This is a genomic window from Polaribacter sp. Hel1_85 (assembly GCF_000766795.1).
Lineage (GTDB): Bacteria > Bacteroidota > Bacteroidia > Flavobacteriales > Flavobacteriaceae > Polaribacter.
The window spans coordinates 346029-403699 of sequence record NZ_JPDS01000003.1; the positions used below are offsets into that span (position 1 = coordinate 346029).

Consider the following 57671-nt stretch of genomic DNA (forward strand, 5'->3'; position numbering starts at 1 on the left):
GCAACAGACTCTGGAGCAAGTGATAATGAAGCACAAAACACAATTACTAACAACGAGTTAAACCTAGAATTTAATTCAAAATATGTTCTTGGTAAATTTAAAGCCAAAGTAAATATTGTAAAATATTCTTATGGATATGATACTATTTTAAACAGTAATAGTAACATTTCTAAAATAAAATTAGAAGGTAGTGCTATTTCTTTTGGAGCTGATTGGAATGCAAAGATTAAAAACTTTCAGTTAAATGCTACAGGAAATTTAAGCCCAGGAAGTGGTAGGTTATCTGGTAATTTTATACAAGGTGAAGCACTTTATAAAAAGGACAGTGTTTTTGAATTAAAAAGTAGTTTATTAATTAGTTCTAAATCTGCAAATTTTAACACAATACTACATCAAAGTAAATATGATGACTACAATTGGCAAAATGATTATAGCTCAGTAAATACAAGAGATTTAGGTTTTGCATTTAACTCCAAATGGGGAAATGCTACACTTAATTTTACCAATATAGATAACTATACATATTTTGATGAAAACAACAAACCTCAGCAGTTTGCAGATCAGATTACATATTTAAAAGTAAAGGCAAATAAAGAGTTTAGATATTGGAAAATTGCTTTAGACAATACTGTAATGTACCAAAATGTAAGTAGTGGAAGTTCTGTTTTTAGAGTTCCAGAACTAGTTACTAGAAACACTTTATATTATGAAGATTATTGGTTTAAAGGAAAACCAATGTTGGTAAATATTGGAGCTACCTTTAATTACTTTACAAAATATAAAATGAATGCTTATAATCCGTTATTGGCAGAATTTACATTGCAAAACGACGAAGAAATAGGTTTTCCTTCTGTTGATGTTTTCTTTAATGCACAAGTAAGAAGAACACGTTTGTTTTTTAAAATTGAGAACGTAACTTCTAGCTTTACAGAAAAAAATTATTTTTCTGCTCCTAATTATCCTTATCGAGATTTTGTAATTCGTTTTGGTTTGGTTTGGAACTGGTTTATTTAAAAAGAAGCCCATCCTAAATCCTTCCCTAAAGGAAGGACTTTTAGCTTGTTTATGAAAAAAAAATTATGACATTAATTTTTGCTTTTTTTACAATTTTATTATTTTCAAGTTTCGCTAGTTTACTTCTCTTCGCTAGATGGAAAAAACTGTCAACATTTATATTTTTGAATATATCACTAATCATAATATACTTATTCTTAATAATTATAATTAAAGATGATAAATATAGTTTTGGTTTTTATTTTAAAATTCTAACTTACATAACTTTTCATTCTTCAATCATTTTTATATTTTCTATTTATAAATTTTTTACTCTTGGAAAACATGAAAAATCAACTTAAAAAAAACTGCAAGCTCTTTTTAATAGCAAGTTTAACTTTGGGATTAGCTCCTTTTAATCCTCCTCATATTATAGGTAAGATTCAATGGATTTTAGGTGGTAATGCTTTTTCTGGAGAAAATGCAATGCAAGCTCAAGATTGGTTTGATGTTTTACTACATGGAAGTCCTTGGTTGCTTTTATTGATTTCTATTGTTTTAAATCTTTTTGCATTATTGGCAAAAAACGACCAGAAATAGAACTTTCTTTTCTATCTATTTGATAAAATCCTTTCGACTTATAAAAAGGTACCGCATTTGGGTCTGCTAATAATGTCATTGAGTATACATTCAATTTCAACGCTTTTTCAAATAAATGTTGTAATAGTTGTTTTCCTATTCCTTTGCCAATAAATTGAGGCAACATAAACAACATTTCTAATTCTATGGTTTTCTCTTTTGGTGAGTTTAAGACATAAAACCCTACAATCTCATTGTTAACAAGAAATTTAAAAATCCCACAATTAGAAATCATTGCAGAAGTAACTGTTAAATCATTTCTCCAACTCTCTATCAAATCATTAGAATACCCCCAAAAAGCTTTCGATTTTAATGCAATTTCGGTAAGTTGTTTTGCATCAGAAAAAATAGCAGGCACAATCATATTATTTCTTTACTAACTGTCTTATTTTAATATTTAAGGCAGCAAAGAATAACGTTGTAAAAGGACTTAAGTAATTAAAAATCGCATAAATAGCATAATCTGCAACAGAAACTCCTAATACACTAGATTGGTAAGCTCCACAAGTATTCCAAGGAATTAAAACAGAAGTAACAGTACCAGAATCTTCTAAAGTTCTACTTAAATTTTCTGGGGCCAATCCCTTATCTTCATAGGCTTTTTTAAACATTTTACCTGGAATTACAATTGCTAAATATTGATCTGAAGCAATTGCATTTAAACCTAAACAACTTACAACTGTACTTGCAAATAAACCAAACACAGAAGTTGCAACAGATAATAAACTCTTGGTAATTTTTGCCAATGCACCAATTGCGTCCATAATTCCTCCAAAAACCATCGCACAAATAATTAAAAAGATGGTCCACAACATTCCATTCATTCCTCCTGCAGAAAATAATTCAGATAATTTTTCATTATCCGTTTCTATATTTATGTCTGTTAAAACTGCATTAATTATAGATTGAAATTTAGACGTTGATAAACTATCTAAAATATCACCTTGAAAAATAAATGCAAAAATTGCTGCTAAAACAACACCTGTTCCTAAAGCTATTAATGGTTTTGTTTTCATTAAAATCATGGCAATTACAATACCAGGAACTAAAAATAACCATGGAGAAATATGAAATGTATTATCTATTGTTACTAACAAATTGCTAATATCTGCACTACCTGATGTGTCTATTGTACCACTTAAAAATGCAAATACAATTAAAGTAATTATAATTGTAGGTACTGTTGTAATAGACATGTATTTTATATGTGTAAATAAATCTGTACCTGCCATTGCTGGCGCTAAATTTGTAGTATCAGAAAGTGGAGACATTTTATCACCAAAATAAGCTCCAGAAATTACAGCTCCAGCAATCATCCCTGTAGGAATACCTAATGCACTACCAATACCAACTAACGCAATACCAACTGTTGCAGAAGTTGTCCAAGAACTTCCTGTTGCTATAGAAATAATAGCTGCAATTACTACAGAAGCTGGTAAAAATATTTCTGGACTTAAAACCTGTAATCCATAATAAACCATAGCTGGAATAATACCACTTACCAACCAAGTTCCTGCCAAAGCTCCTACTAAAAAAAGAATCATAATTGGCACAAAAACACTTTTCCAATTCTCCCAAACTTCAGCAATCATTGTAGAAAAAGATACTTTATTAAAAAAACCTACAGCAGCTGCAACTAAACCTCCCATTAAAAGAATATACTGATTTGTATAACCTCCAAACCATTCTTGTCCATCAACAAAAAAGATATTATAAGCTAACAAAGCCATTAAAATTACAACTGGCACTAATGATTCAAATAAATTCAGCTCATTATTATGAATTATTTTTTGATCTTCTATATTAATTTCTGAAAGATTTTTGTCTTCTGGCATATGTATCTTTTTAGTCTTGTAATGTTACGATTTTACAAAATGTTATGCAAATGAAAATGGTTGCTTACATTTGTGTCTATGGATTCGTTAACTCAAATTGTTTTAGGTGCTGCTTGTGGAGAAATTGCACTTGGCAAAAAAATCGGCAACAAAGCTTTACTGTTTGGCGCTATTGGAGGTACAATTCCTGATTTAGACGTTTTTGTTGGAAAATTTTTATTTAACAATGAAATACAAGCAATGGCTTTTCATAGAGGGTTTATGCATTCTTTTTTATTTGCAATTTTAGGTTGTTTTCTCTTCGGATTTATAATTTTTAAATTATACAATTCTGGAAAACGTAAAGAAACTACTACTTTAAAAAACTGGATTTGGCTTTTCTTTTTATCCATTTTTACACATCCTATTTTAGATAGTTTTACACCTTATGGAACACAATTATTTGCTCCCTTTTCTGATTATAGAGTTGCTTTTAATACTATTTCTGTTGTAGACCCTTTTTACACGCTACCTTTTTTAATCTGCATGATTATATTGCTATTCTTTAAAAGAACAAACCTAAAAAGATTAAAATGGACAAAAACAGGAATTTATATTAGTTCCTTTTATTTGGTGTTTACCATTGGAAATAAATTATATATTAATACTGTTTTTAAAAAATCTTTTGGAAACGCTAAAATTACTGTTGATAGAATTAGAACGCAGCCAACAATTTTTAATAATGTTCTCTGGTATGGAATTGCAGAAACTAAAACGGATTATAAAGTTGCCTATTATTCTTTATTTGACAAAAAAAATACCGCAGAAAACATTATTAGTATCCCTAAAAATCATAATTTATTAAACATGCATGAATCAGATTTAAATACTTTAGCATGGTTTAGTGATCATTTTTATCAACTTGAAAAGCTTGAAAATCCTTCAAAACGATCTTCAATGATTTACGTTACGTTATAATGAACTCTAAAACTTCTGTAAATTCTGTTTTGAATTTTGAAATACAAAAAAAAGATTCTCGTTGGATAACAAAACCATATTCTAATTTTGAGCCTTCTAGTAAAATATTTAGTGATTTGTGGAAAAGAATTAAAGGAATTTAGTCTAAATAACTCCCACTTCTTTCATACAAGATTTCATCATTTTATATGTTCTTTCAATATCATTATCTAAACCAATCGAAAAACGCACTAATCCATTTGAAAGTCCCATTTCTTTTTGTTCTTCTTCAGGAATTTCTGATGAAGTTGAACTTCCAGGAGCAGAAAACAATGTTTTGTAAAAACCTAAACTCACTGCTAAATATCCAAGATTATGGTGTTGCATCAATTCCATTAATTCATTTGCTTTTTCTAAAGAACCTACATCGATTGTTAACATACCTCCAAATCCATATTCTGCATTCATCATCGATTTAAAAAGATGATGAGAAGGATGAGATTCTAAACCAGGATATACTGTTTTTAATCCATCAGATTCAAACTTATCAGCTAAAAAAGCAGCATTATAACTGTGTTGTTTCATTCTTATATGTAGCGTTCTCATATTTTTTAAAACAGATGAAGCTCTTAAACTATCCATTGTAGCACCTAATAACATGCTTGCTCCATCATTTACATTTCGTAAATCATTTATAAACTCCTGAGTTCCACAAACTACACCTCCAACTGTATCTGAAGATCCGTTTATAAACTTTGTTAAACTATGTATTACAATATCTGCACCTAATTTGGCTGGTGAAATTGATAATGGTGAAAACGTATTATCTACTACTAATTTTAAATTATATTTTTTCGCTAAAGCGGATAAACCAGCAATATCTGCAACTTCTAACAACGGGTTACTCACAGTTTCACAATACAAAACCTTCGTATTTTGTGTAATTGCAGCTTCTACAAAATCTAATTTTGTAATATCAACAAAAGTTGTTTTTACATTAAATCTTGGAATAAAATTCTTTAAAAATGCATAGGTTCCTCCATAAATTGTTCTACTAGATACAATATGATCTCCAGCACCACATAACTGCATTAAAACCGGTGTAATTGCTCCCATTCCAGATGCAGATACATTTGCAGTTTCTGTTCCTTCCATTGCAGCCAATGCTTCACCTAAATGCAAATTACTCGGTGTAGAATGACGTGAATATAAATAACATCCATCTGCATTTCCTTCAAAAGTATCAAACATTGTTTTTGCTGATAAAAAGGTGTAGGTTGATGAATCTGAAATGGATGGATTTACACCACCGAATTCTCCAAAATATTGTAAATCTTGAATTTTGTCTGCAGGATTGAATTTCATAATTGATCGTTTTAACTAACACAAAACAACAACATAAAAGAAAATATATCAATACTTTAAAATAATTATAGTTTATTTTTCCTTATTAATTATAATTATTAGTTTTAAAAACTAAAATATTAATATAAATTGCTATTTTACCGAAAATTTAAAATTATGACTTTAGATTCTATTGATAAAAAACTCATCAATTTACTTCAAAATGATAGTAAACAAACTACCAAACAGCTTTCACTTCAATTAAATTTATCTGTAACTGCTGTTTATGAACGAATTAAAAAGCTAGAAAATCAAGATGTAATTAAAAAGTATGTAGCTATCATCAATAAAAACAAAATTGGAAAGTCTTTTTTAGTTTTTTGTCACATAAAACTCATTCAACATTCTAAAGAATATGTCACCACTTTTGAACGTGAAGTTTTAAAACTAGAAGAAGTTTCTGAATGTTTCCATGTTAGTGGAGATTATGATTATATTTTAAAAATTTACGTAAAAGATATGGATCAATACAGAGATTTTATGGTTACAAAGTTAACAGCAATTGCATATATTGGAAGTACTCACAGTACTTTTGCAATTGAAGAAGTAAAAAACACAACTGTAATTAAATTGTAAAAATTATTTTTTCACAAAGACAATTTTCTCTGTTTGCTTTTTTACCATTTGTCCGTAAAAATCTTTTAAAGAAGCATAATATTGTGGAGAAATAATACCGTTGTTAAATTGTAATATTGACATGACACTAATTTTATTTCCTTTTTGTAATACCTGATATTTAAATACACCTAAATTATCTGGCAAACCAATTGCTAATGGTTCTGGCAATTTTTCAACTTTATAACCTTCTGGAATACTAATAGCTACTCTATTAACATCTTTCCAAGGTGTTGCAAAATCTACAGGAAATTTTCTATCTTTTAATTTAAAAGGATTATTATGTGTCGTTAAAAACAATAAAGGTTCTACATAAATTTTCCCATTAATTTCTTCTATTAAATCTTCACTTAAAAACTTAACATTTCTAATAATTGGTAAACTTACTTTTTCTTTATTTATAACTTTATAATCTTCTATTTCTATGCTATATTTTTCTTCTAATTTAGTTCTTAAACTTTCTTCTTTTATATGATTCTTATTTTTCCTATAATTTAACGCGCTTAGATTCAAAAATTTAGACCTAAACAAACCTTCTACCATCATATCTTCTGTAATCTTTACCATTAAATTATGATCATAAACAGAATGCTTAGTAGATGTTAATTTAACCCAAGAAGAAACTCCTTCTTTAGTTACTTTTCTACCATTCCAATTCAATGCTCTAGTTGGCAATAAATTTGGTAAACTAAATGGCTCTGTAGCATCTAATAAAACATAGGTACCATCTGCAAATTCTACCATAGAAATTACATAATTAAAACCATTAAGTGTTGGAAAAAACGGTACTCCATTAGATCTTGTACTTACCAAAACTGGATTTGCTTTTAAACCTGCAGAACGTAACATAGAAGTTAGCATTAAATTAATATCTGCAACACTACCTGCTCTATTATTAAATGCTTTTTTTACACCTTCTCTTGTATATTTACCATAACGACCATTCCATTTAACTTTATTTTTTAAAAAATTAAATATAGAATTGATTTTTTCTGAATCTGTTTTAGCAGTTGCTAAAATTACTTCTAATTCTTTTTTATAGTAATTTGTTTTATTTAGTTCTGTACCAAATCTTGAAGACTTATAAATCTGTTTACTAACTGTTTCCCAAGTATTAGAAAAGTTTTTAACATCTCCCTGAAGAGATAAAAAATTTATCTGAGTTAATTCAAATTTCAAACCTCCTCTATAATTATAAATACTACTTATAAAAGGTTCGTCATCTTTTAAAGCAGGAATATTATCTGCCTTATAAGAAAAAACATCTATTCTGAAATTTATAGAACCAATAGTACCATTTTTTGAAGTCTTTTCCATTGGAATACTATAGTAACCTTTAGATCTTTTATTATACGTATAATACTCTGGTACTTCAACTCTGTAAGACAACTTTTTTACAGGAATTCCATATTGAAACTCTAAATCATCAATAGAATTAGCATAAGGTGAAATTAACTTATACTTTATCTCTATTACTGTACCTATTTTAATATTAGGCATTACGATTTTCTTAATACTGTAAGATCTATTTTTCTTTTCTTTAAAAATACTTTTTTTAGATAATTTTTCTTTGTTTACCTTACCATCAATTAAAGAATAGGTATATCCTTTTATAGAACTTACATCTTGATCTTCTCCATGTTCTGGATCATAATATGCTATAGATTTTGTAGCCAAATCAAAACCATTTTTGGTGTAGATTTTAATACGTTCATGAATTTCTGTTACCGATTGAAAACCAACGTTAGTAACATAATGAGAATAAGTTCTCCTACTTCTATACAAATAAGCAGCATTTGCAGTAGAATCTAATGGATAATACTTTTCTTCTAATTCTTCTTTTGACACTTTACCAAACTTATAATCTTGTGCAAAAGTTGATAACTGTATAACTATTAAAATCGTAATGAGGGATAACGCTTTTTTCATAATTATTTTTGTTTATTTTTTTAAAATAGCAATTCTTAAATTTTCATATTTGGCAATACTTCTTCTAAAATTTCTATATTTTTTGTAGTCTTCTTTCGGATAAACACCTTCTTTAATTAACATAGATTTATTGTATTTAAAAGTAGTGTCATCAATTTTAGTAAAAGTGACTTTATAAGTTCCAAAATTTGAAGAGAGGGTTTTCTCTGATGGTAATACTCCTAAAACATATCCTTTAGGAAGTGTAAATTCATACGAATCAACATCTTTAAAACCTCTTGGAATTTTTAACGGTAATTTTCTAGTTCTATATCTCTTTGGTACAAAACTATTTTTATTAAAAACATTTACTCGAAACAAATATTCTTGCTCATTTACAGATGCATAATTTTTAATCGAAACTTTTAAATCTTCTTTAAGAACAACTTTCTCTTTATCATTTATTATATCTGTAGAAGTAATTTCTAAATTGTTATTATAACTCCAAACGTTAGATTTGTATCTTTTAATTAATTCTTCTTCATTTAAAGTTTCATAAAAAGATTTATCATCATATTGAATTCCTTTAGAAACTCTATTTAAAGTAGCAGTTAAATTACCGTTTTCTTCTAATTGAATTTTACCATTTATTTCTTGAAGATTTGTCTCATTTTTATAAGATGGCGTTCTTTTTATTACACCTCCTTCTGGCGTCATTACTAATACATTTCTATCGTCTGTAAAATCTCCTAAAAACCCAAAAGGTATTGTTTGACTTGTACATTCTAACCAAATGTCATTTCCACTATTAGGAATGTTTAATATAACATGGTTTCCTTGAGCTAAAGATGCAAAATCATTTTCAAATGAAACTTTATCATTTCTATTTGCCTCTACATGAACATAATTTGATTTCACACCAACCACATCTAAAAGTGCCTTTGTATAGTTAGTTAAACCTTTACAATCACCATAACTAACCTTATCAACTTGGTTTGCAGCTATTGGCTGAATCCCACCAATACCAACTTGCACACTAATGTATCTCGTTTTATTTTGCATATAATCATATACAATTTTAGCTTTTTCAATAGGATTATCTATTCCTTTAACCAAATTTAAAACTTTGAGTTTAGTAGCTTCATCCAAATCAGTCTTACCATATAAAATTTTATCATTCATCCAAGACCCTAACTCTTTCCAATTTGAATAACTTCCTTTTACTCCATCCGTTTGAAAATCTTTAGGAACAACCAATAATAAAGGCATTATTTTAGAGAAAGAGACACTATTCGCTTCATATTTAATTGCTGGCTGACTTTTTATAACACTATTTAACTCGTAATCTAAATGGGAGTTTTCAATAGAATAATCACTAAAGTTTTTTTCTTTCTTATGAATTGTAATACGTTTTGGATTCACTAATTTGTATTCACTTTTTTCCACAGAAACAGAATATCCAGAAATTGGATACCAACTTGGTATAAAACCTGTTGTAGATGTTTTATACTCAGATTCAAAAACTATTGTATATGGATAAGAAACAGGAGTATAATCTACATATTTAACTCTAGAATCCGAGTATAATGTACCTCCATCAACTGCACTTACATCTAAAAATTTGTTTTTTGAGTATTTCTTAAGCTGACTTCCAAAAGCATCATAAATAATAGCAGAAAGTTTCGTTATTTTAGTATGATTATCATAATATTCAGACATAGAAACATTTCTATCTCCTAATTTATTTAAAACAGTTACAACTTTTCTGTTACGAACAACCATTTCATCAACATCTTCAATAGTTATTTCTATTGAATTGTCTCTAATTACAGCATTTGCGTTTTCTTTTAACTCAACAGGAATTAATAATGATGAATAATTATTTTTTTGACTAAAAGTAGCTACTATTGAAAATAGGGAAACTAATAAACAGAGGGGGATAATTTTTTTCATACAATTTTTTGATAGCCTTCCAAAGTTAAAAAAAAGAAAATGAAAAGAGGCTAAAAACAAAAGTTTTTAGCCTCTTAAATAAAATTTGAATTAATCTAATTTACGCTTTCGTTTTTACAACAAAAGATAATTCCATTATATCGTTTATAAATTTATCTTTTAAACCTTCAAAGAATTTTTTAGAACCATATTTTACATTAAAATCTGCTCTATCTACATTAAATGTTTCACTTGCAAAAGTAGTTATACCAGTTTCTGTAGAAATTGTTGCAGGTATTATTATGCTTTTTGTTACATCTTTTATTTGTAAATTACCTGTTACAGCTAATTTACCTTCTACTTCTTCTACTTTAGTAATTACAAATTTTGCTGTTGGATATACAGCAATATCAAAAAAGTCTGCATTTTTTAAATGACCTTCTAATTTTCCTGCTCCATCAGATCCTTGCATATCTACATTTGTAATTGTACTCATATCAATCACAAACTCACCATTTGTAAGTTTACCATTCTCTATTAACAAACCTCCGCTTTTTAAAGCTACGGTTCCATTATGAGCACCTGTTGGTTTTGTTCCTTTCCAGTTTAATACAGAAGTAGCAAGATCTACATTATTTAATTCAGCGACATTAACTGCAACTTTCACAGCTTCTTTAACTTCTACTTTTTCTTTTTTATTCTCTTTACATGCAGTTAAAACTGATGCTACTAAAACTAATGATAAAACTATTTTTTTCATTTTTGATTTGATTTAAATTGATTTTTAAATTTTATTTTCCATGGCAAATATATGTAATTCATTTTCCTTGGAAACTATTATTTTTACTTTTTTGATAAAATTAACAATTTAGCAACTTTAAAATTTTTTATTCTTTGATTTTAGAATCGATAATTATAGTTACTGGTCCGTCATTTATTAAAGATACTTTCATATCTGCACCAAATTCTCCTGTCTGAATTTTTTTGCCTAATGCTGTTTCTAAATTGTCTACAAATTTCTGATAAAGTGGAATTGCCACATCTGGTTTTGCTGCTTTTATATAACTAGGTCTATTGCCTTTTTTAGTAGATGCTTGCAATGTAAACTGACTTACAACAATAACTTCTCCTTTTTCATCTAAAAGAGAATTATTCATTACATTATTTTCATCATTAAAAATACGAAGATTTATTATTTTACGAACTAACCAATTAATATCTTCTTGAGTATCTTCATTTACAATACCCAACAAAACTAAAAGTCCATTTTTAATATCTGCAACTTTATTTTGATTGATCGTAACACTTGCTTCTGAAACTCTTTGAATAACAACTTTCATTTTAAATGCTTTTTGCTGCTTACTATTAGTTACTCGTTTGTGTTGTTATAACCTTATAAACATTCAACCTTAAATTTTAATCCTCTTCTTCGTTCCAAACATCTGTTCTGTAATGTTCAGATTCTTCATCTCCTTCTAAAATTTGCAAGTAACTTTTATAACGAGACCAAGAAATTTTACCTTCTTCTAAAGCTTCTTTTACAGCACAATGTGGTTCTTTTGTATGAATACAATTGTTAAACTTACAATCTTGTTTTAAGGCAAAAAACTCAGGAAAATAATCTCCTAATTCGTATTTATCAATATCAACAACTCCAAAACCTTTAATTCCTGGTGTGTCTATAATTCTTGCATCGAAACTTAAATCGAACATTTCTGCAAAGGTTGTAGTATGTTTTCCTTGATTGTGTTGGTCTGAAATTTCTTTGGTTTTTAGATTTAAAGAAGGTTCTATTGCATTTACCAACGTAGATTTACCAACTCCAGAATGACCAACAAACATAGATGTTTTACCAATCATCATTTCTTTAATTGTATCTATATTTTTTTTCTCTTTTGCAGAAACCTCAACACATCTATACCCAATTGCTTCGTATATATCTTTTAAATATAAAATTTCTGCACGTTCTTCTATTGCATAAGAATCTATCTTATTAAAAACTAAAATGGTATCTATTCTATACGCTCTAGAAGAAACTAAAAAACGATCTATAAATGCAGTAAATGTTGGTGGATTGTTAATAGTAATCAACAAAAAAACTTGGTCAATATTTGCTGCAATAATGTGTATTTGTTTAGAAAGATTTACAGATTTACGAACAATAAAATTTTCTCTTTCTAAAATCTTTTTAATGACTCCTACTTCTTCATCTCCTTTTTTTTCTACATCGAACACTACTTTATCTCCAACTGCAACTGGATTGGTACTTTTAATACCTTTTATTCTGAATTTACCTTTTATTCTACATTGATAAAAGACACCTTCTTCAGATTTTACTTGATACCAACTTCCTGTAGATTTATATACGATTCCTGTCATTGCTGCAAAGATGCAGAATTTTAAATAAAAACGAGAATGTCTGTTCGAGTGATTTTCGAATTTATGAGAAAATTGTATCGAAAACTTCTCGATACAAAATTTCTGAAAAAGAAATTTTACTCGAAGTGACAATGTATTTCTATATAGGTGTGTAAAATTTAATTCTGACCACATAGAAACTTAGAAAACATAGTTTTAATACTAAAAAAATCCTTCAGGTTTTAAAACTTGAAGGATTTGTATTCTATTGGTAATTTTTAAAGAACTTTCTAATGTAAACTAGCTCTTTGCGTTAAGGATTGAATGGTTTGTCTGAACTCTTTTTTGTTTCTTAAAAAACAAAAAAAGTGAGTAATGAAAGCCTGACCCTTGGGTAACGCCCAAAAATTATCCGTTTATAATTTTTTCTTGGTGATTGATAGATTCTTGGTGAATTGCTTTAAACATTTTTAAAACAAACTCTTCACTTAAACCTCTATTACTACCTTCTAAAACCATGTTTCCTAAAATCTCGTTCCAACGACGTGATTGTAAAACAGCAACGTTTTCATCTTTCTTTAACTGACCGATTTTGTCTGCAACTTGCATTCTTTTACCTAACAAGTCGATTAACTGATCATCTACAACGTTAATTTGAGCTCTTAAGTTTTCTAAAGGTTCTCTGTAACTAATAGCAGTTTCAGTTTCTTTTTTAACTTTTAAGTCTTGCATTATTTGCTTTAAAGAATCTGGTGTTACTTGTTGTGCAGCATCAGACCAAGCATTTTCTGGATCGTAATGAGTTTCAATCATTAAACCATCAAAGTTTAAATCTAATGCAGTTTGACATACATCAAAAATCATATCTCTATTTCCTGTAATATGAGATGGATCGTTGATTAAAGGTAAATCTGGAAATTTATTTTGAAACTCAATAGCTAATTGCCATTCTGGAGTATTTCTATATTTTGATTTTTCGTATGTTGAAAATCCTCTATGAATTGCTCCTAAATTTTTGATTCCTGCAGTATATAATCTTTCGATACCACCTAACCATAAAGCTAAATCTGGATTTACTGGATTTTTAACTAAAACAATTTTATCTGTTCCTTGCAAAGCATCTGCAATTTCTTGCATAATAAAAGGTGATACTGTAGAACGAGCACCAATCCATAATAAATCTACATCATACTCTAAAGCTAACTTTACATGTGCTGCATTTGCAACTTCTGTACAGGTTTTCATGCCTGTTTCTTCTTTTACTTTTTGTAACCATTTTAAACCTAAAGCTCCAACACCTTCAAAATTTCCTGGTCTTGTTCTTGGTTTCCAAATTCCGGCACGGAAATAATTTACATCAGAATCTTTTAATTCGTGTGCAATTTTTAAAACCTGTTCTTCGGTTTCTGCACTACAAGGCCCTGCTATTACTAGTGGATGCGCTAAATTCATATCATCCAACCATGTTCTTAATTCTTTTGTATTCTCCATTTTTCTACTTGTTTTGGCTTTTATTTTATGCCGTTTAAAATTTGTTTAATATAATTTGTGTTCTCCATTTCGTTAAAAATTTCAGAGAAATTATCTTGTTGCATCAACTCTTTAAATTGTTGTAAATTATTGATGTATTCTTCTAACGTTTCTATTACGTTTTCTTTATTTTGTTTAAAAATTGGTGTCCACATTGCTGGTGAACTTTTTGCCAAACGAACAGTTGAAGCAAAACCAGAACCTGCCATATCAAAAATATCACGTTCATTTTTTTCTTTATTGATAACTGTTTTACCCAACATAAATGCACTAATGTGAGATAAGTGCGAAACATACGCAATATGCTTGTCATGAGAAACAGGGTCCATGTAACGAATACGCATTCCAATGGCTCTAAAAAGCTCTAAAGCTTTTTCTTGAAGCTTAAAAGTTGTCTTTTCTACTTCACAGATAATGTTCGTTTTCCCAACGTATAAGCCAGAAATAGCTGCTGTTGGTCCAGAATTTTCTGTTCCAGCAATTGGATGACATGCTAAAAAATTTCTTCTTTTTGGATGATGTTCAACCGCTTTACAAATTGCTTCTTTTGTTGATCCAGCATCTACAACCAAACCATTATCTGATATTTTATCTAAAATCGTTGGCAATAATTTTACAGTTGCATCTACAGGAATTGATACAATTACCAAGTCTGCATTTTCTATATCATCTAGAGTTGCTTTTTTGTCTATTAGTTTTAATTCTAAAGCCTTATTTAAGGTTTCGTCTTTTCTACTAATTCCATGAATTACAACATCTGGATTGTTATTTTTAATATCGATAGCAAAACTACCGCCTATTAAACCAATACCAATCATGTAAATATTTTTCATAATCTATAATCTTGATATTGCTTCTTTAATTATTTCTGAAGTTACACATAATGAAAATCGGATATATCCTTCTCCTTGAGAACCAAAAATAGTTCCTGGAGTAATAAAAATATCGTTATTGTATAAAACTGAATCTGTAACTTCTTCAGATTTTTTTCCTTCAGGAATCTTTGCCCAAACAAATAATCCTGTTGCGTTTTTATTATACGTTGCATCTAATTTATCTGCTAATTGCCAAATTAGATTTCTACGTTCTTCATATATTTTATTCTGATCTAAAAACCAATCATCAGATAATTGTAATGCTTCTATTGCTCCTTTTTGAATTCCGTAAAACATACCAGAATCCATATTAGATTTTACTTTTAATATTTCATTGATATAAGTGGCTTTTCCTAAAACCATACCTACTCGCCAACCAGCCATATTAAACGTTTTACTTAAAGAATTTAATTCTAAAGCAATGTCTTTTGCACCTTCAACTTGTAAAATACTAATAGGATTATCGTTTAAAATAAAACTATAAGGATTGTCATTGATGATTAAAATATTGTGTTTTTTTCCAAAAGCAACCAATTTCTCAAATGTTTCTAATGTTGCGTCTGTACCTGTTGGCATGTGTGGATAATTTACCCACATAATTTTTACATTCTCTAAATCTTGGGCTTCTAATTCTTCAAAATTAGGTTGCCAATTATTAGCTGCATCTAAATTGTAAAATAAAGGCTCTGCACCTACTAATTTTGTAACAGAAGTATAAGTTGGATATCCAGGATTAGGAATTAATACTTTATCACCTTCATTTAAAAAAGCCATAGAAATATGCATAATTCCTTCTTTGCTTCCCATTAAAGGTAAAATCTCATTTTCTGGGTTTGAATCTACAGAAAACTTATTTTTATAGAAAGTAGAAATTGCAGTTCTTAGCTCTGGTAATCCTTGATAAGATTGATATTTATGCGCATTTGCATCTCCTAAACTTTTAGAAATTGCTTCTAAAACTTTTGTTGGTGGTTGCAAATCTGGAGATCCAATTCCCATATTGATAATTGGTTTTCCTGCAGCAACTAAACCTCTAACTTCTCTTAATTTTTTAGAGAAATAGTATTCTTGAACTGTGTCTAATCTTTTGGCTGGTTTAATCATATTATTTTGAATGAGATCCTGAAACAAGTTCAGGATAGCTGCGCTATTTTCTACCGTTTTTATAGGTTCCTAATATTTTAAATTCTTCAGCCATTATTTCTATAATTGCTTCTGCTTTTTTGTAATCTTTATATTCATCAAAAGTTATATCAACAAAAAACGAGTATTTCCAGGGAGTTTCTATAACTGGTAAAGATTGAATTTTAGTTAAATTCATTTTACAATCGCTCAACACATTTAGTATTGCTGCTAAACTTCCTCTTTTATGATTCAATTGAAATTTTAAAGAAGCTTTATTTACTTCTTCATCAATTTTTGGTTCTTCAGTTTGTACAATTACAAATCTTGTAGAGTTATCTTTTATAGTCTGAATTTCATCTTCAAGAATTTCTAAACCAAAAATTTCTGCTGCTATTTTTGGAGCAATTGCCGCAATACCAACTAAATTTTCTTTCGAAATTCTTTTAGCTACTTCTGCTGTATCTACATCTTCAACTAATTTAATATGAGAATGCATTTTAAAGAATTCTTTACATTGTAACAATGCCATTGGATGTGACCAAACTTCTTTAATATCTTTAATTTCCTGACCTTTTAATGCCATTAAATGATGATGAATATTTAAATATTCTTCATTTGTTATATGCAAATTGTGTTTATCAATTAAAGCGTAATTAGGAATAATTGAACCTGCAATTGTGTTCTCTAAAGCCATCACTCCAAGATTTGCAGAACCCTCTAACAAACTATCTACCAACTCATCAAAAGACATACATTCTTTTAATTGTATTGAAGTTCCGTAAAAGTCGCGAGCAACTTTATGGTGATTTGAGCCTTCTGCTCCTTGAATGGCAATAGTTTTATTCATTAGTTACAAATAATGTCAAAAAAAAAGCCTCGAATTAAATTCGAGACTTTATATTATATGAATGCTTCTTAACAACATGATACAAAGTCTCTGCTTTTATTGTAAAAATAAAAGTAAAAATAGAAACGAGTAAAAGTGTTATTTAACATTTGTATGCTCTTTGTTTGAGAGACAAATCTAAAGATTAAATTGAAACAAACAAATTATATCTCCCTTTTTATCAAAGAATTGACATATCATTAAAAATTAGATTGAATGCACCGTTGGTTTTATGAAATTCCTCAACTAAAAAGGAATAAAAAAGATAATTCTAAATTTTAAACCATTCTTTTACCAATTGCTTTTCTATGGGAGCTACTGTTTTGTGGCTATAATCGTTTTTAATTGCTTCATATTGATAGTCTTTAGACCATTCTTCTATATTTTTCGCCAAATCTTTTAAAGATTGACAAATAAAATTTAGTTCTTCATTTGCTATTGTTGGGTGCACAGATAAACGAACCCAACCTGGTTTTTGAGTATTGCAACCATGCAAAATTTCATCTTTAATTCTATTAGAAGTTGCATGATCTACATTTAATAAAAAATGTCCATAAGTTCCTGCGCAAGAACAACCTCCTCTAGTTTGAATTCCAAATCTGTCATTCAATAATTTTACAACGAGATTAAAGTGATATTTTTCAAAATAGAAAGAAAAGATACTCAAACGTTCTTTATGATTTGGTGCTAAAATTTTAACTCCGGATAAATTTTCTAAAGTATTAAAAACAATTTCATTAATTTCTTCTTCTCTATTTCTAATATTTTGAACACCCATTTTTTCTTTCAATTGTATTGAAAGTGCAATTCTAATGGTTTGTAAAAAACCAGGTGTACCACCATCTTCTCTTGCTTCTACATCATCTAAATAATCATGTTCTCCCCAAGGATTTGTGTAACTTACTGTACCTCCTCCTGGATTATCTGGAATTGTATTTTTATACAGTTTCTTATTAAAAACTAATACTCCAGAACTACCTGGACCTCCTAAAAACTTATGAGGAGAAAAGAAAATAGCATCTAAATACTCATCTTCATTCTCTGGATGCATATCAATATTTACATAAGGTGCACAACATGCAAAATCTACAAAACACAAACCATTATAACTGTGGATTAATTTTGCTACTTCATGATAAGGCGTTTCTATGCCTGTTACATTTGAACAAGATGTAATTGAAACAATTTTTATTTTTCTATCCTGATATTTTTGAATGCATTTTTCAAACTCTATCAAACATAATAAACCTTCATTATTACAAGGAACAACTTCTACATCTGCGATCGTTTCTAACCATGAAGTTTGATTAGAATGATGTTCCATATGACTTATAAAAACAATTGGTTTTAAATCTTCTGGAATTGTTGTGTGATTCTTTAAGTTTTCAGAAACTTTTAAACCTAAAATTCGTTGAAATTTATTGACAGCACCAGTCATACCTGTTCCAGAGGTAATTAAAACATCATTACTATTTGCATTTAAATGACGTTTAATAATATTTCTAGCTTCGTGATATGCTAATGTCATTGCAGCTCCAGAAGTAGAAGTTTCTGTATGTGTATTTGCAACAAATGGTCCAAATTGATGCAGCATTTTATCTTCAATTGGTCCGTATAATCGTCCACTTGCTGTCCAATCTGTATAAATCAATTTTTGTTCTCCATAAGGAGATTGAAAAGTTTGATTAATTCCTACAATATTCTTTTTAAATTGATTAAAATACTGTTCTAAATCTGACTTTAAACTGTTTTCTTTTGTTGAAATCATACTTTACAAAGCTTCAAATTCGTTTACCAAAAATAGGATTTTAAAATTACTCTTTATTGTTGTTTTTAAAAACCTCTAAACCACATTCCAAAAACTTTGCGTAGTCGTTTTCATCTGGAGTATAACCTACAGCTTGATTTAGAATTTTTGTACCATCAGAATTTAATAAAACATAATATGGTTGAGAGTTTGTTTTAAAAAACTGTGTTTGATAATTTGCCCATTTATTTCCATAAGTTTCAAGCTTTCTTGTTCCACCATTAATTCTATTTACCAAAATTTGTTCTTCTTTTGGTAATTCCTTTTTGTCATCAACATATAAAGAAATTAGCACATAATCATTTCTTAAATAATTATCAATCTTTTTATTTGGCCAAACATGTTCTTCCATTTTTCTACAATTTACACATGCATATCCTGTAAAATCTAGCATAATTGGTTTGTTTACTTTATTAGCATATTCAATTCCTTTTTTTAAATCTTTAAAGCAATCTAAATTATTAGGACAATCATTTGGATATAAAAAACTATAACCAACTGGAGGTGCTAAACCACTTAATAAAGTTAATGGGGTAAATGTTTTTGTCTCTTTATTTACCATAAAACCAGAAGCTAAATAAACTACAAAAGAAGCTACTAAAATACCACCAGCAATTCTAGAAAATGATAATTTTTTGATTGGAGAATCATGTGGAAATTTAATTTTACCTAATAAATATAATGCTAAACCTGCAAAAATCAGAATCCATAATAATAAGAATGGTTCAATTTTAAGAAGGTTCCAATGTGCAACTAAATCTGCATTTGATAAGAATTTAAATGCTAAAGCCAATTCTAAAAACCCTAAAATCACTTTTGTTGTATTTAACCATCCACCAGATTTTGGTAGGGCATTCATCATATTAGGAAACATTGCAAACAAAGCAAAAGGCAAACCCAATGAGACTCCAAAACCTGCCATACCAGCAGTTAATTGCCACGCGCCTCCATCTGCAGTTAAAGAACCTGCTAATAAAGAACCTAAAATTGGTCCTGTACAAGAAAATGAAACGATCGCTAAAGTTAACGCCATAAAAAATATGCCAATAAAACCTCCAGAATTTTCTCCTTGAGTTGTTTTATTTGTCCAGCTTGCAGGAAGTGTTAATTCGTAATATCCGAAGAAAGAAAAAGCAAAAAACACAAATATGATAAAGAAGATAATATTTAACCAAATGTTAGTTGATATCTCATTCAAAATATCTGGATTTACAGAATCTAACAAATGAAAAGGTACACTTAAAAGGATATAAACTGCAAAAATAAAGAAGCCATACAAGAGTGCTTTTGATATTCCAGCGCCTTTATTTTGTCCGCTTTTCTTTGTGAAAAAACTAACTGTTAAAGGAATCATTGGAAAAACACAAGGAGTTAACAACGCTAATAATCCGCCTAAAAAGCCAAGTCCAAAAATATTCCAAAGAGATTTTCCTCCACTTTGTATTTCTGATGAATTACTTTTTATTTCATCTTTACAGGTATCAGAAGAAAAAGACAATCCATCTGTGTTCATTCCATAAAGAAGGTTATTTACAGATGTATTATCAACTGATGTAATTATTGAATTTTCATTTTTTCCGTTTAATAAAAAAGTAAAATCTTCATCTATTTGAATGCAAACTTTTCTACAAACTTGTCCTGTTAAATTTAAAGTAACCTTAGAAATATCTTGGTTTTTTAACTTTATTCTTTGCTTTAAGATTGCTTTATTATCAAAATACGTTTCTTGTACATCAAAAATTTCATTAAATTTTTTAATCGTATCACTTTCTACTGCTTTTCCTACCAAGTCATAAGCATCCTTTTCATTAGATTTTGTGATTTCTATTGGCAAGGCACCTCCATCTGCAGTATGTTGAGAATATAAATGCCAATCGGCATCAATTTCTGCCGTTATTACTAAGTCATATTCAACTTTCGAAATTTTTTCAATGGAAGTTTTCCATTTTACAGGATTTAATAGCCCTTCATCTGAATTAAAAGGATTCTCAGATTCATTAGGAATATTAAATTTTAAATCTATTTCTGTTGGTGCTAAACATTTAGAATCGTCACAAACCATAAATTCTACAACACCATTTATTGTATTTATGTCTGATAAAACCTTCACTTCCTGTCTGAAAACAGCTTTATTTTCAAAAAACTTAATTTTCATTTGAAAAACAGTATCGTCGATTGTATGCCCTTTTTCTTCTATTGTTTTTTCTATTAAAGAAAAATTTTGTTCAGAATCATCAAACGTAAATGTTGTAGGTACTGGCCCATCTTCTGGAACATTTTGAGAATACAAATGCCAACCTTCTTCTATAGTTGCCGTTGAGACTAATACAAACTCACTGTCAGAAATTTTTTCCACAGAAGTAGACCACTCAATAGGATCTTCTATTTGAGAGAATACCCCTAAACTAAAAGTTATAAATAAAAATATAAATATGTTTTTCATGCTTTAAAATCTATTAAAAAAGAATGATAAACAGGTAAATCCCTACTTACGTTTCTTTTAAAAATCAAAGATAATTAAATCAATAAGACTGAGTTTAACTAAAAAGTTAATTTTGGTTTACATAAACCAAAAACATTTGAAAAAAACCAAATAAGTTTTATTTTTAAATCATAAAATAAGAACTCTAAGCAGATAATTTATGGTATCTTCAATTTTATTTTTTATACTAAAAATCAGTTTTAAATATGAAGTTAAATTTTGAAACAGTTAGTACACTATTGTTTGTTTTTATATTGCTCTTAATTACTTCATGTAAAGAAAATTCAAAACATGAAACTATTTTTGTAAAAAATAATGCTGAACTTAAAACAGCAATTACAAATGCAACTCCTGGAACAAATATTGTTTTAAAAGACGGAATTTATAAAGGTGCACAGATTAAATTTTACGCAATTGGAACCAAAGAAAAACCAATTACATTAAAAGCAGAAAATCCTGGTAAAGTGTTTTTTGAAGGCAAATCTTATTTGCATTTAGGAGGAGAATATTTAATTGTTGATGGATTATATTTTAGGAATGGTTACAGTCCAGAAATTAGTATTCTTAGATATAGAATAGGTAAAGATTCAACTGCTTTTCATAGCAGAATTACAAATACCGTTATTAAAAATTTCACCAAACCAAGTAGACTAACCAATGATCATTGGATCGAATTTTACGGTAAACACAACAAAATAGATCATTGTTATATTTCTGGAAAATCTAACGACGGAGAAACCATAAGAGTTTTTCAAGACGGAAATAAAAACGTTAGTAACTATCATCAAATTGTACATAATTATTTTGGACCAAGACCAAGAAAAGGTGGTCCAAGAGCAGAAACGATTCGTGTTGGAGATAGTAAAACTTCAATGAGTTCTGGTTTTGTAAATGTTTCTGATAATTATTTTGAAGCTTGTAATGGAGAAGTAGAAATAATATCAGACAAAACAAACTTCAACACTTTTAAAAACAATATTTTCTACAAATGTGAAGGTTCTTTGGTGTTAAGACATGGAAGTTTTTCTACTGTAGATAGCAACATTTTTATTGGTGATGATGATTCTGATTTTTATGGAGGAATCAGGTTGGTAAGTACAGGTCATTTTATAACTAACAATTATTTCTATAAAATAAATGGCTCAAAATTTAGAAGTCCGTTAGCAGTTATGAACGGTATAAATATGTCGCCAATTAATAGATATAAACAAGTTACAGATGTTGTTGTTGCTTATAATACTTGGGTAGATTGTAAATCTCCAATTCAAATTGGAGTTGGTCAAAACGTAGCAAGTGCTGGAGTTTTACCTAAATACGAAATTCGTTCTGCTCCACCAATTCGTTCTGTAATTGCCAATAATTTAATTTACAATCATCAATCAGATGCAAAACCTTTTATCAATCATGATAATATGGAAGGAATTTTGTTTCAAAACAATATTCTTGATAATAACGGAAGTGAATTTACAAAGTATGAGGTTTTACAGAATGAAACTGTTAAAATGAAGCAAATTAATGATTGGTTATTTGTTCCAGAAACAAATCATTCAGAAGCTTTTAATGAAACCTATATTGGTTATGAATTTGATAAAATAAAAACAGACCTTTTTGAAAGTTCTAGAGCTGATAAAAACAATGTTGGTGCAATTACAAATTTAGCAGCAGCAGAAAAGTTTAAAATTGATACCAAAAAATATGGTCCTTCTTGGTTTTCAACTGATAAAATAAATCCTGAAGCAAATCTTATAAATGTTTCTAAATCTGATGATTTAATCACTAAAATTTCAGAAGCAAAAAGTGGAGATATTATCAATTTAACAGACAAAGTTTATACATTTAAAACTTCACTTAAAATTGATAAAAACGTTACAATTCAATCAAAAAATAAAGCACAAATTATTTTTACGGGTGATAAAAACACTCCTGCTTTTGTAATGAACCCTTATGGAAATTTATTTTTAGAAAATATTGATATTAAAAGTAAAACCAATCAAATCACTTTTGAAACACTGAAAGGAAACATGTCTGCAGCTTATAATATCACTGTAAACAATTGTACTATTTCTAATTTTAAATCAATCATTGAAGTTTCTAAAGGTTCGTTTGCAGATAATATCACTTTTAAAAACACTAAAATAAAAGATTGTAAAAACGGAATTATTTTAGCTTCAGAAGAAAAAGGAGATTATAATGCAGCAATGATTGTAATTGATAATTGTGAAATAACAAACATTCAACAAAATGTGATTCATTATTATAGAGGTGGTTATGATGAATCTACCATTGGAGGAAGTTTAAAAGTAACAAATAGCACTTTTAGAAACTCTGGAAGCAAAGAAAAAAGTGGCATTTTATTAAAAACAAGAGGAATTGTAAATGTTGATATATCAGGAAATACATTTCAAAATAATCCTATAAAAAACATTGCTTTCTTATGGGGAGAAAAAAATAATCATCACAAAGAAAATACTGTAATTCATTCTGGAAAAATAAAAGTTGAACAACAATTGAAGCTGGATATTCTTTATTAAATTTCAGAAACGAAATTTTTAAAAACCATATATATAAATGAGTACTTTTATATTCAATCACATAGCTCTTTCTGTAAAAGATGTAGATAAATCCATAGCCTTTTATCAAAAAATATTTCACTTTAAAGAAATTAAGAATACAGCTTCAGATTCTAAAACGAGATGGTTATCTATAGGAGAAGGCAAACAACTTCATTTAATTCCTCGTCCTAATTTTGAAATAAAAGTAAATAAGGCCGTTCATTTTGCTTTATCAACAGCTAAAATAGATTCATTTGTAGTTTATCTAAAAGAACTGAAAATTGATTATTCTGATTGGATTGGTTCACAAAATAAAGATTACGTTCGGAAAGATGGTATTAAACAAGTGTATTTTCAAGATCCAAATGGTTATTGGATTGAAGTAAATGATGCTATTTAATAAATATTAAAAACTATTTCCACTTAATACCACAACCCATACTTGGTTTTTGGTTTTCTAAAGCAGGTTTGTTTTCCAATAAATTATCAAGAGAGTTTCGTAAATCACTTCCTGTAACTGGCATTCCATTTCCAGGTCTAGAATTGTCTAATTGCCCATGATAAATAGCTTTTAAACCAACATCAAAAACATAAAAATCTGGCGTACAAGCTGCATTATATGCTTTTGCTACTTCTTGGGTTTCATCATACAAATACGGAAATGGAAATTGTTCTTTTTTTGCCAATTTCTTCATTAATTCAGGAGAATCTTGTTGGTAATTTTCAACATCATTAGAACTAATTGCAATAAAACTGATTCCTTTTTGTTGATATTCATTTGCCATTTTAACCAACGCTTCATTTACATGAATTACAAACGGACAATGATTACAAATAAACATAATTACAGTTCCTTTTTCTCCTTTTACATCTTTTAGAGAAATTAGCTTGTCATCAATTGTATTTATTAAAGTGAAATCGGGCGCTTTTGTTCCTATTGTAAATTCGTTAGATTCTGTTAATGCCATAATTTGATTAATTTCAAACCAAAAATAAGGAAATATTTGAAAGAACTAAATGTTGTTTTTCTAATTATTTTCGAATAACTTGCTATTTCATTCCAAATAAAACTTAATGAAACTTTTATCTTCCCTACTATTTGTATCTGTTTTTTCTATACTTTCAAATTTAGCACAAGAACAATTAATTCAGAATGTTTACCTCAGAGAAAGTACTTCTCTTAACGGAATGTGGAAATATATTGTAGACCCTTATGAAAACGGTTTTTACAATTACAGATTAGAGCCTTTTGAAAAGCAAGAAAAACCTCAAAAAAGTGCATTTTTTAAAAATGCTAAACAAGAAGATAAAACAGAATTATTAGAATATAATTTTGATAAAAGCGATTCTATTTCAATTCCAAGCGATTGGAATTCTCAAAAAGAAAATCTGTTTTATTATGAAGGAACAGTTTGGTTTAAAAAGTCTTTCAACTACAACATCAAAAAAGAAAATAACAGAGTTTTTGTACATTTTGGAGCATCAAACTACGAAACTGATGTGTATTTTAATGGAGAAAAATTAGGAAAGCATATTGGAGGCTTCACTCCTTTTAATTATGAAATAACACATTTACTTCAAAAAAAAGACAATTTTTTAGTTGTAAAAGTTGATAACAAACGTAAAAAAGAAGGTGTTCCTACCTTAAATACAGATTGGTGGAATTATGGAGGAATTACAAGAGATGTAAAATTAATTGAAACTTCATCTACTTTTATTAATGATTATTTTATTCAGCTTAATAAAAACGATAGAAATACAATTAATGGTAAAATTCAGTTGAATGGAAGTGATATTTCATCAAAAGAAATACAAATTAAAATTCCTGAACTAAAAATCAATAAAAAAATAAAAACAGATAAAAATGGGGTTACAACTTTTAAAATATCTTCAAAAAAAATAAAGTATTGGTCAAATAAAAACCCACATTTGTATGAAGTTTTTTTAAAAATAAATGATGATATAATTAAAGACAAAATTGGTTTTAGGACAATAAAAACTTCTGGAAGTTCCATCTTATTAAATGATGAAAAAATTTATTTAAAAGGAATTTCAATTCACGAAGAAAGTCCTTTTAGAGGAGGAAGAGGTTACACAAAAAAAGATTCTAAAAAGTTACTTACTTGGGCAAAAGAATTAGGCTGCAACTATGTACGTCTTGCTCACTATCCTCACAACGAGCACATGGTTAGATTGGCAGATGAAATGGGTATTTTAGTTTGGGAAGAAAACCCTGTTTATTGGACAATTTCTTGGAAAAATAAAGAAACTTATAACAATGCTAAAAATCAATTAGCAGAAGTAATTAGTAGAGACAAAAACAGAGCTTCAGTTATTATTTGGTCTATGGCAAATGAAACTCCTACAAGTAATGCTAGAAATGCTTTTTTAACCAGTTTAGCCGAATTCACTAAAAAAGAAGATCCTACAAGATTAATTAGTGCTGCCTTAGAACAAAGTGATTATAAAAACAGTAAAACAATTAGAACTATAAATGATGATTTTGCAGATATTGTAGACGTATTAAGCTTTAATCAATATATTGGTTGGTATGATGGTTTACCAGAGAAAACTGAAAAAATTTCATGGAAAATAACTCAAAATAAACCTGTGTTAATTTCTGAATTTGGCGCAGGTGCTAAAAAAGGTTTTTATGCAGACAAAAACACACGTTGGAGTGAAGAATTCCAAGAAGAAGTGTATGTAAAAACATTAAAAATGCTCGATAAAATTGATCAACTCCAAGGTTTATCTCCATGGATTTTAGTTGACTTTAAATCTCCAAGAAGAGTATTACCAGAAATTCAGGATGGGTATAATAGAAAAGGCCTTATTTCTGAAAAAGGTGAAAAGAAAAAGGCCTTTTTTGTATTGCAAAAATTTTATAATTCTAAAGATTAAGTACAAATATTAAAATTACTTTTTAGAAAAATAAAATTAATAACTATGCCTTCTTCATTTTTCCTGTCCAAGTTCTTCCTCCTAAAGTAGATTCATAGTAAACGTTATTATGTTTTATCTTTGTAATATGCATCGATAACTTTGTACCACTTTTAAATGGAAAATTTGGTAAGTTAGATTCTATAATAGTCATTGTGCATTCATCTTTTGAAACCCAAGAGATTTTAGATTTTATATAATTTTTTTTATTATTAAAATATTCTATATGCTGAGTTTCACTAAAAATCACTAAAACTTCTTCTCCATGATACTTATAAGTAAACTTTTGATTTTCTATTAAAGGGGAAAAAGTAGAATTATTTGTTTCAGTAGAATCATTTTCTTCAATTTCAGCAACAGTATTCATTGCGTAATCTTGAGCATAAAAGTTTAGCGATAATAAAATTGTTAGACTTAAAAATAATATTTTTTTTAATTTTTTCATAATGGAGGAATTTATAAAGTTTAATAAATTTGTTTGTATTTCATACCCAAATCTATGACTTTTTCAAGCACTTGTCAATCCCCAAAAACAGTGAAATTTTTACATAACTGAAAACAGTTAGTTCTCTAACTGAAAACAGTTAGAAAGATTAATTTTCAATAATTGCTTGCGCACAAATATATCCTCCTGTCCAAGCATTCTGAAAATTAAAACCTCCTGTAACCGCATCAATATTAAGAACTTCTCCTACAAAAAATAAATTTTTATGCTTTTTACTTTCAAAACGCTTAAAATTAATTTCTTTTAAATCAATTCCTCCAGCAGTAACAAATTCATCTTTAAAAGTAGTTCTACCATTTGCATTAAAAACACCTTTTGTTAGTTGGTTTGCCAAATGTTCTAATTGAGCATTATTTAAATCTGCCCAATTTTGATTTATTCTAATTTCAGCAGCAATTACAAAACGCTCCCACAATCTTTTAGAAATTTCTGTAAATGGCGATTTTAAAACCACCGTTTTTCTAGGCTCTTTCTTTTTTAAGTTTAAAAGAACATTTAAAACTTTGTCTGTTGGTCTAGACAACCAATTAACTTGAACATTATATTGGTATTTTTTATCAGCTAAAACTCTTGCTCCAAAAGCAGATAGTTTTAAAACTGCTGGCCCACTCATTCCCCAATGTGTAATTAATAAAGGCCCTGAAGCTTCTAATTTTGTATTTACAATCTTTACAGTTGCATTTGGCACAGAAGTACCTAATAAATCTACCAATCGTTTATCATTAATATTAAACGTAAATAAAGAAGGAACAGGTGCTACAATAGAATGATCTAAAGTTTCACATAATTCCCATACTTTTTTAGAACTTCCTGCTGCAATTACTACTTTATCAGCTTCAAAATTTTGGTTTTTAGTGTTGATAATCCATTTGTTGTCTTGTTGATAAACTGAATTTACACCACAGTTTGTCAACACTTTTATTCCTAACTTATCAACAGCATTTTGAAAACAATCTATAATTGCTTGACTTGTATTTGCTTCTGGAAAAACACGATTGTCGGCTTCAATTTTTAAAGGAACTCCTCTTTCTTCAAACCACTCAAAAGTATCTCCAGTCATAAATTGATGAAAAGGACCCAACAACTCTTTTTTTCCTCTTGGATAAAATTCTATTAAATCTTTAGGAATAAAACAAGCATGCGTTACATTACATCTTCCACCTCCAGAAATTTTAACTTTCTGTAGAACATCTTTTCCTTTTTCTAGAATTGTAATATCTAAATCAGGATTATTTTCTTTGGCATTTATTGCTGTAAAATATCCTGCTGCTCCTCCTCCAATTATGATTACTTTTTTCATTTTTTATGATGTCAGTTCGAGTGATTTTGATTTTTTATCAAAATTGTATCTAGAACTTTTTATTAAATCATCTCGATACAAATTTATTTCATTCTTCAATAAATTCAATCGATATGACATTGTGTTATAAAACCATTTCTGAATACTTCAGAATTGTTTCAAATCCTTTATTTTTAAAATATGTGGGTGTGTCTTTATTTCCTGTAACTAATACAAAATCTCCACCCCAAGCTCCTAAACTTTTTATTTGACCAAAATAGTCTGGAAATAAGTTTTCTTTTACGGGCTTCAATTTAATGATTGAACTAATAATTTGTTCGTGTTCTATTATTAAGTCTTCAAATATTTCTAACGATTTTGCACTTAAAAATGCATCAGAAATCTCTGAAATTCTTTTTATTTCTTTATCAAAATTGATATTACTTTCTCTAAATTTAGCAATACCTTCTTTAGAATCTTGTTTCTGATTTAAGTGTACAAAAAACAAATTGTCTTTAAAATCAGAATTAAATTCAACCTTTTCTATTTTTGGTGTCATTTCGAGCGCAGACGAGATTGTTTTTTCAATTTGATAAAAAACTGGAACATTATTTTGTGCACACGCAATATCGTATCCACTTCCTTTAAAAGAGTTCCAAAGCAATTTAAACGCGTCTACTTTTGCCCAAGTTGCAATAGAATTTATTAATGTTGATGAAGTTCCTAATCCCCAATTTCTTGGAAAAGTAAGATTTGTTTTTACTACAAATCCGTTTTCTGATGCTAAAAAATTTGGGTTTAACTTTTTTGCTTCTTTTAAAATTTCTAATAACGTTTCTGCAATAACTTCACTACTTCCTTCTTTATCAGAATTAAAAGTACAGTTTATCAAACGTAGTTTTTTTAAATCAAAAACAGCTTCAAACCAACATTCTCCTGTATGTGTAAAACTTCCCCAAATAATTTCTGGTTCTTTTATTTTTTCAACAACTAAATCTTGTCCAAATTTTGTAGGAATCGCTAAAGATTTTGCTCCATCTAAAACAAGATACTCTCCTGTTAATAAAAGTTTTCCGTTTGAGTAATAATTTTTCAAAACTACTTTGTCTGGTCGAGCGCAGTCGAGACCTTTTTTATGATAACTACTTTTTATGACCTCTCGACTGCGCTCGAGGAGACATTCTAATTATATAGTTTTCTGCATTTACAGAAAAATCAACCTAATTATAATAAGTTGAATTGTTTAAAATGATGTGTAAAATGCTTTACGTGGAATTTTTTCCAATATTCATAATCTAATTCTCCAAAAAATGGATGATTTTCTGCTTTTGCAGTTTTAAAATGTGTGTTAAAATCATCTATCTGATGAAATAAATCATTAATTGCTTCTCCAACAGAATTAAATTTCAATTCATTTGGTTCTTCAGATAAAATAGGCGTTTTAAAACCAACTTGTAATTCTCCTTCTGTATTTAAAAAAGGTTTTCTTCTTGCAGATTTTTCATCAGAAACATAATAATCTGCATCAACCTTACCATTAGAAATTTGTAATAAGAAACTTAAATGTTCAATCATTTGTTGCCCATTCATTTTTCCAAAGATTGGTTTTGCATCTTCATTTAACATCGATAATTTAGATCTCACCAAATTTTTATCCAAAAAATTAATCCAATTAATAGTTGGTTCTCTTAAAGCATCTATTTTTTCTACAACTGCAGAATGTGTCACTGTTCTTTTATCAAAATAGGCGGTAATTATTTCTTTTTCTTCTTCAGTAGCGTTAAACTGATTTAAAATATTTTGCAAATGCATTTTCATGTGTCCATGCTGAATTCCCTTAGTAGTTAATGCTCTTAAAGCTGCAAAATTCTGAGCTAAACCTGCTGCTGCCATAATTTGCATTAAAGTTCTTGCAGATGGCTTTTGCAACATTTCTAGAGATAATTTTGCCATTGGATGCAAAGCAGTTAACCCACCAACAGTTCCTAAAGCTAATGGAATTTCAATCCAGAATTTAAAAATTCCATTTGAAATATCACAATGAGATAAACTAGCATATTGACCAGATCTTGACGCATAAGCATGTGCCCCAGCTTCTACAGCTCTAAAATCGTTACCAGTTGCTAGCACAACAGCATCAACTCCGTTCATAATTCCTTTATTATGGGTTACAGCTCTATAAGGTTCTATTTCTGCAATTTTTATTGCTTGCTGAAATTTCTCTGCAAATTTCTGTGGATTATCTCCACCTAATTCTTCAATCTTACAACTTACTTCTGCTCTTACTAAACATTCTGGAACATAATTAGAAAGAATACTCATCACAATTTCTACATCTTCTTTTTCAAACTTTTTTGCAATCGCTTCTAAACAAGAATTTATAAAATTTGCCCCCATTGAATCTTTCGTTTCAAAAGTTACATGCAATTGATAATAGTGCTTTAATTTATCAGTTTTATCAACTAATTCAATATCTAAAATTCCACCTCCACGTTTTTCCATATTTTTAGTAATGGAAGAAGTCGCTGCAAATAATTCCGTTTTATTTTTATTGAAATAATTTTCTAATTCCTTTTTATCACCAGCATACATAAAATGGACTTGTCCAATTTTCGTAGTTCCAATAACCGTAGTTTTAAAACCTCCTCTTGTACTCCAAAATTTACCAACTAAAGAAGCAGCTGCTACAACAGAACTTTCTTCTACAACCATAGGTATTACATAAGCTCTATCATTTATCACAAAATTTGGTGCAATACCAAAAGGCATATAAAAATTAGAAATTGTATTCTCTATAAAGTCATCATGAAGCTGCTGTAAATCAACATCATCATTCCAATATTGAGTAATAATATTTTCAGTATCTGGTTGATTATGAAAATAATTTTTAGTTAACCATTTAATCTTTTCAACTTTAGTTAACTTAGAAAAACCTGAAATAAGTTTGTTCATTTATTTGGGTATAAAACTATCAAGAACAAAGATAAGTCAAACTATTAAATTAGTAGGGTATATTCAATATTTCTGATTTTTTAAGACATTTTTTGCTGATTTTTCCGTAAACTTGGCAAAGTTTTATTAAATATAAAGTCTGAATGAAACAAATATATATTTTAGCAGCAATTGTACTTCTTATAAGCTGTAAAGAAAACACCTCTACAACATCAAATTATACAACAGGAACTAAAGAAATTACCCTAGAAGAAATTTGGGATGGAACTTTTTCATCAAAAAGAATGAATTCTTTGAATTCTATGAATGGTGATTTTTATGCTGTACTAAATACTGACGAGGAAACAAAAGCAAAAACTGTAGATAAATACAGCTATAAAACTTTAGAAAAAGTTGAAACTATTGTGAATAGTAATGACATTAAAGGTTTAGATGGATTTTCTTCTTATAGTTTTAACAATGATGAAACGAAATTAATTTTAGGAACCAATTTCGAAAAGATATTTAGACGTTCTTTTAAAGGTACTTTTTATGCTTATGATATTGCTTCTAAGAAATTAACAAAAATTGGAGACGAAATTCAAGAACCTGTTTTTTCTCCAGATAATAAAAATGTAGCATATGCAAAAAACAACAATCTTTTTATAAAAAATGTTGCTTCAAACAAAATAACTCAAGTTACTAAAGATGGTCAGAAAAACAGTATTATTAATGGAATAACGGATTGGGTATACGAAGAAGAGTTTGGTTTTGTAAGAGCGTTTGAATGGAATAAAACAGGAACTCACTTAGCTTTTTTACGTTTTGATGAAAAAAGTGTCCCTACTTTTTCTATGGATATGGTTGGCAAAGAAAACTATCCTAATCAACAAGTTTTTAAATATCCCAAAGCAGGAGAAAAAAATGCAGATGTAACACTACATATGTACAATATTTCTGCAAAAAATAGTAAGAAAATTTCTTTGGGAGATTATGAGTATATACCAAGAATTAAATGGTCTAATAATGATGCTATTTTAGTTGCAACTACATTAAATCGTCATCAAAATAATTTAAAATTACATAAAGTAAATGCTTTAAGAACAAGTACTACTTTGTTATTAAACGAAACCGACAAAGCGTATATTGATATTACTGACAACCTTACTTTTTTAGATGATAATAGTTTTATTTGGACAAGTGAAAAAGACGGTTATAATCATATTTATCATTATGATTTTAATGGAAAACTAATCAACCAAATAACAAAAGGAGATTGGGAAGTAACAAGATATTATGGTTATAATGATAGTAAGAAAACTATTTATTATCAATCTGTAGAAAACGGTTCTATCAATAGAGGTGTGTATTCAATTGACTTAGAGGGTGAAAATAAAAAATTATTGAGTAATGAAGATGGACAAAACACAGCATCTTTTAGTAAAAATCTAAACTACTTTATTAACACATATTCATCCACAGAAATTCCACCAGTGTATTCTTTATATACAGGTGAAGGTGAAATGATAAAAGTGGTAAAAGATAATGTTGCTTTAAAAGAAAAATTATCTGAATACAAAATGAGCCCTAAAGAGTTTTCAACCATTAATATTAATGGAAATGACCTAAATATGTGGATGGTTAAGCCTGCTAATTTTGATGAAAATAAAAAATACCCAATGTTAATGTTTCAATATTCTGGACCAGGTTCTCAACAAGTTGGAAACAGATGGAATGGAAGCAATGACTATTGGCACAATATGTTAGCCCAAAAAGGAATTATTGTAGTTTGTGTAGATGGACGAGGAACTGGTTTTAAAGGTGCTGATTTTAAAAAATCTACTTATTTAAACTTGGTAAAGTATGAAACTGAAGATCAAATTGCTGCAGCAAAAAAACTCTCTAAACGCTCTTATATTGATGAAAATAATATTGGTATTTGGGGTTGGTCTTTTGGCGGACATATGAGTACAAATGCGCTTTTAAAAGGAAGTGATATTTTTACAACTGCTATAGCTGTTGCACCAGTAACTTCTTGGCGTTTTTATGACACTGTTTATACAGAGCGTTTTTTAAGAACTCCACAAGAAAACCCTGGAGGTTATGATGACAATTCACCTGTAAATTATGCAGATAAATTAAAAGGAAACTATTTATTAGTTCATGGAACTGGAGATGATAATGTACATATACAAAACTCTTACAGAATGATAAATTCTTTAATTGAAGCCAATAAACAATTTGATATGTTTATTGTTCCAGATAGAACACACGGAATTTACAAAGGAAAAAATACACGTTTAAATTTGTATACTAAAATGACAAATTTCATCGAAGAACATTTAAATAAAGAATCAACTAAATCAATAGAAATAAAAGGATAAATTATGAGTAATACTGTTAAATTACCACATCAAAAAGAACTTTTTGGACATCCAGTAGGATTATATGTTTTATTTTTCACAGAAATGTGGGAACGCTTTTCTTATTATGGAATGAGAGCATTGTTAGTTTTATATTTAACATCAAAAACTACAGATTTAAATCCTGGTGTTGGTTGGTCTCAAGGAGATGCACTTGTTCTTTATGGATGGTATACTGCATTAGTATATATAATGTCTATTCCTGGAGGTATTTTGGCCGATAAATTTCTTGGTCAGAAAAAATCCGTTATTCTTGGAGCAATTCTTTTAGTAATTGGTCATAGTGTTCTAGCCTATGAAGCAATGTGGGCATTTTATACCGGACTTGCATTTATTATTCTTGGTGTTGGATGTTTAAAACCTAATATTTCTACAATGGTAGGTGGTCTTTATAAAAAAGGAGATGTAAGAAGAGATAAAGGGTTTACAATTTTTTATATAGGTATTAATGTTGGTGCTTTCTTATCTGGAATAGTTGTTGGTTATGTTGGAGAAGTTCATGGTTGGCATTATGGTTTTGGTTTAGCAGGAATATTAATGGTTTTAGGTTTAATTCAATTTTTAGCTGGTCAAAAATACCTAGTTCATGTTGGTAATTATTTAGGTAAATCAGATAAAGCTGAAGATCAAGAAGCTTACAAAAGACCACTTAATAAAGTTGAAAAAGATAGAATTATAGTTTTACTAACTTCTTTTTTATTGATAATTGCATTTTTCGCTGCTTTTGAACAAGCTGGTGGATTAATGAATATTTATGCTAGAGAAAAAACAAATAGAATGTTAATGGGTTGGCAAGTGCCAGCTACTTGGTTTCAATCTTTAAACTCATTTTTTATAATAACTTTAGGTGTTGGAATCGCTGCTTTTTGGGCTAAAAGAAAATTAAAAGGGACTGAAGCCTCTTCATTATATAAAATGATTCTTGGTTTAGGTATTACAGGTATTGGGTTTTTATTTATGTCTGCTGCTGCTTCAGAATATGATAGCACAGGAACTTCTGCAATGTATTGGTTAGTTCTAGCTTATTTATTTCATACAGTTGGTGAATTATGTTTATCTCCAGTATCTCTTTCATTTGTTACAAAATTAGCACCTGCAAAATATGCGTCAATAATGATGGGAATCTATTTTGCAACAACCGGTTTAGGAAACAAGTTTGCTGGAATGCTTGGTGAATCTTCTACAGTTTTTGGAGAATATAAAGTTTTTACAGGAATTGCAATTTTCTGTGTAGTATTTGCACTGTTAGTATTTATTTTCTTTAAGAAATTAAAATCACTTACTCATGGAGCAGAAGACAATGAAACCGATTTTAGCACAAAAGAAGCAGAAGGTTTCGAATTAGCAGACAATTAAAAATAACATAAAAAAACCTCATAAATTTTATTTATGAGGTTTTTAGATATATATAATTTAAAACTATTTTATGAATACAGACATAGAAAATCTATTTAAAGACAAGGTAATTGGACATCCATCTGGATTATTTGTATTATTTTTTACAGAAATGTGGGAACGTTTTTCATTTTATGGAATGCGTATTCTTCTGGTATTATTTTTAACAGCTCCTTTAATTGGTGATAACCCTGGTTGGGAATGGCCTAGAGAACAAGCTTTAGCATTAATTGGTACCTATGCTTCCCTTTTATATTTGACCCCAATAGTTGGTGGTTGGGTTGCAGATAAAATTACAGGTTATAAATGGGCAGTTGTTATAGGTTGTTTTATTATGATGTTAGGTCATGCCTCAATGGTATTTGAAACACAATTTTCTTTGTATTTAGGTTTAGCTTTATTAGTAATTGGTACAGGTTTTTTTAAGCCGAATGTTACTTCTATGATTTCTGAAATGTATAAAGGAAAAGAGTCTAAAAAAGATGGAGCTTACACCATATTTTATATGGGAGTTAATGCTGGTGCATTTTTTGGAATGATGCTTTGTGGTTATTTAGCTGAAAACATTGGTTGGTCTTGGGGATTTGGTCTTGCAGGAATTTTTATGTTTTTAGGAATGTTACAATTTTGGTTAGCTAAAGGTTTATTTGGAAGTATTGGAGAAAAACCTTCTAAAATACATGAAGTAGAAATCCCACAAAACATTAATGAAGTTAGCCCAGTTGAAGAAAATCAATCAGAAGGGAAATTAAATCCATTTACAGGTTTAGATAAAATTTTAATTGTGCTTTCCGCTATTGGAGGTGTACTCTATTTATTTAATGATCCTATGTCTAAAATAGGGAATATTAATATTTTAGATTTCAAAATTGGAAGTTTAGATGGCTCTAATGTTACAATACTTACTGCTCTAGTTTTATTCTTATATTTAATAATAACTAGAATTTCAAGATATACAAAAGTAGTTCGAGACAAAATTATTGCTGTTTCTGTTTTCGGAATATTTACAGTATTTTTCTTTGCTGCTTTTGAGCAATCTTTAGGGTCAATGACCATTTTTGCTAGAGATTATACAGGTAGAGCATTATCTGGTTCTTCTGCAATGGTTTTTAAAATTATAGATTTAATTTTAACTGTAGGTCCATTAGCCATTATTACTTGGGTTTTATATTTGTTATTCAAAAAAACATATTCTAAAATACCATTATCTAATATTATTTTAGCACTAGCATTTATTTCACTTTGGGGGATTGTTGTTTGGAAAGTAAATAGAGAATTTAGCAAAGATGCTACAGAAGTAGGTGCTTCTTGGTTTGGTATTTTAAATTCTTTCTTTATTATTACGTTAGCACCATTATTTTCTAAATGGTGGGAAAGTAAATACAACCCAAGTGCAGCCATGAAATATGGTTTAGGTCTTATTCTTTTAGGTTTAGGATTTGGAGTTTTAGTTATGGGAACAATGGGTATTGAGCAAGGAGCAAAAACAGCTTCTGTAAGTATGTTCTTTTTAATATTTGCTTATTTATTTCATACTATGGGAGAACTTTGTATATCTCCAGTAGGCTTATCTTATTTAAGTAAACTTGTACCAGGTAGAATGATTGGTTTTATGTTTGGAATTTGGTATTTAGCAATTGCAATTGGACAAAAAGCAGCTGGAACAATGGGAGGAATGATTGATAAAATTACTGAAGAATACTCCTTAAGTACTTTCTTTTTAATATTCACTTTAGTACCAATAGTTGTTGGATTAATATCAATTGTATTAAATCCTTTGTTAAAAAAATTAATGCACGGAGTTAAATAACAATAAATCCATTCAAATAATTAAACAAAAAGAGCTTTATATAAAGCTCTTTTTGTTTTTTTGTAAATTTGGTGTATAATTTTCGACAGATTTAGCATGAATAAATTTTTATTACTTTTTTCATTTACACTCTTTCATTTAAATTTAAATGCACAAGAAAGTGTAAAATGGTTGTCTTTTGAAAAAGCTATAATCCTCAACAAGAAAAATCCAAAACCTATTTTAATTGATGTTTACACAGATTGGTGTGGCTATTGCAAAAAAATGGATTTAAATACTTATGCTAATAAAACAATTTCAGATTATATTAATGATAATTTTTACGCTGTAAAACTAGATGGTGAAGAAAAAAAAGATATCATTTATAATGGTCATACGTTTAAATTTCAAAAAGAAGGAAGACGTGGTTATCATCAATTGCCTGCCACTTTAATGGATGGTAAATTATCTTATCCAACTACTATTTTCCTCTCTGATAAAGAAGAATTATTAGACAAAATACCAGGTTATTTAGATAAAAAAATTATGGAAAAAATATTGGTTTATTATTCTGATGAAATCTACAATACAAAAAAATGGGAAGAATTTGTCAAAGATTTTAAAAGTAAATTATAAACTTTTTCCTAAATAGTTAAAGCTCTTTTTTATCTGCAAGAATTTAAAAAAACATTCTAAAGAAGTCTACTTTAAATATATTAAATTATCTGTAAATTTGGCATGTCATTTGCAACTTGAATACTATGAAAAAAATAATACTACTTTTAACAATATTAGCTTTTAGCATTCAAGCTGAAGCACAAAAAATAAATTGGCTTTCTTTAAATGAGGCTTTAGAACTTCAAAAAGAAAATCCAAAAAAAATAATGATGGATGTTTATACCAATTGGTGTGGACCTTGTAAAATGTTAGACAAAAATACTTTTCAAAATAAAGATGTTGCAGACTATGTAAATAAGAATTATTATGCTGTAAAATTTAATGGTGAAGGTGATGAGGCTATAAATTATAAAGGAAATTCTTATGCAAATCCTAATTACGATAAAACGAAAGCAAATAAGAGAAATAGTTCTCATGAGTTTGCAAATCACATAGGAATTAACGCATACCCTACAATTGTCTTTATGAGTCAAGAAGGGAATTTAATAATGCCTTTACGAGGATACCAAAGTCCAAATCAATTAGAATTATATTTAAAATTATTTCTAAACGATGAGTATAAACAAATAACTACTCAAGAAAAATTTGAAGCTTATAACAAAGCTTTTAAGCCAGAATTTAAAAATTAACATTATTCATTTTTTATTATATAAGCTCCTTTTTGGCCTGTATAATGAAATGGAATCTGATTTTTTAAACAAATCTTTTCCCAACGAATTACATAACTTTTATAATTAGAACCATCTGCAATAATTTGTGATGGTTTTATTTTTTCTATCAATCTTGATAGATTTATTTTTGGCGAATATTGTAAAACTACAACTGGCTCTATCAAGCCAGAAACATTATAAACACCCAAACTGTCTATTAATAAAATATTTTTATCTGAAAACCTTATATAGTTTTTAAAATCACTTTTTTCAATTTTTGTAATTCCTTCTGCAACTCTAAAAGATTTAATACTGTTTTCTTTTATCAACTTTGAACTATCTAAATCATGTTGTAAAAAAAGTTTTTGCCCTGTTCTTTTTCCGATGATAGAAAATCTACTTTTATGAAAAATAATGATTTCTTCTTTTGATTTACTTTCATCCAATTCTAACCAAAAAATACCTTGAACTAATAGAATAGAAATCAAAAAATAAATTAACTTTTTTGATGACTTTTGAATAAAAAAATAAACACCTAAAAAGATGAAAACATACCAGCATATCATCGCATTAAGTGAAATAGAAATCTCCTTAAGCAAGAATTCTTCTTGATGAGAAATCCAACTTACAAAAGCATTCATCCTAGAAATTATTTTTCCATAGAAATGGGCTATAAATTGTGGTAATATGTTTAAAAGTGATGTAATAATCACCAAAACTCCTCCAACTAAAATAGCACCTAAAAAAGGAATAATAACCAAGTTTGAGGCTAAAAACAATCCTGGAAATTGCTGAAAATAATAAATACTTAAAGGTAAAATACCTATTTGAGCGGCTATAGAAACTGTAAATAATTGCCAAAAGAAATCAACAACTTTTATTTGAGGTTGCCAAATAGCATAAATTTTAGGTTGTGTCCAAAGAATTCCAAAAACAGCTAGGTAACTTAGCTGAAAACCAACATCAAACAAAAACATAGGTTTTATCAACAATAAAAAAAACATGGAAGAAATAAATGAGAATTCTACTACATTTTTTCTTCTAAAAGACATTCCGATTGCTAAAAAAGTAAACATGGTAACTGCTCTTACTACAGATGCAGAAAGACCTGCAACAAAGGCAAACATCCATAATAAAAAAACGATAATGACAGTTTTTAAAAAATTTCCATATTTAATTCTTTCAACAGGTTTAAAAATAAAAGACAAAATCAATAAAATAACACCTACATGCAATCCAGAAACGGCTAAAATATGGATTGCTCCTGCTCTTTGATAATCGGTAATTAATTCTTTAGAAATATCTTGTCTTTGCCCTAATAGCAAGGCATTAATTACTGACAATTCATTATCCTTAAAATTGTATTTCTTTAATGATTCTTGAATTTGAATTCTAAACTTTGCTGACAAACCAAACAAAGTCGTTGTTGTTGAATTTAAACTTAAAAACTGATGCTGTTCAATAAATAATTGATGATGAATTCCTTGTTTTGCTAAATAAGATTTGTAATTAAATTGATGGGGATTTAAAGGTGGAATTAACTCTTTTAAAGCAGGTTTTAAAAGCAGTTTATCATCAACACAAAAACCATTTAATACACTATCATTTTTTACATTTACAAGAACCGTTCCTTTTGTTTTATAATTATCAACTTTAATAACTTTAGCTTCAAATTTTTGATAATAATTTCCAGGTTTTAGAATTTTATGTATTTGCAGAATTACTGTTGAATTATCTTCTAAATAATGTTCATAAAACGATTCATAGTTCCGATCATCATTAATACAAACTGATGAAATCCCAATAAAAAAGAATAAAATAAAAGCAATAAATGTTCTAAGAACTCTATTCTTAAAAATCAAAATAAGAATCGTTAAAACACCTAACAACAAAATTGTTTCTACAAAGTTGAAAGTCCAGAATTGAGTAAAAAATTGGAAACATATTCCAAAAATTCCAAGCACAACAAAGTGCAAGGGCAGATAATTATATAACCTTTTCATAGCAAGTTAAAGTTAATCAAAAAAAATTAACTGCTAATTACAAGATTTTTGTGGCTTTTACGAATGCTTTTTTCCAGTATTTTTCTGATAACGAAGAAACAATAACACCTTTTGATGTAGTTGCATGCACAAAACGAATTTGTCCATTTTTATGAGAAACTACTAAGCCAACATGATTAATACTTCTTCTTCTATTTGAAGTTCTAAAGAATAGTAAATCTCCTTTTTTAACTTTATTTAAAGTGGTTTTTCTTCCCTTTTTAGCCATGTCTCTAGAAACCCTTGGTAAATGAATATTTTCATTTCCAAAAGCAACAAATACAATTCCAGAGCAATCCATTCCACTTCTTGTTGTTCCACCAAATCGATAACGAACTCCTTTATATTTTAAGGCATTAGCCACAATTCTATCAACCTTGGTTGTTGGCTTTTTTTTGTTTTTAACAACTGTTTTAGAAGATGAGCAAGCACTCAACACCAAAGAAAAAACAATCAATAAAAACACTATTTTTTTCAATCTAAATTCTATTTTAAATTACTAACAATTTCTTTCGCTACTTTTTCTGAAGCTCCTTTTCCACCTAATTTAGATTCTAAGTCAAAATATTCTAAAAATAATTTTTCTCGATGATTATCATCTAGAATCTTAGTTAATTCTGCTTTTAAGTTTTTAGTGTTAAAATCATTCTGAATCAACTCTTTCACAACTTCTTTATCCATGATTAAATTCACCAAAGAAATAAATTTTAAAGTAATAATTCTTTTTGCAATTTGATAAGAAATATTGCTTCCTTTATAACAAACAACTTGTGGAACTTTAAACAATGCTGTTTCTAGAGTTGCTGTACCAGAAGCTACCAAAGCAGTATAAGAAACACTTAATAAATCATATGTTTTATTGTTGATAAAACTCACTTTTCTGTTTCCTATAATTTTATTGTAAAAACTTAAATCTTGACTTGGAGCCCCTGCAATTACAAACTGGTACTCAGAAAAATCATCAATTAAAGATAACATTACAGAAAGCATTTTGGTTATTTCTTGCTTTCTACTTCCTGGTAAAAGTGCAATAATTGGCTTATCATTTAAATTATGTTCTTTCTTAAAAATAGATAAATCGACTTGTTTTCTACCTGCAATTCCATCAATTAAAGGATGCCCAACAAAATTAACTTCGCAACCATGTTTTTTGTAAAAATCCTTTTCAAAAGGAAGAATCACAAACATTTTATCAATATCTCTTTTTATATCTTTTACTCTACTCGCTCTACTTGCCCAAACTTGTGGAGAAATGTAATAATTAGTTCTAAAATGGTGTTGTTTTGCCCATTTTGCAACACGTAAATTAAAGCCTGAATTATCAATAAAAATAATAACATCTGGTTTAAATTGGGCAATATCTTTTTTACAAAATTTAATAAAACCTAATACTTTAGATAAGTTCATTAAAACTTCAAAAAAGCCCATAAAAGCTCTTTCTTTATAATGACTTACTAAAGTTCCGCCAACATTTTTCATTAAATCTCCACCCCAAAAACGAATATCTGCATTTGCATCTTCTTTGTACAATGCTTTCATTAAATTTGAGCCATGTAAATCTCCAGAAGCTTCACCAGCAATGATATAATATTTCATAAATTTAATACTTGTCAGGTCGAGCGCAGTCGAGACCTTAATAAACCTCTCGACTGCGCTCGAGGAGATGTTTTAATTCTTTTAAATAAATTTTAAAAATAAAGTTGTTAATGCAATCAAAATGATTGCTAACAATACCCCTTTTGCTCTGTTATCTTGTTTCTTTTTGATAAAAATAAAAAATACAAATAAATTAGGTATTGCTGCCAAAGACAATACTTTTCCGTATAATTTTCCTTCTTTAATTAAATCGATAGTTTCATAAAAACCAAATTTAGAGATGTATTCTAAATACAAGAAAATGCCTCCAAATGTTGCAAATAACGAAACTAAAATCCCTATTAAAATGTTCTTTTTTACAGTTCCCAAGAATTTAATTTTTGAATCATATGATGTGCAGTCATGTCAAACTGAACAGGAACCAAAGAAACATATCCATTTTCTAATGCAAATACATCTGTATCTTGACCTTTATCTTTATTAATAAACTCACCAGAAAGCCAATAATATTCTTTGCCCATTGGGTTTTTACGTTTATCAAAAATCTCTTTCCAATAACCATTTGCTTGTCTACAAACTTTTACTCCTTTAATTTCTTCTTTCTTTAAATTAGGAATATTTACATTTAATATAATGCCTTCTGGAATGCCATTTAATAAAGCATTTAAGGTAATATTTTTAATATATTCTTCTGATGGTTTAAAATCTGCATGCCATTTAAAATCTAATAAAGAAAATCCAATTGCAGGTATTCCTTCAATTCCAGCTTCGATTGCAGCACTCATTGTACCAGAATAGATTACACTTATAGAAGCATTAGACCCATGATTAATACCAGAAACACATAAATCTGGTTTTCTATTTAAAATTTCATTAATCGCCATTTTTACACAATCTGCAGGCGTACCAGAACAAGTATATTCTAATTGCGGACCTTCATCAATAGTAATAGGATTACAAGTTAAAACATTATCAACCGTTATTGCATGTCCCATTCCACTTTGTGGACTATCTGGCGCAACTACAACTACTTCACCAATTTTATTCATTATTCGAATTAAAGCTCTTAAACCTGGAGCTGTAATTCCATCATCATTTGTAATTAAAATTAATGGTTTGTCTTGCATGTTTTAAAATTTTAATACAAATGTAATTGATTTTATACTATTTTCTTTTTAACATTTTGTAAAGAATAAAAATTCTCTTTTTTATGTAATTTTGTAGTAGATTGAGACTGTATTTTAGGTTTATAAGGTTAAACACAAATGGAAATTATTTCTATATATTTTAAAGGAATACATACTTAATAAAAAAATTTGGCATTATTTTAGTAGTTTAGCAAAGCACAACTAGTAATTACAGCATTAAAATCACGACATAAGTTTTATGAAGACGAAATATAAGATTACCACATTTTTATTAGCAGCACTAATATTTGTAACTAGCATTCAAACTCAAGCATCTAATACAGTTAAAAACTCAGATCCAGAGAAAGATAAAATCTTAGTTTATATTCTAAGAAATATTCTTACAAGAAGTCATTTTGTTGTAAAAGATATGAATGATGATTTTTCTGAATATGTTTTTACTGAATTTATTGATGGTTTAGATCCAAATAAAAGGTACTTCACTCAAAAAGATATTAAAGATTTTTCGGAGTTTAAATATGAAATTGATAATCAATTATTAAAAGAAGATGTTTCCTTTTATAATTTGGTTTATGAAAGATTTACCCACAAAATTAAAAATGCAAAATCATATTATGGAGATTTATTAGCACAACCTTTTAACTTTAAGAAAAAAGAAACTATTGATGTAGATTATGAAAAAGTACCCTTTGCAAAAAATGAAAACCAACTTATAAATTACTGGCGTAAACAATTAAAACTAAGCACCTTAATTAGAATTCAAGATAAAATTGAAAAACAAAAAGGGAAAGCAATTAAAGATGAAAATTTTAAAGTTAAGAATTTTAAAGAGTTAGAAAAAGAAGCACGTTTAGAAGTTCTTAAAAACATGGATGATTTATATTTAAGAATTGAAGAATTAGAACATGAGGATTGGTTTTCTACTTTCTTAAATAGTGTTGTTGGTGCTTTTGATCCACATACAACTTATATGGCGCCAAATATAAAAGAGCGTTTTGATCAAGATATGTCTGGTAAATTAGAAGGAATAGGAGCTAGATTACAGAAAAAAGGAATTTATACCCATGTTTTTGAATTAGTTTCTGGAGGTCCTGCATGGAAACAAGGTGAACTAGAAGCTGGTGATATTATTTTAGAAGTTGCACAAGGAAATAAAAAAGCTTTAGATATTGTTGGTATGCGTTTATCTGATGCAATTAAATTTATAAAGGGCAAAAAAGGAACTGAAGTTAAACTTACAGTTAAGAAAAAGTTAGATGGTTCTACTAAAGTGATTTCTATTATTAGAGATGTTGTAGAGTTAGAAGAAACGTTTGTAAAATCTAGTATTGTAGAAAAAAATGGTAAAAAATATGGAATTATAGATTTACCGAAATTCTACATAGATTTTGATGAAAAGAATTATAGAGATTCTGCCAAAGACATGGAGAAAGAAATTGAAAGATTAAAAAGTGAAGGTGTTACTGGTTTAATTGTCGATTTAAGAAATAATGGTGGTGGTTCTTTAAAAACAGCTATAGAAATTAGTGGTTTATTTATTAATGAAGGCCCAATTGTACAAGTAAAATATAGAGGTGAGAATCCTATCATAAAAAAAGATATAGACCCAAAAGTTCAATGGGAAGGAGCTGTTGTTGTTTTAGTGAATGAATTTTCTGCTTCTGCATCAGAAATTTTTGCAGCAGCAATGCAAGATTATAAAAGAGCTGTAATTATTGGTGGAAATCAAACTTATGGTAAAGGAACCGTACAAAGTGTATTACCAATCAATCAGTTTACTAAATATGATAAAAATTTAGGAGCTTTAAAAATGACCATTCAAAAATTTTATAGAATTAATGGTGGCTCAACTCAAATTGAAGGTGTTTATTCAGACATTGCAATACCAAGTAGATATAGTTATATGAAATTTGGTGAAAGAGATGTAAATGGAGCTTTAGTTTGGGATAAAGTGGATCAAGCTGAATATTCTCAAACAAACTCTTATGAAAATTTTTCTGATGTAATTTATAATAGCAAGCAAAGAATTGCTTCTGACTCTAAATTTAAATTGATTAACGAATATGCAAAATGGTTAAAGGAAAATCAAGATGACACTTCTTATTCACTAAACTTTAAAATTTTCGAAAAAGAAAATGTAGCTCATGAAAAAGGAGCTGAAAAATTTAAAACTGTTTTTGATTATAAATCTGATTTAACTTTTAATTCGCCAGATTATGAACTTTCTCTAATTAAGAAAGACACTGCATTAGCTGATAAAAGATTGGCATGGCACAAAAATTTATCTAAAGATGTTTATGTTTTTGAAGCTTTAAATGTGTTAAGTGAATTAAAATTAAGACCAACAAACGTTTTAGTAAAAAATTAAAAAATAATTATTTAATTATAATAAACCTGATAATATAATATTATCAGGTTTTTAAATACCCAAAAAATGAGCTTTACAGTAACATTTCACACAAAATGGTCTGACTTTGACCCAAACAGACACATGCGTCATACAGCATATAATGACTATGCTGCAGAAGTAAGAGTAAGATATTTTAGAGATCAAAACTTCTCTATAGAAGAATTTACAAAACACAATATTGGGCCTATTTTATTTACAGAAGAAACATCCTTTAGAAAAGAAATTCATTTAGGAGAAAACATAACGGTAGATTTTAAACTTTCTGGTTTATCAAAAAACAATGAGCGTTGGAAAATAACACATCAAGTTTTTAATGAAGCAGGAAAATTATCTGCAATCGTAAAAGTTTACGGAGCCTGGATAGATTTAACTAAAAGAAAGCTAACAGTTCCGCCAAAAGAAGCGCAACATCTTTTTGATGATGCTGAAAGAAGTGAAACTTTTGAAGAAATATTATTAACTAGAAGTTAAAAAACAAAAAACCGCCTAAATAATTTAGACGGTTTTTTTATGCTTTGTTAATCCGTAATTTCTACCAGAATAAAGAATATAATACTGCAAGTATAATACACACTGCAATAGAACCAATATTAAATAATGGTGTTGTTTTAAATAATTCTTTTGAAATTTCAATTCCTTTAGGGTCATCTGCACCTTTATTTTGCATATTACTCATTACCATAATTATAACTAAAGTTAAAACTGTGGTTATTCCCATTTGATGCATCCAAGGCTCAAAAACTGGAATAGGAATGAATTTTAGAGCAAATGCAATTGGAATTGATAAAACTGCTCCCCAAATTGCAGCATTGTTTGTAGTTTTCTTCCAAAATAAACCTAATAAGAAAACTGCTAAAATACCAGGACTTACAATTCCTGTATATTCTTGTATAAATTGAAATGCTTGATCAATCCCTCCTAATAAAGGTGCAACAATAACAGCAATTAATAAAGCAACTGCTGCAGAAATTCTCCCCACATTTACTGTAGTTTTATCATCTGCATTTTTGTTGATGTATTGCTTATAAATATCCATAGTAAATATGGTTGACGTAGAATTTAACATAGAAGCCAAAGAAGACACAACTGCTGCTGCTAGTGCAGCAAAAGCAACACCCTTGAGGCCTGTTGGTAAAAACTGTAATAACCAAGGATATGCTTTATCCGCTTGTTCTGCAGAAGGCATGTTTAACATACCTGCTTCTCCTAAATTAGCCATAATAGAAGGGTCATTTACCATTACATAAGCTGCAATTCCAGGAATTACAACTATTAAAGGAATAATTAATTTTAAAAATGCAGCTAATAAAATCCCTTTTTGAGATTCTTTTAAAGATTTAGCTGCTAAAGTTCTTTGAATAATATATTGGTTGAAACCCCAATAATATAAGTTTGCAACCCATAAACCACCTACTAATACCCAAATACCAGGTAAGTTTACATAATTATCATTAGATTCTTCTAATATCATATGAAACTTTTCTGGAGCAGCTTCTAACACTTTAGAAAAACCAGCTAAAACTCCTTCTCCTCCAGAAACAGTATTTAAAGCTAAATAAGTAGTTACTAAACCCCCTAACACTAAAAACACAACCTGTATTACATCTGTCCAAGCAACGGCAGACAAACCTCCATATAATGAATATGCTGCTGCAAATAAAGCCAAACCAATGATTGCATACATCATATCTACTCCCATAATAGTCTCTATTGCTAATCCTCCTAAATATAACACAGAAGCAAGATTTACAAAAATGTATAAGGCTAACCAAAATACAGCTAAAATTGTTTTTAGATTTGTTGAAAAACGTTTTTCAACAAACTCAGGAATTGTATACAATCCTTTTTCAATAAAAATTGGTAAAAAATATTTACCAACTATAATTAAAGTTAAAGCCGCCATCCACTCATAAGAAGCAATTGCTATCCCTAAAGCAAAACCAGAACCAGACATTCCTATAAACTGTTCTGCAGAAATATTTGCTGCAATTAAAGAAGTACCAATAGCCCACCATGGTAAAGATTTACTTGCTAAAAAGTAATCTTCTGCATTCTTTTGATGTCCTTTTTTATCACGGGAAACCCATAATCCTACACCTAAAATTAAAATGGCATAAGCGATGAAGACAACATAGTCCCACATTTCAAATCCTGCTGTCATAATTGTTATTTTTTATTAAGTTAATTTTATAATGTTCAAATATATATATATTATTTTAAGAATAATAAAAAAAAACGCTCTTTTTTACAACTAGTAGGTACTAGTGGGTTTTTGTAATATAATTTGTATATTTGTAAACTATATGATTCAAGTTAAAAATAAAATAGGAGTTCCTAAATACAAACAAATCATCCACAATATTGAGGATGCAATAAATAATGGAAAACTAAAAAAAGGAGACAAACTACCTTCTGTTAATGAAATTAAAAAACTCAATAAACTTTCTAGAGATACGGTTTTAATGGCTTTTAACGAATTAAAAAATAGAGGAATCATTCAATCTGTAGTTGGTAAAGGATATTATGTTTCTAGTGAAAATATAAATGTACAGCAAAAAATATTTTTGCTTTTTGATGAATTAAATTCCTTTAAAGAAGATTTGTATAATTCGTTTTTAGAAAATTTAGAAGAACATATTCAAGTTGATATTTTCTTTCATCATTTTAATGAAACTATTTTTCAAAAACTGATTCAGGATAATGCAGGTGATTATAATTCTTATGTAATTATGCCAGCAAATTTTAAAAACACTAGCCAAACTATTCAAATTTTACCAAAAGACAAAGTGTATATTTTAGATCAAATTCATGAAGATTTGGAAAACTACTCATCTATCTATCAAAATTTCGAAAAAGCTATTTATACCAATTTAAATACGATTTCAGATTCAATAAAAAAATACCATAAACTTAATTTTATAGCTTTAAATCATAATCAACCTAAAAGTTTAATAAAAGGTTTTGTTCAATTCTGTGAAGAAAAAGAAATCCCTTTTGAAATAGTCGAAAAAACATCAGAACAACCTTTAATAAAAGGAGAATTATTTATAATTCCAGATGATAAAAGCTTACTAAGAATTATCAAAAAAATGAAAAGACAAAGCTTTGTTTTAGGTAAAGATATTGGTGTAATTTCTTATAATGACACTTTATTAAAAGAAATTGTTGAAGGTGGTATTACAACCATAACTACAGATTTTAATGAAATGGGAAAAAACTTGGCTCAAATGATTTTGAATAAAGAACAAGAAAAAATAGAAAACCCAAACAAACTTATTATTAGAAACTCAATATAAAAAACTGTGTATACAATAAACCACAACTTAGAGGCAAATATATTAGAAGTAAAAAATTCTGATAATACTGTTTTTGGAAAAATCTTCTTAAACCAAGGTGCTAGTTTACAAGAATTAACCTTAAATAAAAAAGCAATTATTCAAGATTTAAATCCATTAACCTATGATTCTACTTTTGCTTCTTCAATTCTATTCCCTTTTGCTAATAGAATTAAAGACGGAATTTATTCTTTTAATAATGAAGAGTTTATACTAGAAAAAAATCAAGAAGAAGAACAAAATGCACTTCATGGTTTTGTTTATAATAAAACGTTTAAAATTTTATCAAAAAACACTTCAGAAACAAAAGTAAGCATCACTTTAGAATATATTGAAAATGTAAAAACAAAAGGATTTCCTTATAAATACTCAATTTTAGTAACCTATGTTTTTAGTGATGACGCTTTAAGCTTAAAAGTTGATGTTAAAAATACTGATGACAAAAATTTCCCTTTTACTTTAGGATGGCATCCTTATTTTATTAGTGATAGTTTATCTGAAAGTATTTTAAATTTCGATTGTAAAGAAAAGCTAATTATTGGAAAAAGAAATATTACAACAGGTACAGAAAATATTCAATCTAAAATATCATTAGATATTAAAGACAAACAATTAGATGATTGTTGGGCTTTAAATTCTGATAAAGTTCAGTTTAAAACTCCAAAATATCAATTAAATTTTTCTTCTTCTGTAAAAGAGAACTTTTTACAAGCTTACACTCCACCAAGATTAAATACAATAGCTATCGAACCTACAACTGGAGTTTCTGATAGCTTTAATAATAAAATAGGCCTACAAACTTTACTACCAGGCAAAGAATTCTCTATTACTTGGAAAATAAAAATTAATAATATTTAACGAAACTAAAATGAGTGCAACACTAATTAAGGATGTTAAAGATACATTCATCAAGAAATTTAAAACAGAACCTTTATTAATTTTTTCTCCTGGAAGAATAAATATTATTGGAGAACACACAGATTATAATGATGGTTTTGTATTTCCTGCTGCAGTAAACAAAGGAATTGCAGCAGCTGTTCAAAAAAGTGATTCTGGTAACTCTACAGCCATTGCTTTAGATTTAGACAGTACAATAGAATTTGAATTAGACAAATTAAAACCTTCTAAAGAAGGAAGTTGGGAAAATTATGTTTTTGGTGTTGTTGCAGAAATTCAAAATAGAAATAAAATTGTTGGAGATTTCAATATTATTTTTAAAGGAAATATTCCTGGAGGAGCAGGTATGTCATCTTCTGCAGCTTTAGAAAATTCTGTTGTTTTTGGTTTAAATGAATTGTTTGATTTAGAACTAACAAAACATGAAATGATTTTAATATCACAAAAAGCAGAACATAATTATGTTGGTGTTAATTGTGGAATTATGGATCAATATGCAAGCATGTTTGGAATTAAAGACAATGCTTTGCATTTAGACTGTAGAACTGTAGCATCTAAACCATATAAAATAGATTTTAAAGATCATCAATTAATGTTAATTAATACCAATGTAAAACACAGTTTGACTGACAGTGCATATAATGATAGACGCTCTGCTTGCGAAAGTATTTCAGAATTATTAGGAATTAAAGCATTAAGAGATGCAACTGAGGCAGATTTAGAAACTGTAATAGACAAGGTTACGCCTACTAACTATCAAAAAGCCTTATATGTTATTCAAGAAAATGCTAGAACTATTAAAGCTGCTAAAGCTATTGAAGAAAATGATTTAGAATTATTAGGATCTTTAATTTATCAATCTCACGCAGGTTTATCAGATCAATACAAAGTAAGTTGTGATGAATTAGATTTTCTTGTTGCACAAGCAAAAAAAAACAAATATGTTTTAGGTGCAAGAATGATGGGTGGAGGTTTTGGTGGATGCACCATTAACTTAATTGCAAAAACGGAAGCAAAATCTTTTGCTGAAACTGCTTCTAAAGCTTACAAAAATAAATTTAACAATGAATGTTCAGTGTATTTTATTGAACTTTCTGAAGGAACACATATCGTAAAATAATTTACTTAGAAACAAAAAAATGAGCAATACAAACTTACAAGATTATTCGCACAAGCGTTTTAATATTCTTACAGGAGAATGGGTTTTAGTTTCTCCACACAGAGCAAAAAGACCTTGGCAAGGACAAAATGAAGAAGTAAATAACGAGAAAAGACCTACACATGATCCTTCTTGTTATTTATGTGCTGGTAACACAAGAATTAATGGTGAAGTAAATCCTGATTATAAAGATGTTTTTGTTTTTACAAACGATTTTGCTGCTTTACAAAACGATTCGCCAACATTTAATGTAAATGACGGGCTTTTAAAAGCGCAAAGTGAAACAGGTATTTGTAAAGTAATTTGTTTTAGCCCAGACCATTCAAAAAGTTTGGCAGATATGTCTGTTTCAGAAATTCAAAAAGTAGTTTTTGCTTGGCAAAAAGAATATACAGAATTATCTGAAAATCCTAAAATCAATTATGTTCAGATTTTTGAAAATAAAGGGTCAGTAATGGGTTGCAGTAATCCACATCCTCATGGACAAATCTGGAGTCAATCTTCTTTACCAAACGAAGTCGCTAAGAAAAACATGCAACAATTAAACTACTTCAACAAAAATAACAGTAGTTTATTAGGAGATTATTTAACACAAGAATTAGAAAAACAAGAACGTATAATTTTTGAAAATGATGGTTTTGTTGTTTTAGTTCCTTTTTGGGCAATTTGGCCATTTGAAGCTATGATTATTCCCAAAAGACATTTGTCTAATATTTTAGATATGACTGAAGAAGAAACTTTACAATACTCTGAAGCAATTGCAGTTTTAACAAAGGCATATGATAAAATTTTTAATACTTCTTTCCCATATTCTAGTGGAATTCATCAAGCTCCAACAGATGGTAATGAAAATAAACACTGGCATTGGCACATGAGTTTTTATCCACCATTATTAAGAAGTGCTTCTGTTAAGAAATTTATGGTTGGTTATGAAATGTTTGGTACTCCACAAAGAGATATTACTGCAGAACAAGCTGTAAAAATGATAAAAGACTGTTTGTAATCTTAACAAACTTCTTTGACCCCTGAAAAATATTACAGGCATAAATATAAAAAGGTAGTAATTTAAAATTACTACCTTTTTATATTTATATTATTTTCTTTTTAAGATTTTTGTATTTAGTTCACAAAAATTAGACAACTGCCGTATAAGGTTATTTTCTGTTTTTAAAGATTAATCAACATTTAAAAAAGTTTCTTGACTAAAAGTAAAAACATCAGAAGGTGTTCTTGCTTCTTGAAAAAGAGATTCAATTTGTTTGACAACTTTAGGAAACTGTGCTGCAACATTATTTTCCTCACCAATATCATTTGAAAGGTTATAAAGTTGCATTGGCTTATTTGGTGTTTTTAAAACATTGTATTTTACTGCTTTCCAAGCACCCATTCTAATAGCCTGTCTACCTCCTTTTTCATGAAACTCCCAATATAAATAAGCATGTTTTTTTTGATTTTTATCATCCCCTAATAGTTCTGGTAAAAATGATATACCATCAATATTGTCAGGAACTTCAACACCTGAAATACTTGCAAAAGTTGGAAAAACATCCCAAAAAGCAGAAATATGATTTGATTTGCTTCCAGCTTTTATTTTTCCTGGCCATTTTGCAATCATAGGTACTCTAATACCACCTTCATACAAATCTCTTTTAGTTCCTCTTAAATTTCCATTACTATTAAAGTATTTAGGATCTGCACCACCTTCTTTATGTGGTCCATTGTCTGAAGTGAAAATAATTATAGTGTTATCCGCTATTCCAAGTTCAGTTACTTTAGCCATAATTTCCCCAACCTGTTGATCTAATAAATCTATCATAGCAGCAAATGCAGCATGAGATTCATTTTGAGATGCATAAGATCCTTTTCTATATTTAGGGCCATCATCAACACCTATAAATTTTTTCTCTGGCAAAAATTTATTTCTATATTTTGTCATTAATTCTTCCGGAGCTGCAAGTTCTGCATGAGGAATAATTGACGCAACGTATGCGAAAAATGGTTTTGATTTGTTTTTTTCAATAAATTGTAACGTTTTATCATGAATTAAACTTGGGGCATATTCTTTTTTTGATAACCCAGAATTTCCATTTAAAACAATAGAATCTTTATTAGACCATAAATGATCAGGATAATAATGGTGTCCTAAACGTTGACAGTTATAACCGTAGAACTCATCAAAACCTTGACTTATTGGATCACCTTCAGACCCAGGAAAACCAAGCCCCCATTTACCAAAAGCTCCAGTTGTATAACCCGCTTTTTTCAATACTTCTGCTAATGTATACGTATCATCTGGAATAGGATATTGACCTTCTGGTTGAATTTCTTTATTACCTCTAACTACAGTGTGCCCTGTATGCATCCCTGTAAGCAACGCTGACCTTGAAGGCGCACAAACAGTGCTCCCCGAATAATATTGAGAAAACAACATACCCTGTGTAGCAAGCCTATCTATATTAGGTGTTTTAAATTTTTCTTGTCCATAACAACTTAGATCTCCATAACCTAGATCATCTGCAAGAATATATATAATATTTGGCTGTTGCTTTTTAACCAAACCTTGACTTATTGCTGTAGAGCTACTCTTCTTTTTTTTACTTAAAAAATTACACGAGACAAAGAGTATAGCTGAAGCTATAAGTATTATAGGTAAAGAAAATTTAAACATTTAAATTAATTTTTATAATAATAATTGAGAAAAAACTCAATCTATATTTAATTGATTAAAAATTGAAATAATATAATTATTATGAAATTGATATTGACAAAACTTATTTCTAGAATAACAAATTTTATTAAATTTGCTTACCTACTTATTGCTTTTTTCGATATCATTGCCTCATGTAATCATGTTATGTAACTTATTACATCAAAACTACAAACATAGACAGAAGCAAGATTCTCTTTTGTTACTTAAATTTGTTGCAAAATTCCTTTATGAAAGATAAAAATCTTAATTTGCAACATAATTACCCTTAAGCCACAACATGTTGAATCTATAATGGCTTAGTGGCTTTAAAAAAAAAAAAAGATATTGTGTATTCGTTAAACCTTTGTTTTTAGACAGCTTTAACACAATGTTTAAATTAAACTATACCCTTATAAATTATTAGATGATGCAACAAATATTTTTTAGCAATAAAATTTATATATCCGTTTTTATTTTCATACTAAGTTGTACTTGTATTTACTCACAATCAGACAAAACATATTTTCATGAACTAGAAATACAAGGTGTCCCTTTTAACAAAAAAGTAAACACATTATTTGTAGACAGCTTCGGGTACCTATGGATTGGAAGTGATACAGGTTTATATAGATACGATGGAAACAACTTAATTTCATATCAATTAGATGCATTTGATCCACATTCTATACCTAATAATAGTATTAATTCTATTATTGAAGATGATAATAAAGACTTATGGATTGGAAGTGAAAGTTATTTAATCCATTTTAATAGAAAAGAGAAAAAATTTAAGTGGTTCTACAAAAACATTACTTCTGTTGTATTAAACAAGACTGCTAATGGTAACATTTGGGCTAACTTGAGAAATACAGGCTTGGTAGAAATAAAACCTAGTAAAGACTCTGAAAATGTTAATTTTGACACCCAATTTAATTATACAGATAATTCAAATTTAATTAAATTTAAGAGGCAAATTAATTCTTTTGTAGAAGATAGTTTTGGAAGACATTGGTTAGGAACTCCAAGGGGAATTCTAATATTAAACAGCAAAAAGGAATACATTCAAACTAATTTCACAAAAAACATTAAATCAATAAAGCCTTATGAAAATAATAAGATTATAGCATTAACTGAAAAAGGTCTTTATATTTTAGGTTACAATAAATCAGATTTTAAAGTTGAGGTTTTAGAGTATTATGATGAATTTATTAAGTCTATCCCATCAAAATCAATATCAACTTCATTAACAATAGACTTAAAAAGTAATAATATTTGGGTAGGAACAACTGGAGGATTGTTTAAAGCAATTAGAAAAAATAATACTTATGATTTTGTCTCCTTTACAAAAGGAACTTCAAAAGGAGATTTAAAGAGCAATCATATTAGCACCTCTACATTTGACTCAAATGGAAACCTATGGATTGGCTCCTTAAAAGGAGTAAACAAAAACATAGACAGAACTTCTATATTTAATTACAAAGAGTTAAAAACAACTAATAATAATGAAAATTTTAGTGCAAAAAGAATTTTTTATCATTCAGAAAACACTATTTTAATTGCAATGAATGATGGTCTCTACAGCTATAATCCAAAATTAAATGATTATTCCAAAATAAAAACTAAACTTAAAAACATCAGTCATATTTCATATAATTTTGAAAAAAACAAACTTATGTTTTCAAGTGGGACTGTTTTGTATACAACAGAAACTTCTATAAATAAGAAAAAAATACAGTTTACTAAAATAAAAAAGTTTAAAAACATAATAACAGACATAGCAATAGTTAGTAAAAATGAAACTTGGGTTGGACTATGGAATGGTGGTATAAAAATTATTAATTCAAAAAACCAATTATCAAAATTCAAAAAAGGAGTAGAAAAAAAGCTTGCAAATAATCATACATCTACTTTACTTTTTACAGAGGAAAATAAATTGTGGATTGGTACTCGTGGAGAGGGGCTTTTTAAGATTGATTTTAATAATGAATCAATAGAAGAATACTTACCAACAATAAAAAACGGATTAACATCAAATGCAATCTTAAGCTTACACGAAGATCGTAAAGGAAATATTTGGATAGGAACTAGAGGAGGAGGATTAAACAAGTATGACAAAAAATCAAACAACTTTAAAAACTTTGGAAAAGCAAACGGGTTAATCTCAAATACAATCTCTGCTATAGAAGAAGATAAAAATGAAAATTTATGGTTGAGTTCTCAAAATGGGTTAATTCATTTTGATTTAAAAAATGAAAGATTTAGAAATTTCGGTATAGAAGACGGTATAAAAGAGAGTCAATTTGTGTATAATTCTAGCTCGTCAAACACATTACAAAATAACATATATTTTGGTTGCCCTGGTGGGTTTTATACTGTTTTTACAGATAAATTCTCTAAAAACACTAAAACTCCCACAACAGTTATAACTAGCTTTACTACTCTAGGTGCAACAAAAGCGGATCAAACAAACTCAGCATTAAACTCATCTACAGATATTAATATTGACTCAAAAAAAGCAATTACTTTACCATACAAGCAAAATAATATTGTAGTTAATTTTTCTTCATTAGACCTAACTTCACCAATCAAAAATGAATATGCTTATAAATTAGAAGGCTTAAACAATTATTGGGTTTATACAAATGCAACAAATAGAAATGCAAATTATAACGACCTTTCTCCAGGTTCATATACTTTTAAAGTAAAGAGCTCTAATAGTGATGGTGTTTGGAATGAGGCTCCTAAAGAATTAAAATTCACTATTAAACCTCCTTTTTGGAGAAGTAATTTGGCGTACTTTGGTTATTTTGTTATTTCAATAATTTTACTATTCATAGGTGCAATTTTAATTAGAAGATGGTATCGTTTAAAAAAGAATTTAGTAACAGAGACAATTAGTAGAGAAAAGGACAATGAACATAATAGAATGAAAATGGTCTTTTTTACCGATATTTCTCATGAATTAAGAACTCCTCTTTCTTTAATTTTTGGAACGATTGAAAAAGTTATAAAAGAAAAAGATTTCACATTAAACCCAATAACTTCTCAACGTATTTATAACAACACTCTTAGAATGAGAAGGCTGATAAATCAAATAATGGATATCCGAAAATTTGATGGAGGAAAATTTAAACTAAGAATCACTAAAAATGATATTGTTAAAGACATAGACATTATAAAAAATGCCTTTAATGATTTTGCTAAAATGTCTAATATTAAATACGATTTCATCACTAAAGAACAAAAAATAAAAGGTTGGTATGATGTTGATATCTTAGAAAAAATACTCTTTAATTTATTATCTAATGCTTTTAAATATACGCCTGAAAAAGGAAAAATAAGTGTTAATTTAGAATTAGTGGTGGTTAATGTAAAGAATTCTAAAAACCTCAAATTAGAACAAGGAACTTATATTAAGTGTTCTGTTAGAGATAATGGTATTGGTATACCAGAAAAAGATTTACCTTTTATTTTTGATAGATATTATCAAGCAACAAAAACTTCTGGAAATAATATCCCCGGAACAGGAATTGGTATGGAATTAGTTCAAAAACTTATTGAAAGACATCACGGTATAATTTCTGTTGAAAGTGAAGAAAACTCATATACCAAATTCACTTTTATACTTCCAATAGACAAAAATAAATATAGTGAAGATGAACGTTTTGAAATATCTGAACCACTTAAAAAGAACTTCATTAAAAATTCAGAATTCCAAGTTATAGAGGAAGTTTCTTTAGCACATGATGCTAAAGCCAAAACAAATAAAAATAAACCTAAAGTTTTAATTGTAGAAGACAATCCTGATTTAAGACAAATGTTAAAAGACGAATTGGAAAACAACTTTTATGTTAAAGAAGCTTCTAATGGAAAAGAAGGGTATGATGCAGTTGTAAAAGAAAAACCACAGCTTATAATTAGTGATATA

The 57671-nt window shown here is 28.4% G+C and carries 45 protein-coding genes and 1 pseudogene (2 of these 46 cut by a window edge); 19 read left to right on the forward strand and 27 right to left on the reverse strand.

Annotated elements, in window-relative coordinates; all coding sequences use genetic code 11:
• Together PHEL85_RS15270 and PHEL85_RS15275 are read left to right on the forward strand one after the other, a co-directional pair.
• Positions 1-1014 carry the 3' portion of a putative porin gene (locus PHEL85_RS15270; protein ID WP_036827165.1) on the forward strand. Its footprint begins 945 nt before the window's first position, so the window shows 1014 of its 1959 coding nt (coding positions 946-1959); its start codon lies beyond the left edge, outside the window; its stop codon occupies positions 1012-1014.
• Positions 1015-1338: 324 nt separating this feature from the next.
• Positions 1339-1593, forward strand: coding sequence for a hypothetical protein (locus PHEL85_RS15275; RefSeq protein ID WP_036827166.1), 255 nt, complete (start codon positions 1339-1341; stop codon positions 1591-1593).
• Here the strand turns inward: PHEL85_RS15275 and PHEL85_RS15280 are convergent.
• Both PHEL85_RS15280 and nhaC read right to left on the reverse strand, forming a co-directional pair.
• Positions 1544-1996: a GNAT family N-acetyltransferase gene (locus PHEL85_RS15280; protein ID WP_036827168.1), complete on the reverse strand. Its 453-nt coding sequence runs from the start codon at positions 1994-1996 to the stop codon at positions 1544-1546. The two genes, PHEL85_RS15275 and PHEL85_RS15280, sit on opposite strands and share 50 nt — an antisense overlap.
• 1 nt (position 1997) lies before the next feature.
• The gene (gene nhaC / locus PHEL85_RS15285) at positions 1998-3467 is read right to left on the reverse strand and encodes a Na+/H+ antiporter NhaC (RefSeq protein WP_036827171.1); all 1470 of its coding nucleotides are present in this window, start codon (positions 3465-3467) and stop codon (positions 1998-2000) included.
• A 78-nt stretch (positions 3468-3545) separates the two neighbouring features.
• Between nhaC and PHEL85_RS15290 the strand changes: the two genes are divergently transcribed.
• Positions 3546-4424: a metal-dependent hydrolase gene (locus tag PHEL85_RS15290; protein ID WP_235318295.1), complete on the forward strand. Its 879-nt coding sequence runs from the start codon at positions 3546-3548 to the stop codon at positions 4422-4424.
• A gap of 144 nt (positions 4425-4568) precedes the next feature.
• Here PHEL85_RS15290 and PHEL85_RS15295 read toward each other — a convergent pair whose 3' ends face one another.
• Positions 4569-5768, reverse strand: a complete 1200-nt coding sequence (locus PHEL85_RS15295) for an aminotransferase class I/II-fold pyridoxal phosphate-dependent enzyme (RefSeq protein ID WP_036827174.1) — start codon at positions 5766-5768, stop codon at positions 4569-4571.
• Between the two features lie 156 nt (positions 5769-5924).
• Here PHEL85_RS15295 and PHEL85_RS15300 point away from each other — a divergent pair, with 156 nt between their 5' ends.
• On the forward strand, positions 5925-6383 hold the full coding sequence (locus PHEL85_RS15300) for an Lrp/AsnC family transcriptional regulator (RefSeq protein WP_036827177.1): 459 nt from the start codon (positions 5925-5927) through the stop codon (positions 6381-6383).
• Positions 6384-6386: 3 nt separating this feature from the next.
• Here PHEL85_RS15300 and PHEL85_RS15305 read toward each other — a convergent pair whose 3' ends face one another.
• The 11 genes from PHEL85_RS15305 to PHEL85_RS15355 all read right to left on the reverse strand — a co-directional run bounded on the left by PHEL85_RS15305 (position 6387) and on the right by PHEL85_RS15355 (position 21286).
• On the reverse strand, positions 6387-8351 hold the full coding sequence (locus PHEL85_RS15305) for a DUF3857 domain-containing protein (RefSeq protein ID WP_036827181.1): 1965 nt from the start codon (positions 8349-8351) through the stop codon (positions 6387-6389).
• Between the two features lie 12 nt (positions 8352-8363).
• The gene (locus PHEL85_RS15310) at positions 8364-10283 is read right to left on the reverse strand and encodes a DUF3857 domain-containing protein (protein ID WP_036827184.1); all 1920 of its coding nucleotides are present in this window, start codon (positions 10281-10283) and stop codon (positions 8364-8366) included.
• 100 nt (positions 10284-10383) lie between these two features.
• Complete coding sequence (locus tag PHEL85_RS15315) at positions 10384-11022, reverse strand: YceI family protein (RefSeq protein ID WP_036827186.1); 639 nt, start codon at positions 11020-11022, stop codon at positions 10384-10386.
• A 127-nt stretch (positions 11023-11149) separates the two neighbouring features.
• Positions 11150-11602, reverse strand: a complete 453-nt coding sequence (dtd, locus tag PHEL85_RS15320; RefSeq protein WP_036827189.1) for a D-aminoacyl-tRNA deacylase — start codon at positions 11600-11602, stop codon at positions 11150-11152.
• A 76-nt stretch (positions 11603-11678) separates the two neighbouring features.
• On the reverse strand, positions 11679-12641 hold the full coding sequence (gene rsgA / locus PHEL85_RS15325; RefSeq protein WP_036827191.1) for a ribosome small subunit-dependent GTPase A: 963 nt from the start codon (positions 12639-12641) through the stop codon (positions 11679-11681).
• 387 nt (positions 12642-13028) lie between these two features.
• Positions 13029-14111, reverse strand: coding sequence for a bifunctional 3-deoxy-7-phosphoheptulonate synthase/chorismate mutase type II (locus PHEL85_RS15330; RefSeq protein WP_036827193.1), 1083 nt, complete (start codon positions 14109-14111; stop codon positions 13029-13031).
• A 20-nt stretch (positions 14112-14131) separates the two neighbouring features.
• On the reverse strand, positions 14132-14983 hold the full coding sequence (locus PHEL85_RS15335) for a prephenate dehydrogenase (RefSeq protein ID WP_036827196.1): 852 nt from the start codon (positions 14981-14983) through the stop codon (positions 14132-14134).
• Between the two features lie 3 nt (positions 14984-14986).
• Positions 14987-16129 carry a pyridoxal phosphate-dependent aminotransferase gene (locus tag PHEL85_RS15340; RefSeq protein WP_036827198.1) on the reverse strand — a complete coding sequence of 381 codons (1143 nt, stop codon included), beginning with the start codon at positions 16127-16129 and terminating at the stop codon, positions 14987-14989.
• A 43-nt stretch (positions 16130-16172) separates the two neighbouring features.
• Positions 16173-16997: a prephenate dehydratase gene (locus PHEL85_RS15345; RefSeq protein WP_036827200.1), complete on the reverse strand. Its 825-nt coding sequence runs from the start codon at positions 16995-16997 to the stop codon at positions 16173-16175.
• Positions 16998-17307: 310 nt separating this feature from the next.
• Positions 17308-18804, reverse strand: coding sequence for an aminotransferase class V-fold PLP-dependent enzyme (locus PHEL85_RS15350; protein ID WP_036827205.1), 1497 nt, complete (start codon positions 18802-18804; stop codon positions 17308-17310).
• A 46-nt stretch (positions 18805-18850) separates the two neighbouring features.
• Complete coding sequence (locus PHEL85_RS15355; RefSeq protein WP_036827208.1) at positions 18851-21286, reverse strand: protein-disulfide reductase DsbD family protein; 2436 nt, start codon at positions 21284-21286, stop codon at positions 18851-18853.
• A gap of 245 nt (positions 21287-21531) precedes the next feature.
• Here PHEL85_RS15355 and PHEL85_RS15360 point away from each other — a divergent pair, with 245 nt between their 5' ends.
• On the forward strand, positions 21532-23856 hold the full coding sequence (locus PHEL85_RS15360; RefSeq protein ID WP_036827209.1) for a chondroitinase-B domain-containing protein: 2325 nt from the start codon (positions 21532-21534) through the stop codon (positions 23854-23856).
• Positions 23857-23893: 37 nt separating this feature from the next.
• Positions 23894-24277 (forward strand): VOC family protein, encoded by a 384-nt coding sequence (locus PHEL85_RS15365; protein WP_036827211.1) that lies wholly within the window; start codon positions 23894-23896, stop codon positions 24275-24277.
• A gap of 13 nt (positions 24278-24290) precedes the next feature.
• Here PHEL85_RS15365 and PHEL85_RS15370 read toward each other — a convergent pair whose 3' ends face one another.
• Positions 24291-24845 carry a thioredoxin family protein gene (locus tag PHEL85_RS15370; RefSeq protein ID WP_036827213.1) on the reverse strand — a complete coding sequence of 185 codons (555 nt, stop codon included), beginning with the start codon at positions 24843-24845 and terminating at the stop codon, positions 24291-24293.
• A 106-nt stretch (positions 24846-24951) separates the two neighbouring features.
• On the opposite strand from PHEL85_RS15370, the gene PHEL85_RS15375 reads away from it, so the two are divergent.
• Positions 24952-26778 (forward strand): glycoside hydrolase family 2 protein, encoded by a 1827-nt coding sequence (locus PHEL85_RS15375; RefSeq protein ID WP_036827214.1) that lies wholly within the window; start codon positions 24952-24954, stop codon positions 26776-26778.
• A 43-nt stretch (positions 26779-26821) separates the two neighbouring features.
• On the opposite strand, the gene PHEL85_RS15380 is transcribed toward PHEL85_RS15375, so the two are convergent.
• The 5 genes and pseudogenes from PHEL85_RS15380 to PHEL85_RS15395 all read right to left on the reverse strand — a co-directional run.
• Complete coding sequence (locus tag PHEL85_RS15380; RefSeq protein WP_036827216.1) at positions 26822-27262, reverse strand: hypothetical protein; 441 nt, start codon at positions 27260-27262, stop codon at positions 26822-26824.
• A gap of 148 nt (positions 27263-27410) precedes the next feature.
• Positions 27411-28622, reverse strand: coding sequence for an NAD(P)/FAD-dependent oxidoreductase (locus PHEL85_RS15385; protein WP_036827219.1), 1212 nt, complete (start codon positions 28620-28622; stop codon positions 27411-27413).
• Positions 28623-28746: 124 nt separating this feature from the next.
• Positions 28747-29697 (reverse strand): GYDIA family GHMP kinase, encoded by a 951-nt coding sequence (locus PHEL85_RS15390; RefSeq protein ID WP_036827221.1) that lies wholly within the window; start codon positions 29695-29697, stop codon positions 28747-28749.
• 128 nt (positions 29698-29825) lie between these two features.
• Positions 29826-30227 (reverse strand): DUF1569 domain-containing protein, encoded by a 402-nt coding sequence (locus PHEL85_RS18295; RefSeq protein WP_316931392.1) that lies wholly within the window; start codon positions 30225-30227, stop codon positions 29826-29828.
• Between the two features lie 57 nt (positions 30228-30284).
• Positions 30285-31553: pseudogene (locus tag PHEL85_RS15395) on the reverse strand (hydroxymethylglutaryl-CoA reductase, degradative); the annotation flags it as partial.
• A 143-nt stretch (positions 31554-31696) separates the two neighbouring features.
• On the opposite strand from PHEL85_RS15395, the gene PHEL85_RS15400 reads away from it, so the two are divergent.
• The 5 genes from PHEL85_RS15400 (at position 31697) to PHEL85_RS15420 (ending at position 38446) form a co-directional block, all read left to right on the forward strand.
• Positions 31697-33916 carry a S9 family peptidase gene (locus PHEL85_RS15400; RefSeq protein WP_036827227.1) on the forward strand — a complete coding sequence of 740 codons (2220 nt, stop codon included), beginning with the start codon at positions 31697-31699 and terminating at the stop codon, positions 33914-33916.
• A 3-nt stretch (positions 33917-33919) separates the two neighbouring features.
• Positions 33920-35311 (forward strand): peptide MFS transporter, encoded by a 1392-nt coding sequence (locus PHEL85_RS15405; protein ID WP_036827228.1) that lies wholly within the window; start codon positions 33920-33922, stop codon positions 35309-35311.
• A 70-nt stretch (positions 35312-35381) separates the two neighbouring features.
• The gene (locus tag PHEL85_RS15410; RefSeq protein WP_036827229.1) at positions 35382-37160 is read left to right on the forward strand and encodes a peptide MFS transporter; all 1779 of its coding nucleotides are present in this window, start codon (positions 35382-35384) and stop codon (positions 37158-37160) included.
• A gap of 96 nt (positions 37161-37256) precedes the next feature.
• Positions 37257-37775: a thioredoxin family protein gene (locus PHEL85_RS15415; RefSeq protein WP_036827232.1), complete on the forward strand. Its 519-nt coding sequence runs from the start codon at positions 37257-37259 to the stop codon at positions 37773-37775.
• Positions 37776-37900: 125 nt separating this feature from the next.
• Positions 37901-38446 (forward strand): thioredoxin family protein, encoded by a 546-nt coding sequence (locus tag PHEL85_RS15420; protein WP_036827235.1) that lies wholly within the window; start codon positions 37901-37903, stop codon positions 38444-38446.
• Between the two features lie 2 nt (positions 38447-38448).
• On the opposite strand, the gene PHEL85_RS15425 is transcribed toward PHEL85_RS15420, so the two are convergent.
• The 5 genes from PHEL85_RS15425 to surE form a co-directional block, all read right to left on the reverse strand.
• Positions 38449-40470, reverse strand: coding sequence for a ComEC/Rec2 family competence protein (locus PHEL85_RS15425; RefSeq protein ID WP_036827238.1), 2022 nt, complete (start codon positions 40468-40470; stop codon positions 38449-38451).
• 37 nt (positions 40471-40507) lie between these two features.
• On the reverse strand, positions 40508-40987 hold the full coding sequence (locus PHEL85_RS15430; RefSeq protein ID WP_036827239.1) for a C40 family peptidase: 480 nt from the start codon (positions 40985-40987) through the stop codon (positions 40508-40510).
• Positions 40988-40995: 8 nt separating this feature from the next.
• The gene (gene lpxB, locus PHEL85_RS15435; RefSeq protein WP_036827241.1) at positions 40996-42105 is read right to left on the reverse strand and encodes a lipid-A-disaccharide synthase; all 1110 of its coding nucleotides are present in this window, start codon (positions 42103-42105) and stop codon (positions 40996-40998) included.
• Positions 42106-42186: 81 nt separating this feature from the next.
• Positions 42187-42474 (reverse strand): hypothetical protein, encoded by a 288-nt coding sequence (locus PHEL85_RS15440; RefSeq protein ID WP_036827246.1) that lies wholly within the window; start codon positions 42472-42474, stop codon positions 42187-42189.
• A complete protein-coding gene (surE, locus tag PHEL85_RS15445; protein WP_036827248.1) occupies positions 42462-43232 on the reverse strand; it encodes a 5'/3'-nucleotidase SurE in 771 nt (256 codons plus the stop codon). Before surE ends, PHEL85_RS15440 begins: the two co-directional genes overlap by 13 nt.
• 259 nt (positions 43233-43491) lie before the next feature.
• On the opposite strand from surE, the gene PHEL85_RS15450 reads away from it, so the two are divergent.
• Together PHEL85_RS15450 and PHEL85_RS15455 are read left to right on the forward strand one after the other, a co-directional pair.
• Positions 43492-45621 carry a carboxy terminal-processing peptidase gene (locus PHEL85_RS15450; RefSeq protein WP_036827250.1) on the forward strand — a complete coding sequence of 710 codons (2130 nt, stop codon included), beginning with the start codon at positions 43492-43494 and terminating at the stop codon, positions 45619-45621.
• 66 nt (positions 45622-45687) lie between these two features.
• Entirely contained in the window at positions 45688-46134 is a 447-nt protein-coding gene (locus tag PHEL85_RS15455) for an acyl-CoA thioesterase (protein WP_036827253.1), read from the forward strand.
• A 61-nt stretch (positions 46135-46195) separates the two neighbouring features.
• On the opposite strand, the gene PHEL85_RS15460 is transcribed toward PHEL85_RS15455, so the two are convergent.
• On the reverse strand, positions 46196-47824 hold the full coding sequence (locus PHEL85_RS15460; protein ID WP_036827255.1) for a sodium/sugar symporter: 1629 nt from the start codon (positions 47822-47824) through the stop codon (positions 46196-46198).
• Between the two features lie 142 nt (positions 47825-47966).
• Between PHEL85_RS15460 and PHEL85_RS15465 the strand changes: the two genes are divergently transcribed.
• The 4 genes from PHEL85_RS15465 to PHEL85_RS15480 are packed head-to-tail and all read left to right on the forward strand — an operon-like array spanning position 47967 to position 52057.
• Positions 47967-48959 carry a GntR family transcriptional regulator gene (locus tag PHEL85_RS15465; protein ID WP_036827258.1) on the forward strand — a complete coding sequence of 331 codons (993 nt, stop codon included), beginning with the start codon at positions 47967-47969 and terminating at the stop codon, positions 48957-48959.
• A gap of 6 nt (positions 48960-48965) precedes the next feature.
• Positions 48966-49856 carry an aldose 1-epimerase gene (locus tag PHEL85_RS15470; RefSeq protein ID WP_036827260.1) on the forward strand — a complete coding sequence of 297 codons (891 nt, stop codon included), beginning with the start codon at positions 48966-48968 and terminating at the stop codon, positions 49854-49856.
• Between the two features lie 10 nt (positions 49857-49866).
• On the forward strand, positions 49867-51015 hold the full coding sequence (gene galK / locus PHEL85_RS15475) for a galactokinase (protein WP_036827262.1): 1149 nt from the start codon (positions 49867-49869) through the stop codon (positions 51013-51015).
• Between the two features lie 19 nt (positions 51016-51034).
• The gene (locus PHEL85_RS15480; RefSeq protein WP_036827265.1) at positions 51035-52057 is read left to right on the forward strand and encodes a UDP-glucose--hexose-1-phosphate uridylyltransferase; all 1023 of its coding nucleotides are present in this window, start codon (positions 51035-51037) and stop codon (positions 52055-52057) included.
• 171 nt (positions 52058-52228) lie between these two features.
• Here PHEL85_RS15480 and PHEL85_RS15485 read toward each other — a convergent pair whose 3' ends face one another.
• Positions 52229-53722: an arylsulfatase gene (locus tag PHEL85_RS15485; RefSeq protein WP_036827268.1), complete on the reverse strand. Its 1494-nt coding sequence runs from the start codon at positions 53720-53722 to the stop codon at positions 52229-52231.
• 445 nt (positions 53723-54167) lie between these two features.
• On the opposite strand from PHEL85_RS15485, the gene PHEL85_RS15490 reads away from it, so the two are divergent.
• Positions 54168-57671, forward strand: the 5' portion of a protein-coding gene (locus tag PHEL85_RS15490) for a two-component regulator propeller domain-containing protein (protein WP_036827270.1). 603 nt of this gene lie beyond the right edge of the window; only the first 3504 of its 4107 coding nucleotides appear in the window; the start codon lies at positions 54168-54170; the stop codon falls past the right edge of the window.

What these genes read in the sequence shown, in the direction of transcription:
- PHEL85_RS15455 (WP_036827253.1), top strand. Translation starts at nt 45,688, where the DNA reads ATGAGCTTTACAGTAACATTTCACACAAAATGGTCTGACTTTGACCCA.
- PHEL85_RS15365 (WP_036827211.1), top strand. Translation starts at nt 23,894, where the DNA reads ATGAGTACTTTTATATTCAATCACATAGCTCTTTCTGTAAAAGATGTA.
- PHEL85_RS15290 (WP_235318295.1), top strand. Translation starts at nt 3,546, where the DNA reads ATGGATTCGTTAACTCAAATTGTTTTAGGTGCTGCTTGTGGAGAAATT.
- PHEL85_RS15415 (WP_036827232.1), top strand. Translation starts at nt 37,257, where the DNA reads ATGAATAAATTTTTATTACTTTTTTCATTTACACTCTTTCATTTAAAT.
- PHEL85_RS15305 (WP_036827181.1), bottom strand. Translation starts at nt 8,351, where the DNA reads ATGAAAAAAGCGTTATCCCTCATTACGATTTTAATAGTTATACAGTTA.
- rsgA (WP_036827191.1), bottom strand. Translation starts at nt 12,641, where the DNA reads ATGACAGGAATCGTATATAAATCTACAGGAAGTTGGTATCAAGTAAAA.
- PHEL85_RS15370 (WP_036827213.1), bottom strand. Translation starts at nt 24,845, where the DNA reads ATGGCATTAACAGAATCTAACGAATTTACAATAGGAACAAAAGCGCCC.
- PHEL85_RS15460 (WP_036827255.1), bottom strand. Translation starts at nt 47,824, where the DNA reads ATGACAGCAGGATTTGAAATGTGGGACTATGTTGTCTTCATCGCTTAT.
- dtd (WP_036827189.1), bottom strand. Translation starts at nt 11,602, where the DNA reads ATGAAAGTTGTTATTCAAAGAGTTTCAGAAGCAAGTGTTACGATCAAT.
- PHEL85_RS15375 (WP_036827214.1), top strand. Translation starts at nt 24,952, where the DNA reads ATGAAACTTTTATCTTCCCTACTATTTGTATCTGTTTTTTCTATACTT.
- nhaC (WP_036827171.1), bottom strand. Translation starts at nt 3,467, where the DNA reads ATGCCAGAAGACAAAAATCTTTCAGAAATTAATATAGAAGATCAAAAA.
- PHEL85_RS15310 (WP_036827184.1), bottom strand. Translation starts at nt 10,283, where the DNA reads ATGAAAAAAATTATCCCCCTCTGTTTATTAGTTTCCCTATTTTCAATA.
- PHEL85_RS15360 (WP_036827209.1), top strand. Translation starts at nt 21,532, where the DNA reads ATGAAGTTAAATTTTGAAACAGTTAGTACACTATTGTTTGTTTTTATA.
- PHEL85_RS15330 (WP_036827193.1), bottom strand. Translation starts at nt 14,111, where the DNA reads ATGGAGAATACAAAAGAATTAAGAACATGGTTGGATGATATGAATTTA.
- PHEL85_RS15335 (WP_036827196.1), bottom strand. Translation starts at nt 14,983, where the DNA reads ATGAAAAATATTTACATGATTGGTATTGGTTTAATAGGCGGTAGTTTT.
- PHEL85_RS15385 (WP_036827219.1), bottom strand. Translation starts at nt 28,622, where the DNA reads ATGAAAAAAGTAATCATAATTGGAGGAGGAGCAGCAGGATATTTTACA.
- PHEL85_RS15295 (WP_036827174.1), bottom strand. Translation starts at nt 5,768, where the DNA reads ATGAAATTCAATCCTGCAGACAAAATTCAAGATTTACAATATTTTGGA.
- PHEL85_RS15350 (WP_036827205.1), bottom strand. Translation starts at nt 18,804, where the DNA reads ATGATTTCAACAAAAGAAAACAGTTTAAAGTCAGATTTAGAACAGTAT.
- lpxB (WP_036827241.1), bottom strand. Translation starts at nt 42,105, where the DNA reads ATGAAATATTATATCATTGCTGGTGAAGCTTCTGGAGATTTACATGGC.
- PHEL85_RS15280 (WP_036827168.1), bottom strand. Translation starts at nt 1,996, where the DNA reads ATGATTGTGCCTGCTATTTTTTCTGATGCAAAACAACTTACCGAAATT.
- PHEL85_RS15410 (WP_036827229.1), top strand. Translation starts at nt 35,382, where the DNA reads ATGAATACAGACATAGAAAATCTATTTAAAGACAAGGTAATTGGACAT.
- PHEL85_RS15480 (WP_036827265.1), top strand. Translation starts at nt 51,035, where the DNA reads ATGAGCAATACAAACTTACAAGATTATTCGCACAAGCGTTTTAATATT.
- PHEL85_RS18295 (WP_316931392.1), bottom strand. Translation starts at nt 30,227, where the DNA reads ATGTTAAATGAAGATGCAAAACCAATCTTTGGAAAAATGAATGGGCAA.
- PHEL85_RS15355 (WP_036827208.1), bottom strand. Translation starts at nt 21,286, where the DNA reads ATGAAAAACATATTTATATTTTTATTTATAACTTTTAGTTTAGGGGTA.
- galK (WP_036827262.1), top strand. Translation starts at nt 49,867, where the DNA reads ATGAGTGCAACACTAATTAAGGATGTTAAAGATACATTCATCAAGAAA.
- PHEL85_RS15450 (WP_036827250.1), top strand. Translation starts at nt 43,492, where the DNA reads ATGAAGACGAAATATAAGATTACCACATTTTTATTAGCAGCACTAATA.
- PHEL85_RS15300 (WP_036827177.1), top strand. Translation starts at nt 5,925, where the DNA reads ATGACTTTAGATTCTATTGATAAAAAACTCATCAATTTACTTCAAAAT.
- PHEL85_RS15345 (WP_036827200.1), bottom strand. Translation starts at nt 16,997, where the DNA reads ATGAATAAAACTATTGCCATTCAAGGAGCAGAAGGCTCAAATCACCAT.
- PHEL85_RS15400 (WP_036827227.1), top strand. Translation starts at nt 31,697, where the DNA reads ATGAAACAAATATATATTTTAGCAGCAATTGTACTTCTTATAAGCTGT.
- surE (WP_036827248.1), bottom strand. Translation starts at nt 43,232, where the DNA reads ATGCAAGACAAACCATTAATTTTAATTACAAATGATGATGGAATTACA.
- PHEL85_RS15275 (WP_036827166.1), top strand. Translation starts at nt 1,339, where the DNA reads ATGAAAAATCAACTTAAAAAAAACTGCAAGCTCTTTTTAATAGCAAGT.
- PHEL85_RS15420 (WP_036827235.1), top strand. Translation starts at nt 37,901, where the DNA reads ATGAAAAAAATAATACTACTTTTAACAATATTAGCTTTTAGCATTCAA.
- PHEL85_RS15425 (WP_036827238.1), bottom strand. Translation starts at nt 40,470, where the DNA reads ATGAAAAGGTTATATAATTATCTGCCCTTGCACTTTGTTGTGCTTGGA.
- PHEL85_RS15340 (WP_036827198.1), bottom strand. Translation starts at nt 16,129, where the DNA reads ATGATTAAACCAGCCAAAAGATTAGACACAGTTCAAGAATACTATTTC.
- PHEL85_RS15465 (WP_036827258.1), top strand. Translation starts at nt 47,967, where the DNA reads ATGATTCAAGTTAAAAATAAAATAGGAGTTCCTAAATACAAACAAATC.
- PHEL85_RS15485 (WP_036827268.1), bottom strand. Translation starts at nt 53,722, where the DNA reads ATGTTTAAATTTTCTTTACCTATAATACTTATAGCTTCAGCTATACTC.
- PHEL85_RS15380 (WP_036827216.1), bottom strand. Translation starts at nt 27,262, where the DNA reads ATGAAAAAATTAAAAAAAATATTATTTTTAAGTCTAACAATTTTATTA.
- PHEL85_RS15405 (WP_036827228.1), top strand. Translation starts at nt 33,920, where the DNA reads ATGAGTAATACTGTTAAATTACCACATCAAAAAGAACTTTTTGGACAT.
- PHEL85_RS15315 (WP_036827186.1), bottom strand. Translation starts at nt 11,022, where the DNA reads ATGAAAAAAATAGTTTTATCATTAGTTTTAGTAGCATCAGTTTTAACT.